The 56,233-nt window shown below is 59.0% G+C and carries 49 protein-coding genes and 2 pseudogenes (1 of these 51 cut by a window edge); 30 read left to right on the top strand and 21 right to left on the bottom strand.

What is annotated here, in order from left to right:
• Positions 1–72: 72 nt before the first annotated feature.
• Both ACM6IT_RS09845 and ACM6IT_RS09840 read right to left on the bottom strand, forming a co-directional pair.
• Positions 73–402 (bottom strand): antibiotic biosynthesis monooxygenase family protein, encoded by a 330-nt coding sequence (locus tag ACM6IT_RS09845; RefSeq protein WP_056724165.1) that lies wholly within the window; start codon positions 400–402, stop codon positions 73–75.
• A 646-nt stretch (positions 403–1,048) separates the two neighbouring features.
• Entirely contained in the window at positions 1,049–1,720 is a 672-nt protein-coding gene (locus tag ACM6IT_RS09840; RefSeq protein ID WP_414917896.1) for a tetratricopeptide repeat protein, read from the bottom strand.
• 504 nt (positions 1,721–2,224) lie between these two features.
• On the opposite strand from ACM6IT_RS09840, the gene ACM6IT_RS09835 reads away from it, so the two are divergent.
• The 4 genes and pseudogenes from ACM6IT_RS09835 to ACM6IT_RS09820 form a co-directional block, all read left to right on the top strand.
• Entirely contained in the window at positions 2,225–2,389 is a 165-nt protein-coding gene (locus tag ACM6IT_RS09835) for a hypothetical protein (protein WP_414913794.1), read from the top strand.
• 125 nt (positions 2,390–2,514) lie between these two features.
• Positions 2,515–6,321, top strand: coding sequence for a beta strand repeat-containing protein (locus ACM6IT_RS09830; RefSeq protein ID WP_414917895.1), 3,807 nt, complete (start codon positions 2,515–2,517; stop codon positions 6,319–6,321).
• Between the two features lie 283 nt (positions 6,322–6,604).
• Positions 6,605–8,011 (top strand): DUF1254 domain-containing protein, encoded by a 1,407-nt coding sequence (locus tag ACM6IT_RS09825; protein WP_056727427.1) that lies wholly within the window; start codon positions 6,605–6,607, stop codon positions 8,009–8,011.
• Between the two features lie 87 nt (positions 8,012–8,098).
• Positions 8,099–9,224 (top strand): annotated as a pseudogene (locus ACM6IT_RS09820) (DUF1254 domain-containing protein); the annotation flags it as partial.
• A gap of 43 nt (positions 9,225–9,267) precedes the next feature.
• Here ACM6IT_RS09820 and ACM6IT_RS09815 read toward each other — a convergent pair.
• Complete coding sequence (locus ACM6IT_RS09815) at positions 9,268–10,161, bottom strand: LysR family transcriptional regulator (protein ID WP_056727425.1); 894 nt, start codon at positions 10,159–10,161, stop codon at positions 9,268–9,270.
• Positions 10,162–10,257: 96 nt separating this feature from the next.
• On the opposite strand from ACM6IT_RS09815, the gene ACM6IT_RS09810 reads away from it, so the two are divergent.
• The 4 genes from ACM6IT_RS09810 to ACM6IT_RS09795 all read left to right on the top strand — a co-directional run bounded on the left by ACM6IT_RS09810 (position 10,258) and on the right by ACM6IT_RS09795 (position 14,823).
• Positions 10,258–11,403: an alpha/beta hydrolase gene (locus tag ACM6IT_RS09810; protein ID WP_414917894.1), complete on the top strand. Its 1,146-nt coding sequence runs from the start codon at positions 10,258–10,260 to the stop codon at positions 11,401–11,403.
• A gap of 45 nt (positions 11,404–11,448) precedes the next feature.
• Entirely contained in the window at positions 11,449–12,660 is a 1,212-nt protein-coding gene (locus ACM6IT_RS09805) for an MFS transporter (RefSeq protein ID WP_223542055.1), read from the top strand.
• Between the two features lie 351 nt (positions 12,661–13,011).
• Positions 13,012–13,767: a hypothetical protein gene (locus ACM6IT_RS09800; protein WP_414917893.1), complete on the top strand. Its 756-nt coding sequence runs from the start codon at positions 13,012–13,014 to the stop codon at positions 13,765–13,767.
• Positions 13,768–14,106: 339 nt separating this feature from the next.
• A complete protein-coding gene (locus tag ACM6IT_RS09795) occupies positions 14,107–14,823 on the top strand; it encodes a class I SAM-dependent methyltransferase (protein WP_414917892.1) in 717 nt (238 codons plus the stop codon).
• Between the two features lie 130 nt (positions 14,824–14,953).
• Here ACM6IT_RS09795 and ACM6IT_RS09790 read toward each other — a convergent pair whose 3' ends face one another.
• The gene (locus ACM6IT_RS09790; protein ID WP_409078703.1) at positions 14,954–15,793 is read right to left on the bottom strand and encodes a 5'-nucleotidase, lipoprotein e(P4) family; all 840 of its coding nucleotides are present in this window, start codon (positions 15,791–15,793) and stop codon (positions 14,954–14,956) included.
• Between the two features lie 168 nt (positions 15,794–15,961).
• Positions 15,962–16,270: a hypothetical protein gene (locus ACM6IT_RS09785; RefSeq protein ID WP_414917899.1), complete on the bottom strand. Its 309-nt coding sequence runs from the start codon at positions 16,268–16,270 to the stop codon at positions 15,962–15,964.
• 291 nt (positions 16,271–16,561) lie between these two features.
• On the opposite strand from ACM6IT_RS09785, the gene ACM6IT_RS09780 reads away from it, so the two are divergent.
• Positions 16,562–17,014 carry a cupin domain-containing protein gene (locus ACM6IT_RS09780; RefSeq protein ID WP_056727414.1) on the top strand — a complete coding sequence of 151 codons (453 nt, stop codon included), beginning with the start codon at positions 16,562–16,564 and terminating at the stop codon, positions 17,012–17,014.
• Positions 17,015–17,027: 13 nt separating this feature from the next.
• Here the strand turns inward: ACM6IT_RS09780 and ACM6IT_RS09775 are convergent, their stop codons facing one another.
• Positions 17,028–17,915 (bottom strand): LysR family transcriptional regulator, encoded by an 888-nt coding sequence (locus ACM6IT_RS09775; RefSeq protein ID WP_414917891.1) that lies wholly within the window; start codon positions 17,913–17,915, stop codon positions 17,028–17,030.
• A 215-nt stretch (positions 17,916–18,130) separates the two neighbouring features.
• Here ACM6IT_RS09775 and ACM6IT_RS09770 point away from each other — a divergent pair, with 215 nt between their 5' ends.
• The 6 genes from ACM6IT_RS09770 (at position 18,131) to ACM6IT_RS09745 (ending at position 25,078) form a co-directional block, all read left to right on the top strand.
• Positions 18,131–19,531, top strand: coding sequence for an MFS transporter (locus ACM6IT_RS09770; RefSeq protein WP_414917890.1), 1,401 nt, complete (start codon positions 18,131–18,133; stop codon positions 19,529–19,531).
• A 157-nt stretch (positions 19,532–19,688) separates the two neighbouring features.
• Positions 19,689–21,692 (top strand): aminotransferase class I/II-fold pyridoxal phosphate-dependent enzyme, encoded by a 2,004-nt coding sequence (locus tag ACM6IT_RS09765; RefSeq protein ID WP_414917889.1) that lies wholly within the window; start codon positions 19,689–19,691, stop codon positions 21,690–21,692.
• A 27-nt stretch (positions 21,693–21,719) separates the two neighbouring features.
• Positions 21,720–22,502, top strand: coding sequence for a transporter substrate-binding domain-containing protein (locus ACM6IT_RS09760; protein ID WP_223541814.1), 783 nt, complete (start codon positions 21,720–21,722; stop codon positions 22,500–22,502).
• 141 nt (positions 22,503–22,643) lie between these two features.
• Positions 22,644–23,357, top strand: a complete 714-nt coding sequence (locus ACM6IT_RS09755) for an ABC transporter permease (RefSeq protein WP_056727405.1) — start codon at positions 22,644–22,646, stop codon at positions 23,355–23,357.
• Between the two features lie 18 nt (positions 23,358–23,375).
• Positions 23,376–24,074, top strand: coding sequence for an ABC transporter permease (locus ACM6IT_RS09750; protein ID WP_056727404.1), 699 nt, complete (start codon positions 23,376–23,378; stop codon positions 24,072–24,074).
• Positions 24,074–25,078: a DMT family transporter gene (locus ACM6IT_RS09745; RefSeq protein ID WP_056727402.1), complete on the top strand. Its 1,005-nt coding sequence runs from the start codon at positions 24,074–24,076 to the stop codon at positions 25,076–25,078. The genes ACM6IT_RS09750 and ACM6IT_RS09745 overlap by 1 nt, the downstream gene beginning before the upstream one ends.
• Here the strand turns inward: ACM6IT_RS09745 and ACM6IT_RS09740 are convergent.
• A pseudogene (locus ACM6IT_RS09740) lies at positions 25,034–25,519 on the bottom strand (TetR family transcriptional regulator C-terminal domain-containing protein); the annotation flags it as partial. The gene ACM6IT_RS09745 and the pseudogene ACM6IT_RS09740 sit on opposite strands and share 45 nt — an antisense overlap.
• A 171-nt stretch (positions 25,520–25,690) precedes the next feature.
• Here ACM6IT_RS09740 and ACM6IT_RS09735 point away from each other — a divergent pair.
• The gene (locus tag ACM6IT_RS09735; protein ID WP_414917888.1) at positions 25,691–26,707 is read left to right on the top strand and encodes a succinylglutamate desuccinylase/aspartoacylase family protein; all 1,017 of its coding nucleotides are present in this window, start codon (positions 25,691–25,693) and stop codon (positions 26,705–26,707) included.
• A 390-nt stretch (positions 26,708–27,097) separates the two neighbouring features.
• On the opposite strand, the gene ACM6IT_RS09730 is transcribed toward ACM6IT_RS09735, so the two are convergent.
• Positions 27,098–27,457 (bottom strand): DUF6124 family protein, encoded by a 360-nt coding sequence (locus tag ACM6IT_RS09730; RefSeq protein WP_414917887.1) that lies wholly within the window; start codon positions 27,455–27,457, stop codon positions 27,098–27,100.
• Positions 27,458–27,840: 383 nt separating this feature from the next.
• The gene (locus tag ACM6IT_RS09725; RefSeq protein ID WP_414913307.1) at positions 27,841–28,209 is read right to left on the bottom strand and encodes a type 1 fimbrial protein; all 369 of its coding nucleotides are present in this window, start codon (positions 28,207–28,209) and stop codon (positions 27,841–27,843) included.
• A 262-nt stretch (positions 28,210–28,471) separates the two neighbouring features.
• Between ACM6IT_RS09725 and ACM6IT_RS09720 the strand changes: the two genes are divergently transcribed.
• From ACM6IT_RS09720 to ACM6IT_RS09710, 3 genes are all read left to right on the top strand, one after another.
• The gene (locus ACM6IT_RS09720; protein WP_414917886.1) at positions 28,472–28,990 is read left to right on the top strand and encodes a hypothetical protein; all 519 of its coding nucleotides are present in this window, start codon (positions 28,472–28,474) and stop codon (positions 28,988–28,990) included.
• 298 nt (positions 28,991–29,288) lie between these two features.
• A complete protein-coding gene (locus ACM6IT_RS09715; protein WP_414917885.1) occupies positions 29,289–30,428 on the top strand; it encodes a DUF262 domain-containing protein in 1,140 nt (379 codons plus the stop codon).
• Positions 30,425–30,958, top strand: coding sequence for a HEPN domain-containing protein (locus tag ACM6IT_RS09710; RefSeq protein WP_414917884.1), 534 nt, complete (start codon positions 30,425–30,427; stop codon positions 30,956–30,958). The genes ACM6IT_RS09715 and ACM6IT_RS09710 overlap by 4 nt, the downstream gene beginning before the upstream one ends.
• Before the next feature lie 747 nt (positions 30,959–31,705).
• Here the strand turns inward: ACM6IT_RS09710 and ACM6IT_RS09705 are convergent.
• The 8 genes from ACM6IT_RS09705 to ACM6IT_RS09670 form a co-directional block, all read right to left on the bottom strand.
• The gene (locus ACM6IT_RS09705; RefSeq protein WP_414917883.1) at positions 31,706–33,058 is read right to left on the bottom strand and encodes a GrpB family protein; all 1,353 of its coding nucleotides are present in this window, start codon (positions 33,056–33,058) and stop codon (positions 31,706–31,708) included.
• Between the two features lie 720 nt (positions 33,059–33,778).
• Positions 33,779–34,996, bottom strand: coding sequence for a PD-(D/E)XK nuclease family protein (locus tag ACM6IT_RS09700; RefSeq protein ID WP_414917882.1), 1,218 nt, complete (start codon positions 34,994–34,996; stop codon positions 33,779–33,781).
• A 287-nt stretch (positions 34,997–35,283) separates the two neighbouring features.
• Positions 35,284–36,051 (bottom strand): phosphonate ABC transporter, permease protein PhnE, encoded by a 768-nt coding sequence (phnE, locus tag ACM6IT_RS09695; protein ID WP_414917881.1) that lies wholly within the window; start codon positions 36,049–36,051, stop codon positions 35,284–35,286.
• Complete coding sequence (locus tag ACM6IT_RS09690; RefSeq protein WP_414917880.1) at positions 36,048–36,875, bottom strand: PhnE/PtxC family ABC transporter permease; 828 nt, start codon at positions 36,873–36,875, stop codon at positions 36,048–36,050. Before ACM6IT_RS09690 ends, phnE begins: the two co-directional genes overlap by 4 nt.
• A complete protein-coding gene (locus ACM6IT_RS09685) occupies positions 36,869–37,666 on the bottom strand; it encodes a phosphonate ABC transporter ATP-binding protein (RefSeq protein WP_056727380.1) in 798 nt (265 codons plus the stop codon). Before ACM6IT_RS09685 ends, ACM6IT_RS09690 begins: the two co-directional genes overlap by 7 nt.
• Positions 37,663–38,514 carry a putative selenate ABC transporter substrate-binding protein gene (locus tag ACM6IT_RS09680; protein ID WP_056727378.1) on the bottom strand — a complete coding sequence of 284 codons (852 nt, stop codon included), beginning with the start codon at positions 38,512–38,514 and terminating at the stop codon, positions 37,663–37,665. Before ACM6IT_RS09680 ends, ACM6IT_RS09685 begins: the two co-directional genes overlap by 4 nt.
• Before the next feature lie 280 nt (positions 38,515–38,794).
• Positions 38,795–39,973 (bottom strand): trans-sulfuration enzyme family protein, encoded by a 1,179-nt coding sequence (locus ACM6IT_RS09675; RefSeq protein ID WP_414913313.1) that lies wholly within the window; start codon positions 39,971–39,973, stop codon positions 38,795–38,797.
• Positions 39,970–41,346: a pyridoxal-phosphate dependent enzyme gene (locus tag ACM6IT_RS09670; protein WP_056727372.1), complete on the bottom strand. Its 1,377-nt coding sequence runs from the start codon at positions 41,344–41,346 to the stop codon at positions 39,970–39,972. The genes ACM6IT_RS09675 and ACM6IT_RS09670 overlap by 4 nt, the downstream gene beginning before the upstream one ends.
• 274 nt (positions 41,347–41,620) lie before the next feature.
• Between ACM6IT_RS09670 and ACM6IT_RS09665 the strand changes: the two genes are divergently transcribed.
• The 6 genes from ACM6IT_RS09665 to ACM6IT_RS09640 all read left to right on the top strand — a co-directional run bounded on the left by ACM6IT_RS09665 (position 41,621) and on the right by ACM6IT_RS09640 (position 47,596).
• Positions 41,621–42,982: a flavin-containing monooxygenase gene (locus ACM6IT_RS09665; RefSeq protein WP_414913314.1), complete on the top strand. Its 1,362-nt coding sequence runs from the start codon at positions 41,621–41,623 to the stop codon at positions 42,980–42,982.
• Positions 42,982–43,392 (top strand): RidA family protein, encoded by a 411-nt coding sequence (locus ACM6IT_RS09660; RefSeq protein ID WP_003201555.1) that lies wholly within the window; start codon positions 42,982–42,984, stop codon positions 43,390–43,392. The genes ACM6IT_RS09665 and ACM6IT_RS09660 overlap by 1 nt, the downstream gene beginning before the upstream one ends.
• A gap of 10 nt (positions 43,393–43,402) precedes the next feature.
• On the top strand, positions 43,403–44,077 hold the full coding sequence (locus ACM6IT_RS09655) for a DUF1028 domain-containing protein (RefSeq protein ID WP_056727371.1): 675 nt from the start codon (positions 43,403–43,405) through the stop codon (positions 44,075–44,077).
• Positions 44,070–45,239, top strand: a complete 1,170-nt coding sequence (gene argE, locus ACM6IT_RS09650) for an acetylornithine deacetylase (RefSeq protein WP_414917879.1) — start codon at positions 44,070–44,072, stop codon at positions 45,237–45,239. Before ACM6IT_RS09655 ends, argE begins: the two co-directional genes overlap by 8 nt.
• A gap of 35 nt (positions 45,240–45,274) precedes the next feature.
• A complete protein-coding gene (locus tag ACM6IT_RS09645) occupies positions 45,275–46,315 on the top strand; it encodes an ABC transporter substrate-binding protein (RefSeq protein WP_056727367.1) in 1,041 nt (346 codons plus the stop codon).
• Positions 46,316–46,555: 240 nt separating this feature from the next.
• On the top strand, positions 46,556–47,596 hold the full coding sequence (locus tag ACM6IT_RS09640; RefSeq protein WP_414917878.1) for a GGDEF domain-containing protein: 1,041 nt from the start codon (positions 46,556–46,558) through the stop codon (positions 47,594–47,596).
• Positions 47,597–47,651: 55 nt separating this feature from the next.
• Here the strand turns inward: ACM6IT_RS09640 and ACM6IT_RS09635 are convergent, their stop codons facing one another.
• The 4 genes from ACM6IT_RS09635 to ACM6IT_RS09620 form a co-directional block, all read right to left on the bottom strand.
• Entirely contained in the window at positions 47,652–48,011 is a 360-nt protein-coding gene (locus tag ACM6IT_RS09635; protein ID WP_056727362.1) for a cupin domain-containing protein, read from the bottom strand.
• Positions 48,012–48,024: 13 nt separating this feature from the next.
• Complete coding sequence (locus tag ACM6IT_RS09630; protein WP_414917877.1) at positions 48,025–49,422, bottom strand: NAD(P)/FAD-dependent oxidoreductase; 1,398 nt, start codon at positions 49,420–49,422, stop codon at positions 48,025–48,027.
• A 70-nt stretch (positions 49,423–49,492) separates the two neighbouring features.
• Positions 49,493–50,776: a nucleotide disphospho-sugar-binding domain-containing protein gene (locus ACM6IT_RS09625; RefSeq protein ID WP_223541798.1), complete on the bottom strand. Its 1,284-nt coding sequence runs from the start codon at positions 50,774–50,776 to the stop codon at positions 49,493–49,495.
• Positions 50,777–50,877: 101 nt separating this feature from the next.
• Positions 50,878–51,810, bottom strand: a complete 933-nt coding sequence (locus ACM6IT_RS09620) for an FCD domain-containing protein (RefSeq protein WP_414917876.1) — start codon at positions 51,808–51,810, stop codon at positions 50,878–50,880.
• 199 nt (positions 51,811–52,009) lie between these two features.
• Between ACM6IT_RS09620 and ACM6IT_RS09615 the strand changes: the two genes are divergently transcribed.
• The 5 genes from ACM6IT_RS09615 to ACM6IT_RS09595 all read left to right on the top strand — a co-directional run.
• Complete coding sequence (locus tag ACM6IT_RS09615; protein WP_056727355.1) at positions 52,010–53,065, top strand: spermidine/putrescine ABC transporter substrate-binding protein; 1,056 nt, start codon at positions 52,010–52,012, stop codon at positions 53,063–53,065.
• Between the two features lie 82 nt (positions 53,066–53,147).
• Entirely contained in the window at positions 53,148–54,008 is an 861-nt protein-coding gene (locus ACM6IT_RS09610; RefSeq protein ID WP_056727353.1) for an ABC transporter permease, read from the top strand.
• Positions 54,005–54,811: an ABC transporter permease gene (locus ACM6IT_RS09605; protein ID WP_056727350.1), complete on the top strand. Its 807-nt coding sequence runs from the start codon at positions 54,005–54,007 to the stop codon at positions 54,809–54,811. Before ACM6IT_RS09610 ends, ACM6IT_RS09605 begins: the two co-directional genes overlap by 4 nt.
• Complete coding sequence (locus ACM6IT_RS09600; protein ID WP_414913319.1) at positions 54,804–55,883, top strand: ABC transporter ATP-binding protein; 1,080 nt, start codon at positions 54,804–54,806, stop codon at positions 55,881–55,883. Before ACM6IT_RS09605 ends, ACM6IT_RS09600 begins: the two co-directional genes overlap by 8 nt.
• 32 nt (positions 55,884–55,915) lie before the next feature.
• On the top strand, positions 55,916–56,233 hold the 5' portion of the coding sequence (locus tag ACM6IT_RS09595; protein ID WP_414913320.1) for a nucleotide disphospho-sugar-binding domain-containing protein. Its footprint extends 966 nt past the window's final position; only the first 318 of its 1,284 coding nucleotides appear in the window; its start codon is at positions 55,916–55,918; its stop codon lies off the right edge, out of view.

The following is a 56,233-nucleotide window of genomic DNA, read 5'->3' as shown; positions in this document are numbered from 1 at the left end:
TTTTTGATCCGCGTATTTCCTTGCCGGTTTTTCTACGCACATCCGAAAAGACTATTCTGGTCGATGGAATGCTTAAGTAGCTGTTGCGATTGGCCATTTCTCGCCAAGCTTGGAGTCACCATAGGTTTTGATGACCTCAGAGATGATGACTTGATAACCGGCAAGCCAATTTTCCTGGGCAGCCTTTGCCTCCAGGTGACGGGGATGCTCAACCAATATCTGAAGTGCTTCGAGAGAACTCCAGTAGTACACATTGGAGAAGAGGCCAGTCTGTGGATTCTCCCAAGCTTCTTCGCCAAGGTAACCAGGGATCGATTTTGCGATTGCAGCGATTTCCTGATCGAGTCGGTGGAAGGCTTCATCAAACTGCTTTTTGGCAAAGATGAACGTTGAAGAGTACATAGGCTTTGCTCCTTTCGCGGCGTTTGGTTGCCGATGATTGGACTGACCGGACTTGGGTATGCCTCAAACCTATGCTAGCTGGTTGGCTTCCCAGCTATCAGTAGACGATGCATCTGGCGTAATGTTTTCCGCCGATTGTGTCTGATAGCGTTCCTTGTCCATGCGTAACTCCTTGTTCGGCTTGAGTGTCGCGCTAGAAACGCGACATGAGGTGAGGAGGAAAAGCGACATGACTTTTGCGCCCATTACTGGCGCATTAGCGGCGCGCCCATGGTCTGCTTTTGGCCGTTTTCTGCCTGTGGTGACCGGCAGAAAACGACCCACGCTGTGTAAAAACGCAGGCACTGTTTTGAAGTCTGCGTCGCTACGTAAAATCTGCCAGTGATTGGTTAATCAGCGGACCTGAAATTTGCGTAGGAATGCGATTTTCATTCAGGTTCTGACCATCAAACCTGTTCTAAAACGTTTTTACACAGCCTCGACCAAAAGCGGCCGGTGGTACGGCCGTAATGAGATTAGGTAGTGACTGCAAAAATAGGGGCGATTCACGTTTAAATCGAAATTTCGCAAAACCGTGGTCTGCCCCTTATTGGCGGGCGGTAATTTGCTACCTGCGCCCCCTGTATTCCGGAGGACGCGTTTCAGCCTATTGCGATTCGCCGCCAGAGGTAGTCGTCGTAGTTTTCAAGTATTGATCCAGCGGTATCAGCAGATTTTTGGCTTGGCCTAGCTCATCCGAAAGTGTCTGGGCTGTTGTGATCATGTTGGCGGTTAAACCCCTGGTCGCTGCAATGTTACTTTTGGCTTTGTTTGTGGGCGAGTTGTCCATGGTTGCCGACTGTATAAGCAGAGCTAGGCCGAGATTTTTGTCCACCTTCACGCCATCGCCGCGCATATAAAGCATGCCCAGATTACCGACGGCGAGCGCATCGCCTTGCGCTGCTGCCTTGCGATACCACTGATTGGCCTGCGCAAAGTCCACGGCAGTGCCACGACCGTTTTCATACAGCACAGCGAGATTGTATTGCGCGTTGGAGTTGCCTTGCTGCGCAGATTTTTCATACCAACTAATTGCTTGTGTTTCGTCTTTGGCAACCCCGATGCCCTGCTCGTACATTAGAGCCACATTGAACTGGCCATCGGCGTTGCCTGTGTCCGCAACGGTGCTAAATTCCTTAAATGCCAGCGGCAAGTCACCGGCTTGATAGGCCGTAACGCCTTCCTCTAAGCCGGCTTGCGCCGGTCCGCTCAGGAAGCTGAAGATCGTCGCGAGCGCTAGGGCTGTGGTGGAGTGAAGTATTCGATTCATCGCTATCATGTGAAAGTCTCTGGTTCGTTGGTGAAGACCGCTGATCTATGATTAACACTTCTAATGACAACCAGAGGCAGACCACAGCTTAGGCTGTTACGGTTTAATCGTGGTCTATCCGTCGATATTACTGCCCTCACATCTTTTTCGCGAAACTTCTCCGGTCTTACCGGCCACCTCTCGCTACAGCCCAATGCCAAGCCTTCGCCCCGCAATTCTGCAAGTTGCGACCGGCTGTTTCTGGCCGATTTCTGCCTTCCACAATCGGCTGAAATCGACCCAGGCTGACGGTGGCGACAAACAAAAAATCGGCCGATAGCTGTCCGTCACGAAGGGCCGCAGTCAACTGATGCAGTCATTTGTGATCGTCAAGCGGATGCCAAAAAGTAAGGACCACCGTCGAGAGCTAGTCCTGCCACCGGAGTCCAAATTGGAAAGTATGTCATCCACTGTTCTGTCCTAGCCTGCTTACCCAAGTGATGGGAAGCGACGACCGGACAAGCGAAGTGGCAAATGGCTATATACACTGAGTGCCACTCTCTGTGCGGCCGGGCTCTGGAAGGTTGCAAGCGGGCGCTCTACGGCGACAGCGATGCGGACAGCACAGCCGAGTTTGTCACCCGGTTCACCGGCGCAAGCACCTTGGCCATGAGCGAACTGAATGAAAATGAGTGCTGAACTAAGTGGCCTCGACGAATTTCGATGCAATGCCCGGCGGCTTCACCTCGCCTGTTACTGATGACAAATAACAACACCGCCGCGTGGGTTGCCCCTTGCGGCCCTGCATAAAGGAAAAATCCCACATGGCCGTGATAACAGGCACTACGAGCAATGATGATCTATTGGGGACAAGTGAGGCCGACAGCATTACCGGGCTGGCGGGGGATGACATTCTCGACGGCGGTGGTGGTCAGGATACGGCTATCTATTCGGGCAACGCCGGCGACTACCGCTTCGGATGGAGCAACGGCCAACTGACGGTCACCGACCTGAATGTCGTTGGTGGCGATGAGGGTACCGATTACCTGCGCAATATCGAAAGCCTGCAATTCGCCGACAGGATTCTGAGCGTCAAGGCGGGCGGTGAAAGCCGGGTCAGTACGCTTGCGCAGTCAACTCAGGACAGTATCTCCATTACCGGACTGGCCGACGGTGGGTGGCTGGTGTCCCTGGAGTCCATTGATCAAACCTATGGGAACGATATTGTAATCCAACGCTACAGTGCAGCAGGCGAAAGGTTGGGCGATGAGATTACTGTCGCCTCTTCGCAACGCGCTCAGGGATATTCCGATGTCGCCGGGCTGGCTGACGGTGGCTGGGTGGTTACCTGGTTCTACACTGGGGGGAGTGGTGACATCTATGCCCGGCGGTTCAGCGCGGCTGGTGATCCCATGGGCGATGAATGGCGCGTCAATACCCACACGGCTGAAAGCCAGGACAGCCCGGCTGTTACAGCACTGAATGACGGTGGTTGGGTGGTGGTATGGATGTCCCGGGACGTCGCTGGCAATAACTTCACGATCGAGGCCCAACGCTATGACGCAGCGGGCATCGCTGTGGGGGGTGAAACCCAGGTCAACACGACGACAGGGGATAATCAGATCGCACAGTACAGCACTGACGTGACGGCCCTGAAGGACGGTGGCTGGCTGGTGACCTGGCATGCGACTCACCCAGGCGAAAGCCGCTTCGATATCTATGCCCAGCGTTACGATGCAACCGGTAACAGGGTAGGCAGCGAAACTCAGGTAAACACCAATACGCTTAATGACCAGTACATTCCTGCGGTCACGGCCTTGAACGATGGTGGCTGGCTGGTGAGCTGGTCATCCTTCAGCGTAGCTGCCAATGGTAGCGATATCTACTTCCAGCGCTATGACGCCAATGGTCAGGCGGTCGGCGGTGAAACTCTCGTCATAAACAGCCCTCACTATGCCACTCAGTCACAGAGTTTCTCCGATGTAACGGCATTGGCTGATGGCGGCTGGGTGGTGACCTGGGAAGCGGGCGGCGAACAGGATGGCAGTGTGATGGCTATCTATGCCCAGCGCTACAACGCCGCGGGCCAAGCCGTCGGTGGCGAAACGCTGGTCAACACCACCACCGACGGCTATCAGGTTGCCGCCAAGGTCACGTCTCTGGAAGACGGCGGCTGGGCAGTGACCTGGATGTCTATAGGACAGTCCAGTCATGTCAATGACGGCGTCTATGTCCAGCGCTTCAGTGCCGATGGCACTGCGGCACGGCTGGAGGTCACTGGCGGGAGCGGTGACGACACGCTGAACGGTCAGGGCAACATGCTGCTGGCCGGGGGCACCGGCAATGATACCTATGCAGTTTTAGACAACCTACTTCAACTTCGTGAAGAACTGGGTGCCGGCACTGACACGGTCAAGTCGGCTGTGAGCTGGGTGCTGGGAGCCAACCTGGAGAACCTGACGCTTACAGGGACTTCAACGATCAATGGCACCGGTAACGGCCTCGCCAACACGCTGACCGGTAACGCCGCCGCCAATACGCTCAACGGCGGTGCCGGCGTCGATGTGATGAGCGGCGGCCTGGGCAATGACATCTACTACGTCGACCATGCCAGCGACGTGGTCAACGAAACCTCCGCCACCGGCGGCGTCGACACCGTCGTTTCCAGCGTCAGTCGCACCCTCGGCAACTACCAGGAGAACCTGACCCTCACGGGCAGCGCGGCGCTCACAGGCACGGGCAACAGCCTCGCCAACACGCTGACCGGCAACGCCGCCGCCAATCACCTCTACGGCGGTGCCGGCAATGACTTTTTAAATGGCGCCGCAGGTATCGACAGGATGACGGGCGATGAGGGTTCCGACATCTACTACGTCGACAACGCGGCTGACGTCGTGGTTGAAACCAATGCCACGGCCAGCACCGGCGGCAGCGACACGGTCTACAGTTTTCTCAGCGCCTACACCCTCGCTGCCAATGTCGAGAATGGGCGTGTCCTCGCCACCGGGATCGCCGGCCTGACGGGTAACGGCCTCGACAACACCCTCTATGCCGGGGTCGGCAACAACGTCCTCAATGGTGGCACCGGCGTCGATACCGCCTCCTACCTCTATGCCACCAGCGCAGTCACCGTCAGCCTGGCCGTGACCACGGCCCAGGCCACCGTCGGATCAGGCGCCGACACCCTGATCGCTATCGAAAACCTCACCGGCTCCAGCTACAACGACACGCTCAGGGGCAACGCCGCCGCCAACCTGCTGAGCGGTGGTGCCGAAAACGATACGCTCGACGGTGGTGCGGGCAATGACGTTTTGAATGGTGGCACTGGCGCCGACGGGATGACGGGCGGTGATGGCTCCGACCTCTACTACGTCGACAACGCTAGCGACGTCGTGGTGGAAACCAATGCCACGGCCAGCACCGGCGGCAGCGACATGGTCTACAGCTCTCTCGGCGCCTACACCCTCAGCGACAATGTCGAGAACGGTCGCCTCCTCGCCACCGGGGGCGCCGCCCTCACGGGCAACAGCCTTAACAACACCCTCTATGACGGGACCGGTAATAACGTCCTCAATGGCGGCACCGGTGTCGACTCTGCCTCCTGGCTCTATGCCGGCAGCGCCGTCACCGTCAGCCTGGCCGTGACCACGGCCCAGGCCACCGGCGGCTCAGGCGCCGACACCCTGATCGCCATCGAAAACCTCATCGGCTCCAACTACAACGACAAACTCACGGGCAACGCCGCGGCTAACTTGCTCAACGGTGGCAGCGGTAACGATACGCTCGACGGTGGGGCGGGCAATGACGTTCTGGATGGCGGCGCAGGCCTCGACCGGATGACCGGCGGCGATGGGTCTGACCTCTACTACGTCGACAATACGGGTGACGTCGTGGTTGAAACCAATGCAACGGTCGGCACCGGCGGCAGCGACACGGTCTTCAGTTCCCTCAGCGCCTACACCCTCGGCGCCAATGTCGAGAGTGGTCGCCTCCTCGCCACCGGAGACGCCGGCCTGACGGGCAACAGCCTCAACAACACCCTTTATGCCGGCGCCGGCAACAACGTCCTCAATGGCAGCACCGGTACCGACACGGCGTCCTACGCCTATGCCGGTAGCGCAATCACCGCCAGCCTCGCCGTGACCACGGCCCAGGCCACCGGCGGCTCAGGTTCCGACACCCTGATCGCCATCGAAAACCTCACGGGTTCCAACTACAACGACAGGCTCACGGGCAACGCCGCCGCCAACCTGCTGAACGGTGGGGGCGGGAACGACATCTTGATCGGCAGTACAGGCAAGGATGTTCTAACCGGTGGCATCGGAAACGACATCTTCGATTTCAACGCCCTCGCTGAAACGGGGCTGACCAGTTCCACCTGGGACATCATCACCGACTTCACCCGGGGAGCCGACAAGATCGACCTGTCGACGCTCGATGCCAACACGGCGACGACCGCCAATGACGCCTTCAGCTCGGTCATCGGCAGTACCGCTGCTTTCAACGTGGCCGGACAGTTGAAGGTTTCAGGGGGCGTGCTGTATGGCAATACCGATGCCGACAGCGCCGCCGAATTCGCCATCCAGATAGTCGGTCTCAACAGCGCGACCACGGCGGACTTTATACTTTAACTTGCGGATCTGGCATCTGGCAGGGTGACGCGGAGCGGGTCACCCTGGATTTTCCAGACGCATCTGACTGTCTCCTTTTGGGCGTTTTATGCCCGTCGCGAAAGGCAGAAAACGAACCCAAAGCTGACTCTCGCATCTACCCGACGTTATCGACCAACAGCTGCTATTGCCTCTTGATGATTGAGGCACGAAAAACCGACTACGCTGTGAACGGCAAGTTAACAGTGCTGGTTAAAGTGTTTGAACAGCTGCGCCGCCCCGAAATTACTGGAGTTTGTCGATAATGAATATCAAACAGCTTAAAACTTCCACTTTGACGATGGCATTCCTGGGACTGCTGCCATTGTCGACGGTACATGCTCAGTCGGGGCTTACCGCTGAAGAAGCGCATGCCATTGGCATTGATGCCTACACCTATTTCTATCCGCTGTTGTCCATGGATGTCTCCCGCAAACAGTTCACCAACATTGAGCCTGGGAAAGAGTTCGGCAAAGGTCCGGCGAATACGTTCGTGAGCGTTCCGGCCTATCCGCCGGCAAATATGAAAGCGGTAGTTCGCTTGAACTTTGACACGCTCTACTCCTCCGCATGGCTGGACCTTACCAAGGAACCTTTGGTGATCTCCGCACCGGACACCGATGGACGCTATTACCTTCTGCCGATGCTCGACATGTGGACGGATGTCTTTGCCTCCCCCGGTTGGCGGACAACCGGCACCCGTGCGGGCAATTTTCTGGTGACCCCGCCCGGCTGGAGCGGAACTGTTCCGGAGGGCTTTACGCATCTTCCGGCCCCGACGTCTTATGTCTGGGTCATCGGCCGCACCAAGACCGATGGAGAGCCGGATTACGCAGCGGTGCATAAGATCCAGGCCGGTTACAAGGTGACTCCGCTCTCGCATTGGGGCAAGGCTGCGCAGCCGGTCACGGTGCGGATTGACCCGAGCATCGACATGAAAACACCACCCAAGGTACAGGTCGACACCATGCCGGCCGACCAGTACTTTGCATACGCCGCCGAACTTCTCAAGGTCAATCCTCCCCACGACACTGACCAGCCAATCATCGCGCAGATGAAAAAGATTGGTCTTGAACCCGGTAAGAGCTTTGACATCAACAAGCTCGATCCGGCATTGAAGCAAACTCTTGAGAAGGTACCGGCAGAAGCGCAAGAGCTTATGAAATGGAAGATGGAGACGATTGCCCGAGTCACTAACGGCTGGTCGATGAACACCGACACGATGGGCGTCTACGGCAATTACTACCTCAAGCGCGCCATCATTGCGCAACAAGGTCTCGGCGCGAACCTTCCAGAAGATGCAATTTACCCGTTGAACCTCGCTGACGACACCGGCAAACCGCTCGATGGCGCCAACAAGTACACGCTCCATTTCGACAAAAGTAATATCCCACCGATAAACGCATTCTGGTCTGTCACGCTCTATGACGATGAGGGCTTTCAGGTGGGGAACGTGCTCAATCGATTTGCCGTCAGCAGTTGGATGCCGTTCAAAAACAACGCAGATGGTTCCCTTGACCTGTACATCCAAAACGAGAGCCCTGGCAAAGAAAAGGAGGCCAATTGGCTGCCTGCGCCCGAGGGCGCGTTCAATCTGACCATGCGTCTTTATGCACCCAAGCCCGAAGCGCTCAATGGCAAATGGAACCCTCCATCGGTTAAGCGGATATAAACAACCAGAGGTTCGACTGAGTCCAATGCGAAGCAGTTATCGACTAACCGCTTCGTATTGAGCGAGTACAGAGGCAGGGTTCGACGATCGTTTGCCTGGCTGGACTTGCGCGCGGAGCCGATGGTGATCTCGGTGCCGGCGGTGGATAAGCGGCGTTACTACTCGGTGCAGCTAATCGACGGCAACATCTACAACTACGGCTACATCGGCAGCCGTGCCACCGGCAGCGAGCCAGGCGACTACCTGGTGGTCGGTCCCGACTGGAAAGGGGCGCCCCTTCCGGGATCAAGAAAGTCTTCACCTCGACCACTCCTTTCGCCTTGAGCGGCTTTCGGACTCAGTTCTTGAATGCCAAGGACATGCCGAATGTCGAGAAGGTGCAGGCGGGTTACAAGGTCCAGCCGCCTTCCTCTATCAACCCGCGCCGTCTACTGCGCCGAAGATTGCTTTCCTGCCGGCTACCACGGGAGGCATCAAGGCCAACTTCTTCGAATACCTGTCGGCCGCGCTGGACTATGTGCCGCCATCGGCTGAGGACAAGGAGATCCGGGCCAGGCTGGCCAGTATCGGCGTGGGCCCCGGCCGCAGCTTTGAATTCAAAGACCTCTCGTTCGAGCACAAGGCCGTGGTCCTGCTCGGGATGAAGGCCGGTGACGAACAGGTGGACAAGTTCCTCGCGGGCGGGACGAAGAAAATCAACGGCTGGAGCGTCGGCGCGTTCTTCGGCGACCAGGCGTTCTACAAAGGCGACTGGCTGAAGCGGGCTGGCGCCGCGAAGGGCGGCATTTACGGCAACGACGCCGTCGAGGCGATGTCCCCCTACACGCGCACCGACGGCACCGGCCAGACGCTGGATACCAGCAAACGCAACTACACGCTGACCTTCCCGGCCGGCAAACTGCCGCCCGTCAATGCCTTCTGGTCGGTGACCATGTACGACGGCAAGAGCCAACTGCTGATCAAGAACCCGCTCAATCGCTACCTGATCAATTCGCCGATGCTGTCGGCGATGAAGAAGAACGCGGATGGTTCACTGACGCTGTACATCCAAAAGGATTCGCCGGGCAAGGCCAAGGAGTCCAACTGGTTGCCGGCGCCTGACGACACGGCCTATCTGTTGATGCGCCTCTATTGGCCGAAAACCACGCCGCCTTCGATTCTTCCCGCTGGCGAAGGCAGCTGGCAACCACCGGCGCTGGTAGTTTCAAAGTAGTGCGACCCAAAGCAGACGTAGCTGCGCGTCGCATATAAAACGCTCAACTTCTATATTTGAGCGCCTCCACCAATGCAGAAAAGGCGGGAGACGCCTGGCGTCTGTTGGGGTAATACAAATGGTAGCCCTGAAACACAGGGCACCAGTCGGCGAGGACTTCCTTGAGTCGGCCGTCGGCCAGATAGGGTGCGACCAACTCCTCTGGTACGTAGGCCAGACCAACGCCATCAACGGCAGCATTGAGAACATGCATGATGCTGTTGAAAACGAGCTGCCCATCTGCCTTGACCGTAAACGCCTGGCCATCTCGTTCAAACTCCCAGGCGTAAATCGCCCCTGATGGCCTGTGTCGAATATTGACGCAGTCATGGGCCGTCAACTCATGGGGCGTCGCTGGTGCCGATTTGCGTTCGAAATACGCCGCAGATCCCACCACCGCCAACCGCCAATCCGGTCCTATGCGAACCGCAATCATGTCCTTGCTGATCGATTCACCCATGCGAATGCCGGCATCGAAGCGTTCCTCGACCACGTTGGTGAATCCATAGTCGACGTAGAACTCCAGTGTGATATCCGGGTAATTCTTCAAGAAACCTGCAAGCATCGGCCGAATGCACAACTCAATCTGATCGTCAGTGCAGGAAATACGAATCGTGCCACTGGGCTTGTCCCGTAATTCGCTCAAGGCTTCAAGCTCAACAGCGATCTGATCAAAAAGCGGGGCGATCGAGCGCATCAATCTTTCTCCCGCCTCTGTCGGCGACACATTGCGTGTCGTGCGGGCCAGCAGACGTATCCCAAGTCTTTGTTCAAGTGCCCGGATCGTATGACTCAGCGCAGAAGGCGTAATGCCCAGTTTGGCGGCGGCTTTGGTAAAGCTTTGATCGCGCGCCACTGCCAGAAAAGCTTGGAGATCGTTGACTTTGGTATTGGCCATTGCTGAGTTTTTCTCAAAACCACATGAAGATTACGCCTACTAATCAGGGTACCTCGAATCCGTCAAGCTCTGTCACCTATCTGGAATGGAGTACTGATGATGAGCGAGACACCTGTAACCCTCCCTGAAGCTATAGCAGCCTTGACCCCTCCAGGGCTTGATCGGCGCGAATTCGTAAAGGCCACCGGCGTCAGCATTGCGGCTCTGGGTGTCCTTTCGGTCGCAGGCGGGTCGGCCTTCGCAGCTGACTCGAAAAGTGCGGTCAGCCCGCCGGAGGGCGCCGACAATTTTTATAAAAGCGACAAGGTCACTGTGCAGAAGGTGACCTTCAAGAACTCATACAATCTTCAGATCGTGGGCAATCTTGTAACGCCCAAAAATCTGGCTCGAAACGTTAAAGCACCGGCGATTATCGTCGGTCATCCCATGGGAGCAGTCAAAGAGCAAAGCGCCATGCTCTATGCACAAAAGCTGGCGGAACAAGGCTTCATCACGCTGGCGATTGACTTGCCGTTCTGGGGAGAGAGTGAGGGCCTGCCTCGTAACCAGGTTGCCCCCGAAATGTATGCCGACGCATTCAGTGCCGCGGTTGACTACCTGGGTACGCGGGACTTTATCGATCGCAAGCGTATCGGCGTGCTGGGTATCTGTGGCAGCGGTGGCTTTGCCATCAGTGCGGCCAAGATGGATCTGCGTTTGAAAGCCGTGGCCACCGTCAGCATGTACGACATGGGCGCCGTCACCCGTCATGGTCTGGGGCGCTCAGTGACTGTCGAGCAACGCCAGGCCATGCTCGCCAAAGCCTGCGAGCAACGCTACGACGAGTTTTCTACCGGAACAATGCAATTTCTGAACTATCTGCCTACGCAGCCTGGCAAGGAAACCGACCCGGTAACTCGCGAGTTTTGGGACTTCTATCGCACGCCACGCGGTATCCATATCCCTTATGGCAGAACGTTGGAACTGACGCAAAACCGCGCCTTGACCAGTGAAGTCCGGTTCGTGAATTTCTATCCATTCAACGATATCGAGACGATTTCCCCGCGTCCGCTGCTGTTCATCGCTGGCGATCAGGCGCACTCCAGAGAGTTCAGCGAGGACGCCTACCAACACGCCGCCGAACCCAAGGAACTGGCCTGGGTTCCCGGCGCGGGTCACGTGGATCTGTACGACCGTGTGAACTTGATTCCCTGGACCAAACTCACCGCCTTTTTTACCCGGCACCTGACGGTGGTTGGATAAAAGGCAAGTGCTTCTGCCAACAACTATTGGAAGAGAGGTTTTTGAATGACGGCTCAAGTATTCGACACCCCGGCAGGTGATGCTGTCGGCACGCCGGGGACTGGGGAACTGCCGGCTTACTGGAGTGGCATCTTTGCGATGACACTGTGCGTATTCGCTCTGATCGCTTCGGAGTTCATGCCTGTCAGTTTGCTTACGCCGATTGCATCGGATCTGCAGATCAGTGAAGGACTGGCCGGGTATGGGATCGCCATCTCCGGCGCCTTCGCGGTGCTGACAAGCCTTTCGATTTCCAGGCTTGCGGGATCAATGGACCGCAAGACGCTGTTGCTTCTACTGACAGGAATTATGTGCGCGTCGGGGCTGGTGGTCGGTCTGGCGCCAAACTATACGGTGTACATGATTGGTCGTGCGCTGATCGGCGTGGTGATAGGCGGGTTCTGGTCGATGTCGGCGGCAATGGCCATGCGCCTGGTACCGTCCCATAGCGTGCCCAAGGCCCTGGCAATCTTTAACGGCGGCAATGCTTTGGCAACCGTAGTGGCCGCACCACTGGGAAGCTATCTGGGGAGTGTCATCGGTTGGCGGGGTGCTTTCTTCTGCCTGATTCCGGTAGCGATCGTCGCGTTGATCTGGCAGTGGATCAGCCTGCCAGCCATGACGGTGGCGCCGCGCAAAGCAGGCGCTGGCAATGTCTTTCGATTGCTCAAGAGCCCATTGGTCAGTTTCGGCATGTTGAGTGTGGGTGCTTTTTTCATGGGGCAGTTTGTACTCTTCACCTATCTGCGCCCGTTCCTGGAGACCGTTACTGGTGTAGATGTCTCCATGTTGTCGCTGATCCTGCTGGTCATCGGTGTGGCGGGTTTTGTCGGGACCATCCTGATCGGTACTTTCCTGAAGTTCGGCATGTATCGCGTCCTGGTCTGCATTCCACTCTTGATGGCCGCCATTGCACTTTCCTTGATTGTCCTTGGCGGCGGAGTCGTGGCAGCTTTTGTATTGCTGGGGCTGTGGGGCCTGATCGCGACGGCAGCACCTGTGGGGTGGTGGTCGTGGTTGGCCAAGGCGTTACCCAAGGATGCTGAGGCGGGTGGCGGCCTGATGGTGGCAGTCATTCAGCTATCCATTGCTCTGGGCTCTACCCTCGGCGGCCTGCTGTTCGACGGGAGCGGTTATCGCATGACATTTCTCGCAAGCTCTATCTTGTTGGTTCTCGCCACAGTGATGACCTTTTTCACATCGCGAAACCAGGCTTGACAGAAGGCAGATTTGAGTAAGTCAGGCAGCAGTCCGTAATTTGCCAGATCGGATTTGATCCAACGTCTGCTATTGGCCGGTTGAATCCACAGTCGTTTTCTGCCTGTCGTGACAGGCTGAAAACTGTCCGCGGCAAGCCAATTGCAGTCCTCCGCGAAAAACTACAATCGAACAGCGGTTTTCGAATATGCCTATATATCCCTAGACGGCTCACTCCGACGGCATTTGATTGTAGATAAGAATAGGAATTTCAACTGACAACTGTGGCTTGCGGAAAAAAATGCACTTCAGAAAAATGCAAATTAACCGACATAGCAGGGGGAGCTTTATCAATCATGCCAAGGAACATCCATGCGATACCCACTTAAATTCGGTGCAATTGCAGTAACAATCGCATTCATAGCGGGGTGCGGTCCCAAACCACCTGGCTGCGACAACGAAACGGTAGCAAACATTATCGGCGATGATGTCAAGAGCCAGATTCGGCAAGTACTCATCGACAACGCTAGACCTATGGTAGGCGGGCCGAAGGTAGACGAAACGGAAATTCAATCCATCCTGTCGGAGTTCAAACCCAAATTAATAAGCACGCGTACCACCAAGGTCGATGCTGCGATCAACAAAAGTTATTGTGCTGGGAAAATAGCTTTCGATGTCTCGAAAGATGCACTCTCGCGCGCGACAAAAGGAATGGACCACAACAACCTCGATAGCTCAATGAATTTGCTACTCATGGGGGTTTGGACGCATTCTCCGAATGGAGATTTCGACGCATATGGAGCCAAAGCAGGTATTAAAACCGGAGAGCGTGAATATGCTCAGGACATCGAATATACCGCACAGCCTACAGATAATGGCGATCAAATGTATGTCGAGTTCAGTAAGTCACCGACCGTTACATCCTTTTTAGCGCAGCTGTCGTCAGCAGCCATCAACGGGAACCGACCTCCGAGACTAGCTCAACCAGTACCAGTTGCTAACAGCACAGACCCCGATAAATGCGTCGAAGTTAAGGTCGCAGAATTCCGTAGGAGCCAAGGTGAGGAAGCCCCTGTGATGAACGATATGCTCGAAGAATGGGAGCAGGATTGTGCTAATGGCCGGTAACTTTTCTAGCCGGAGACAAAATCGTATCGGTTGAGTCTGCACGAAAAGAGACTTTGAGGATGATCGCCCAATCTATTGGGTAATTGTCGAGAGTAAAAAAACCTCCGCACGCTCAGCGTGTGGAGGCTTTTTCCAATATGCGTTGATACCCTTTCTTTTAGCGGTCTGCATCATCCTTGATTTAGGTTGACTGACTTCCTCAGGGCGTGAAGCGGACTGTCGCCTGGGCGAACTCTGAGCGGTTTGGTATTCTCGACAGGAATTCAATATATGAAATTAATGAATTTCTATTATCGCTGTTTATGACCTAAGTTGATTCAAGGACATGGAGAACCGCCCTTGAAATCATTAACACTCAACTCAGCTGAAAAGTTCGATCACACACGGGCCAATGAGTACGGACGACAGAGCCGAATTGCACTGGCAGGTTATGACGCCTGTCAGGACTTGGTGGCGTGCATGCTCGCGGCAAGCCTTGGAAATATGGGCTCGGCAAAAATACTGGTAGTCGGCGCTGGCGGTACGGCGCAGGAGATAATCGCGATGGCCAGGCTTGAGCCGGGCTGGCATTTCACCGCAGTTGATCCATCTGAGCCGATGCTTGAAACCGCGAAACAGCAGTTAGCCGTAAACAACGTGCTCGAAAGAACGGACCTGCATCTGGGGCACGTTGAAGACTTGGCGGCAGATGAGTCCTACGACGCAGCCACTTTGATCGGTGTACTCCATCATCTCGACGGGAATGATGCCAAAGGACAAATTTTACGATCCATTCGGGCTCGTCTGAAACCGGGGGCTGCGCTGATTGTCGCCGGCAATCAATATGCCTATGCCAGCCAGCCGTTACTCCTCGCTGCCTGGGGGCAACGCTGGCGGCAGCACGGAGCCAGCCCGGATGAAGTGAAGGTCAAGCTTGGTAAAATTCTTCAAGGAGCTGACCCTCCACATTCTGAGGCGGCGGTGCAGAAGCTTTTGCATGACGCGGGTTTTGGGGACGCTACGCGTTTTTTCAGCAGCCTGTTCTGGGGTGCTTGGTTGACGTGTAAATCAGTCTGAACAGCGATGTGATAGGCCGTTGCTGGCCGATTATGGCTGTCGCGACCGAGAAAAAGTGAGAAAGCCCGTCTCGTTATGGGGGCGAAACGATGGTTGTCGCCCCCTGAAGCCTTGACCGGATCTAGCCCTGTTATTGCTTCAGCTGCCAGGCTGTAGAGCCGGCCGCGGCCTTGAACTTCGCGCGGTTTTCCGGCGTGGCCGGTGGTTCCGAGTCGCCAAAAATCGCTTTGAGCCAGTGGCCATCGGTCGGGTTCGGGAAGATGATGAACTTGCGACCGAACTGCTCCTTATCTTCGATCATGAGGCTATTGCGTTGTTTAACGTCAGCAACGTAGTACTTGCGCTTGAAGTCGTTGAGGTTGTCACCCAGCATCACCACGACATCGTAATCCTTGGCGATCTCTGATTGACGTGGCTCCTTGTTGGAGCTTTCACGATAAACCGTCAGGTGTTTATCATCGGCAAACGGAAGATTGTTTTTCCGAAGATTCGCCAAAGCGTATTCGAAGGTTTTTTCGCCCTGGTCACGGCTGGTGACGTAAAAAACCTCAACACCCTTTGATTGCGCATAGCTCAAGAAATCCACCGCGCCAGGCGTGGCAACCGGACCATTGTCGGCCACCCATTTATCCCATGCGGCGTCGTCGAAAAACTCTTTGTCGGCATTGATCATATAGCCCCAATAGCTGTTGCTACTGAGCACGGTGTCGTCGACATCGCTGATGATCGCTAACGGTCGGTCGCCCGCTTTGTGGGCCTGGAGGGCTCGATCCAGCTGCATTCTTGCTACGTTGAACCCTTGATAATAAAGCGCTTCAAACTCGGCGGCGGTTTGCTTCCAGGCAACGGCAGCCGTTAAAAGATTTGAAGGTGGGCTGGCGACGTCCTCGGCAAAGCTGGGAGTCCCATGAAGCATCAGCAGAGAGAGGAACAAGGGGGAGATTAGGATTTTCTTTGTTTTTATTTTCACATTCGAGCCCTTAGAACACGGATTGAACAACTGTGGAAAATGCTGCCAAGGTGTTCTATATCAGCCCGTGTTTGAGCTCAATGCGGGTGTCGCATTTCTAGATCATTCGGGCGTAATTCCTGTCATTTATCTGTAATAAATTTGCAATGAGCTGAGTCAGCACCCGTGTCAGGAATACTTGCGAGTGACCGAACGAGCGCTTTTTGGCCGATTCTGTTGAAAAAGTCGGTACTTCCAGACCGCCTGCATACTGACCGCTGACAATGCCTTTTTTTGCGCGCCGCTACGCGAAATCTGAGCCGGGAGTCCTCCGCTCAATGCAAAGATTTTAATCTCAAGCGTGTACTTTTCTACCGTGAAAACCATGGCCGACTTTTCAACAGAATAGGCCGATCCGTGCTGCTCGACCCAGTTCGACAGTTCCAGGATGGCAGCTTCCAGGGCGAGCAGGGAAGGGAGTAGGTCAGAGTTTGGCATCGCGAATTCTCCGTGGAGATTTCAACGTAGCAACGGGCAATAGTGCATGAAGGGACTGGTGTTCGGTCGGCAGGACGCCGGAGAGGGGGTACGCAGACATAAAGCTGTCATTGATGGTATGCCCTCGGCTGTGGGTTTGTATCCGCAGGTATCCGCAACGCCCGCCGTTACCCGGGCATACAAAACCGCCGTTTCCCGACACCCGGGCGAAACACGGCGGCCTTCCAATGGAACCACCGGCATCGCGCCACTTTCGGCGCGACCTGGCGTGGTTCAATTGGAGGAAAGACAATGTTGCGTACCCACACCCGTCACACCCTCGGCAAGCTTGGTCTGGTCCTGGCCGCCGCCGGGCTCGCCACCTTCGCGGGTTTCTCTCAAGCCCAGGAAGCTCAGCCGGCCCCGGCGATGAAAAGCTGGCAGCAGGGCCTGCATCGCACCGACCTGGTACGTGAAGACTTGGGCGCCGCCAACCGCGAAGTCCTTCAGGTGCTCGTGGACTTCGATCCGGGCGTGACGTCGCCCAGACATGCTCACCCCGGTGTCGAGGTGGCGCACGTGATCAGCGGCACCTTCGAGTATCAACTGGAAGGGCGGGCACCGGTGACGCTCAAGGCCGGTGATTCGTTGTACATCCCCGAAGGCGTTGCCCATGTGGCGAAGAACGTGGGCCAGGGCAAGGCCTCGGAGCTGGCGACCTACATCGTGAACAAAGGCGAGCCGCTGCTGATCCTGAAGGAGTAGGCGGGCTACCGGGTCATTGCGAACTGCAAACCTCCCACACACAACCGCGCAGCCAGCGATGGGCCGGGTCGGCATCCATGCGCGGGTGCCACAGCATCGAAACCGTGATCGCCGGCGTGGGGAACGGCAGGGCAAAGCAGTGCATCCCCTGGCACAGGTTGCCGACGTGCCGCTGCGGTACGCTGGCGACTAGGTCTGAAGCCCGCGCCAATGCAATCGCCGAAGAGAAGCCGGCGACAATGGTGGCGATGTCCCGCCTCAGTCCCAGCTCGTTCAAGGCGTCGTCCATGACGCCTTTTTCGTGGCCCCGGCGCGAGACCAGGATGTGCCGGGCGGCGGCATAACGGACCGCTGTCATCTCGCCGCGAGCCAGTGGATGGCCCTTGCGCACGATGCCCACGAACCGGTCGCGAAACAGCATCCGGGTGCGCACTTCCGGGCTGGTGGATTCGCCGATCACACCGGTTTCCAGGTCCACAGAACCTTCGCGCAGCAGGGTGCTGTCCTTGTTCAGCTTCTGCACGAAACTCAGGCGGACACCAGGTGCGTCCTGATGGAGGCGGGCGATCAGTGGCGGTCCGAAATTTTCCACGAAGCCATCGCTGGTGCGCAGGGTGAAGGTGCGCACCAGTTGGTTGAGGTCCAGTGCCTCGGCGGGGCGCAGCACGGCTTCGGCGTCCTGTACCAACAGGCCGACGCGCTCACGCAGCTCCAGCGCCCGGGGCGTGGGAACCAGTCCGCGCCCGGCCCGCACCAGCAGCGGATCGCCGGTGGTTTCGCGCAACCGCGCCAGCGCCCGGCTCATGGCCGACGGGCTCAGGCGCAAACGCTTTGCCGCGCGGGCCACGCTGCCTTCTTCGAGCAAGACGTTCAGGGTGATCAACAGATTCAGATCGGGCATCGAATCAATTCCTGTGGGAGCGGGCTTGCTCGCGAAGGCGGTGTGTCAGCCAACGTTAATGGTGAAGCTGACGGCCTCTTCGCGAGCAAGCCCGCTCCCACACTGGGTTGTGGGTAGGTGGCGTTATATGCATGTATACAGTGCAAATGCTGCGTCTTCCGCCATGTTATGGCCAGGCTTAGGCTCGGGACAACCCTTTGCGGAGTCGCGAGAAAATGAAGTCCATATCGATCCGGGGCGCCTTGGCCAGCCTGTCGTTATCCATGCTGCTGTCGTCCCTGGGCACCAGCATTGCCAGCGTGGGTTTACCGACATTGGCCGAGGCGTTTTCAGCGTCGTTCCAGGCCGTGCAGTGGGTGGTGCTCGCCTACTTGCTGAGCATCACCGCGCTGATCGTCAGCGTCGGCCGGCTCGGCGACCTTCTGGGGCGGCGGCGCTTGCTGCTGATCGGCATTGCGCTGTTCACCGTCGCCTCGCTCCTGTGCGCCCTGGCGCCCAATCTGTGGCTGCTGATTGCCGCCCGGGCCTTACAGGGCGTCGGCGCGGCCACCATGATGGCGCTGACCATGGCGCTGGTGAGCGGGGCGGTGCCCAAGGAAAAAATGGGCAGCGTGATGGGCGTGCTCGGCACGATGTCGGCGATTGGCACCTCGCTCGGCCCGACCCTTGGAGGTTTTTTGATTGCCAATCTGGGGTGGCAGGCAATTTTTCTGGTCAATGTGCCGGTGGGTGTTTTGGCGATGGGGCTCGCGTTCTACTTTTTGCCGAGTGATCGCAGTGAGAAGAGGGCGGATCGAGCGGGCTTCGATGTGCCCGGCACGCTGGTGCTGGTTCTGATGTTGCTGGCTTATGCACTGGCGATGACCATTGGGCGTGGCACCCTGGGGCCGCTGAACATGACGCTGTTGCTGGCGACGGTTTTCGGGCTGGGCGTGTTTGTATTCGTCGAGCACACGGCCGAGTCGCCTCTGGTTCGATTGACGATATTCCGTAACTCGCAGATGAGCGCGGGATTGGTCATGAGCATGCTGGTGACCACCGTGGTCATGGCGACCATGGTGGTAGGGCCGTTTTACCTCACTGGCGCACTGGCGTTGGATGCAGCGAGTGTCGGGCTGGTGATGTCGACGGGGCCGTTGGTGGCGGCGCTGGCAGGCGTGCCGGCGGGCCGGTGGGTCGATCGTTTGGGCACGTATCGAGCCTGCACGACTGGATTGATCGCCATGTTGACCGGCGCTTGTATCCTGCCGGCCTTGCCAATGACGTTCGGTGTGCCCGGCTACATCGTGCCGCTGGCTGTCATTACCGCCGGTTATGCGCTGTTCCAGGCGGCCAACAATACCGCCGTCATGCTGGAAATCGAGGCGCGGCAGCGTGGTGTGGTGTCCGGATTGCTCGGCTTGTCGCGCAATCTCGGATTGATCACGGGCGCCTCGGTCATGGGCGCGGTGTTCGCCTTCGGCACGGCCAGCGGCGATATCCTGCAGGCGCAACCCGAGGCAATCGCGCAGGGGATGCGGTTGACGTTTGCGGTGGCTGCGGGGCTGATTCTCGTGGCCCTGGTGCTGGGCGCGATCAGCAAAATCGTTTCACGTCGCTTGATTGCGCCGTGCTGAAAAACGGCGCGACTGTCGTGAAAACGACCTGTTTGCGCTGAACGCGAAGCCTTGCGAGTTTTCTATTGAACGAGTGTTCAGTCTGGACTATGTTGGGGGCCACCTTCCCCCGGCTGGTTGCGGGCTTGCGTTTCTTCAATTCGAACGAGGCACTGGCATGCGGTTTTCACCCTTTGTTGAACGGATCAGTGGCCAAGGCGTTGCCGCCTGGGATATCCACTACGCGGCCAGCGCGGCACAGCGCAAAGGCGAGGACGTGATCATCCTCAGCGTCGGCGACCCGGATTTCCCCACCCCCGATTTCATTACCGATGCCGCGATCCACGCCTTGCGTGAAGGCGATACCCACTACACCGAAATCGCCGGTCGCCAGGCCTTGCGCGAGGCCATTGCCGGCCGCTACAGCCAACTGATCGACCGCGAACTGCAGGCGTCCAACGTCATTCTCACGGCCGGTGCGCAGAACGCCTTGTTCGCCACCTCGATGTGCCTGCTCGGTGCCGGCGACGAAGTGATTGCCTTCGATCCGATGTACGTCACCTACGAAGCCACGCTCAAGGCGTCCGGCGCCACGCTGGTGCGGGTGCCCTGTGCGGCGGACTCGGGTTTCCGCCTCGATGCCGCCGTGCTGGCCAAAGCCATTACCCCGCGCACCCGGGCGATTTTCTTCTCCAACCCGAACAACCCCACCGGGGTGGTACTGGGGCGCGAAGAGCTGCAAGCCATCGCCGAACTCGCCATCGCCCATGACCTGTGGGTGGTGGTGGACGAGGTCTATGAGAGCCTCGCCTACGAGCGTGAACACCTGAGCCTGGCGGCGTTGCCGGGCATGGCCGAGCGCTGCGTGGTGATCGGCAGCCTGTCCAAATCCCATGCCATGACCGGTTGGCGCATCGGCTGGGTCGTGGCCAATGAAGCCCTGGTCAATCATGTCGAAACCCTGGTGCTGAGCATGCTGTACGGCTTGCCCGGGTTTGTCATGGAAGCGGCGCTCAAGGCCGTGCAGTCCCATGACGACGTCACCCACGGCATGCGCGAGATCTATCGTCGGCGCCGCGACCTGGTGGTATCTGGCCTGGCGGATTGCCCGGGCATTAGCGTGCTCAACCCTGATGCCGGCATGTTCGTGCTGGTGGACGTGCGCGGCACCGGCCTGACCTCGCTGGAGTTCGCCTGGCGCCTGCTGCGCGAGGCCGGTGTCTCGGTGCTCGATGCGGCGGCATTCGGTGAGCCGGCCCAGGGGTTTGTACGGCTGTCGTTCACCTTGAGTGACGAGCGCCTGGCCCAGGCCTGCCAGCGCATTCGCGGCTTCGTCCAGGTGCTCAACGGTGAAGCGCCGCGGCCGGTGATCGGCACGGTGACCAGTACCGCCACCGTCGAACCGGTCACCGCCAAGACCATGATCGAGGTCGATGGCCTGCACAAACGCTTCGGCAATATCGAAGTGCTCAAGGGCGTTTCCCTGACCGCCCGCGAGGGCGACGTGATCTCCCTGATCGGTGCCAGCGGCTCGGGCAAAAGTACCCTGCTGCGCTGCATCAACATGCTCGAAGTGCCGGACCAGGGGCGCATCCTGGTCGATGGCGAAAGCATTCACCTCAACCAGAATCGTCCCGGCGCTCCGCTGGTGTCGGACGCCAAACAGCTGGTGCGCATCCGTTCCAGCCTGGGCATGGTGTTCCAGAACTTCAACCTCTGGCCCCATCGCACGGTGCTGGAAAACCTTATCGAAGCGCCGACCCAGGTCCTGCGTGAAAGCCGTGCGGAGGCCACAGAGCGGGCCGAAGCCCTGCTCGAACGCGTAGGTCTTGCGGCCAAGCGCAACGAGTACCCGGCGTTTCTCTCCGGGGGACAGCAACAACGGGTGGCCATCGCCCGGGCCCTGGCCATGCGGCCCAAGGTCATGCTGTTCGATGAACCCACCTCGGCACTCGACCCGGAACTGGTCGGGGAAGTGCTGCGGGTGATCCGCTCCCTCGCCGAAGAAGGCCGGACCATGATCCTGGTGACTCATGAAATGGCTTTCGCACGCGATGTCTCATCCAAAGTCGCCTTTTTGCATCAAGGGCTGATCGAGGAAACCGGTTCGCCGGACGAAGTGTTCGTACACCCACGCAGCGAGCGTTGCCGACAATTCGTCAACGCTCATCAGACTCGCTAACTCATCATAAAAAGACGGGAAAACAACATGGGAAATCGACGTTTTGCAAACTGGTTGACCGGTGCGGCCTGCGTAATGCTGGTCGGCATGAGCGCTGCTCAGGCGCAACCGATCAGGTTCGCGGTGGCAGCGGAACCTTATCCGCCGTACACCGAAAAGCAGGCCAACGGCGTGTGGAAAGGTTTTGAAGTCGACCTGATCCACAAGCTGTGCAGCGAAATGAAAGCCGAGTGCGAGATCAAGGAAGTGGCGTGGGACGGCATCATTCCATCGTTGCTGGCGAAGAAGATCGACGTGATTTTCTCGTCAATGTCGGTGACCGAGGAGCGGGAAAAACAGATCGCCTTCAGCAAGGCTTATTACGACTCGGTGATTGCCGTCGTCGGCCCGAAAGAAGCATCGGTGAAGAAATACCCGGATGACCTCAAGGGCAAGATCATCGGCGTGCAGAACTCGACCGTGAGCGCCAGCTACCTGAAGACCTACTACGAAAAAATTGCCGACGTTAAGTACTACGACACCCAGGACTCGGCCAACGCCGACCTGATTGCCGGGCGCATCGACCTGATGATGGCCGACGGCACCGCCATGGCCGCGTTCATCAAGACCCCGGATGCCAAGGACCTGGCCTACCTCGGCACCGTGCCTTATGACCCGATCTTCGGCAAAGGCGTTGGCGCCGGCCTGCGCAAGGACGACACCGAACTCAAGGCCAAGCTCGACAAGGCCATCCAGGAATTGCTGGCGAGCAAGGACTACGACGAGCTGTCCCAGAGCTACTTCGGCACCAGCGTCAAGCCTGCGTTCTGACGCCGGGTTAAACGTAGATCCCCTGTGGGAGCGGCTCGCGAAAGCGGCGTATCAGATACATAAATGTTGACTGACACACCGCTTTCGCGAGCAAGCCCGCTCCCACAAGGGACAGTGCAGGACCGCTGACTGGAGACTGAAATGCCGGCAATGTTCGATCTGATCAATTTCACCGAGCAGGGATGGGGCAGTGCGCTGTTGAAAGGGCTCTGGATGACCCTGCAGATTTCCGCCGGGGCCTTCGTGCTCGGGCTGGCCATCGGGCTGGTGGTGGCGTGCCTCAAGCTTGGCGCGCCGAAGCCGATTGCAGCGCTGATGCGTGGCTACACCACCTTGTTCCGGGCTGTTCCGGAGTTGCTGCTGATTCTGTTGCTGTACTACGTCGGCTCCATGCTCCTCAATTCGCTGATGACCCATCTCGGCTACGGCGTGGTCGATGTCAGCGGTCCGCTGGCGGCCATCGTGGTGCTGGGGCTGGTGCAGGGCGCCTACGCCTCGGAGATTTTCCGCGCGGCGATCCAGGCGATTCCCTTCGGCCAGATCGAAGCGGCCAAGGCGTTCGGCCTCAACGGTTTCGGCCTGTTCCGCCGGGTCACGCTGCCGATCATGGCGCCCTATGCCATGGCCGGGATGGCCAACCTGTGGATCAACCTGATCAAGGACAGTGCACTGATCAGCGTGGTCGGCACTAACGAGCTGCTATACACCGCCAAGCAAGGCGCGGGGTCGACGCGCCACTATCTGTTGTTCTACCTCACGGCTGCGGCGCTGTATTACGCAGTGACGCTGGTGTCCAACTACCTTTCGGGACGGTTGGAGCGACGCATTCGTCGCTGGATGCCTCTTGTTGACTGAACCGGCAGAGAGAATGAAATGATTCCAGCGTGGATAGTTGAATACGCGGCACTATTGGGCCGGGGGCTGCAAACCACCCTCACGATTTTGTTGATCGCCAGTGTGTTGGGTTATGGCCTGGCGGTGTTGGTGGCGCTGGCGCGGATCTCGAAAAACAAGGTGATCGCCAAGGTCAGCCTGTTCTACACCAGCGTCACCCGCGGCACGCCGTTGCTGATCCAGATCTACATTTTCTACTACGGCCTGGGCAGCCTGTTTGCCCAGTTCCCGCTGATTCGCGGCAGTTTCCTCTGGCCGTACCTGCGCGATGGTTACTGGTACATCGTGTTTGCCCTGGTGGTGTCGGTGGGGGCTTATGTTGGCGAAGTGATTCGCGGTGGCCTGCTGGCGGTGCCCAAGGGGGAAATGGAAGCGGCGTCGGCCTTCGGCATGACGGCGCGCCAGTCCTTGCTGCGGGTGCGCTTGCCCCGGGCGATGCGCCTGCTGTTACCGACCCTGGCCGGGGAAACCGTGATGCTGCTCAAGTCCACGGCGCTGGCCTCGACCATCGCCGTGATCGATCTGCTCGGCGCCGCCAACGTGGTCCGCGCACAAACCCTGCAAGTGTACGAACCCTTGTTGCTGGTGGCCGGCGTCTACGTCTGCCTGACGTTCCTGATCGAGGCGCTGTTTGCCTTTGCCGAGCGGCGCGGGACGCCCGTACGCAGGTCGGCCTGATGAGTTCTCCAACCGTTGACCGCTCGCTGCAAGGCATCGGCCTGTGCACTTTGGGCTATGCGTTCCTGGCGTTGCAGGATGCGGTCATCAAGTGGCTGGTGGCCGACTATTCGGTGGTCACCATTCTGTTCTGGCGCGCCGCGGTGGTGGTCGTGGCGGTGCTGCTGGCGGGGCGCCTGCGCCTGATCCAGCGGGCCTGGCGCTCGCCGAGCCGGCGTCTGCTGGTGGTGCGCGGGTTGCTGTCGATTGTCGCCTGGGTGCTGTACTACACGGCGGCCCGGGACCTTACCCTGGCCGAGATGACCACCCTGTATTTTTCCGCGCCGATCATGGTCACGGTGCTGGCGGCGGTGATACTCAAGGAGCGCGCCGGCGGCTGGCAATGGTTCAGCCTGATCATCGGTTTTGTCGGGGTGGTCATTGCCTGTCGTCCCGACAACATGACCGATCCGTTGCCGATCGTCCTGACCCTGCTGGCGGCGATGTGTTGGGCATTCACCTATATCCAGTTGCGTCAGGTGGACGAGCAGACCTCGGTGCTGGAGCAGATGCTGATCACCAACGTGGTGTTCGTGATTTGCATGGCGGTCGCCTTGCCCTGGACCCACACGCCATCACCGACGCCGGCCTGGCTGGGCATGCTCGGCGCCGGCCTGGTGGGCGGCATCGGTCAGTTCCTGTTGTTCGCCAGCTTCCGCCGCGCCACCGCGACCTTGCTCGCGCCGTTCGAATACACCGGGCTGATCTGGGCGTTTGCGCTGTCGAGCCTGATCTGGGGCACGCTGATGGACATGTCGCTGATGATCGGCGCCGGGTTGATCGCGGTCAGCGGCACCCTGGCGATGATCTTCGGCCGGCACCCGTCACAGGACGTCGTCGGTGCTGAATGCTCCGTGACGCAGCCCCTTTATCCAGCAACGGCAGATGTGCAGGCCGTTGGCGGCGCTGAAGGTCTCGGGGTTCAGGCACCACTCGAGCCAGAGACCGTCGAGCATCGCCGATAAGCCGATGGCGGCCAGGCGCGTGTCGTGAATCACGAAACCTTCGCTGGCGGCCAGCCCGTCGAGCAACTGGCGGATCAGGTCGAGGTAGGCGCGGTAGCTTTTTTCGTGGGACTGGCTGACGTGTTCGGAGTGACGGATCAGGCTCCAGAACACCACCCACACGCCGAGCAGTTTCGGGTCCATGACCCTGGGCGAGAACGAGCCTTCCAGGAAAGCATCGATCTTTTGCGCCGGTGTCTGGGCCTGTTCGATTTCCTGGAGCAGGGCGGTGGTCAGTTCGCTGGCGAGCCGCTGGTAGGTGTCGGCGATCAGTGCCTCGATGCTGCCGAAGTGATGGTTGAGCAACCCCACGGAGACCCCGGCCTCGGTAGCAATACGCCGCACGGAAATCCCGGCGTGACCGTCGCGGCCCAGGCAGCGCAGGGTGGCGGCCACCAGCATTTCGCGACGGTCTTCGGGTTCGGCGCGGCGGTTTTTCGGGGCATCGGTTGTCACAAGGCTGTCCTTGGGTGAGGTTCCACGATGCCGAGCTTAGTTGAACGTCTGTTCAATCACCAGCTTCGGCAGCAGCGATACAACGTTTTTCAAGGTTCATGACGGGAGTGAAAGCCAATGCCGCAGGATATTTCGTTCAGTGTTCGCAACAACAACGGTGACGCCGTGCGGGTCGGTGCCTGGCGCTATGCAGGCGACGGCAGCGGGCCAAACGTACACCTGCAGGCCGGCGTACATGCCGATGAAATCGCCGGGATGCTGGTCCTGCACCTGCTGATGCAACGGTTGCAAAACGCCGAGGCCCAGGGCCGGCTCAAAGGCAACATCACCGTGGTGCCCCAGGCCAATCCGCTGGGCATCGGGCAGTTTCGCCAAGGGCGGATCCTCGGCCGTTATCACGACGCCACCGGGCAAAACTTCAACCGCGCGTTCGACCAGTCGGCAGCCATGGAACGACCTTCGACCTGCGTCCAGCAATGGCAAAAGCAACTGGTGCAACTGGCTGCCCCGGCCGATGTGATGCTCGACCTGCACACCGATGACGAGGCCTTGCCGTACCTCTACGTGCACCGCAGCTTCTGGCCCCGTGGCCGCGAACTGGCGGCGGCGATGAAGATGGACGTGGCGATCATCTGGGATGACGGTGGCGATGGCTCCTTCGAGGAAACCATCATTGCCCCGTGGATACGCGACGGAGCCACTGCGGGGCGCATGGCGGCGACCCTGGAGTTGCGCGGGCAGGGCGATGTCAGCGATCGTTTTGCCGAGTCGGATGCCGAAGGGTTGTACAACTGGCTGTGCGGTTGCGCTGTCATCGATGAACCAGTGGCGCCCACGGACTGGCCCGTCGAAGCCGTGGAAATGGGCCACATGGAAACCATCATCGCCCCGCAACCGGGCGTGCTGATCTTCGAAAAAGAGCTGGGGGATTTCATCGAGGAAGGCCAGCGCTTTGCGCGGATTCTCGGACGCCCGGGCGACCCGTCCACCGAAGTGGTGCTGCACGCCGAACAAGCGGGGCGCCTGGTGACGCGCTATCGCGATCGCCTGATCCCCCAGGGCATGGGCGTGGCGAAATTCACTGGTAGCCGGGTGTCGAGAAACTGGAGTGGCGGGTTGCTGGACCCGAACTAGAGATGGCCCAGCCAACATCAAACACACAAAACCTGTGGCGAGGGAGCTTGTCGGAACGCTGCACCGTCCCGCTGGGTCGCGTAGCGGCCCCAGCTCTTCACCTGAAAAGCAGGGCCTGCTGCGCAGTCCAGCGGGAGCAAGCTCCCTCGCCACAAGGGCGGTGTTAGCTACAGAGTTAGCGTCTGCCAATGATTCAATGCGATGTATGTGTTGTTGCGCTAATTGAGCCTGCCGACATTTGTGGCGAGGGAGCTTGCTCCCGTTGGGCTGCGAAGCGGCCCCCCGCTTTTCTTCAGTCAGACGGTGCAGTCAGGTTTTGCGACGGCTTCGCCGCCGAGCGGGGGCAATGCCCCTCGCCACGGGGGGGAGTGTTAGTCACAGATTCAGTGTTTATTCGGGCGGGTCGATTTGGTCCAGCACCCGATTCGCCGTGATCTCCGCCAGCATCACACTGTTGGAAATCCCCAGCAGGGCATTGCGCGATCCGCCGTCCAGATGATCCACCAACTGATGCACCATCACATCGACCGAGGCCAGCGTTTCGACCAGATAAACCACCAGGGTTTCGGTCGTGGCTTCGGGGTCAACGGTAAACAGGTGGCTGGGTCTGCGCGGCGTGGCTTTGATGTCGGCAGTCGAGGGGAAGTGGAAGGCGAGCGCACGTTCGGCGGCCTCGTTGAGCGTTTTTGAATCGGGTTCGTATGGGGATGTCGGATCGGTGTCCGGCGGGTTGGGGGTGACTTTGAACATATGCTTGCTTCTCTGATTGGGTGCCAACCCTCTTGCTGCTAAACGAGAAGGAGGCAGCTGTGCGCAGGTTAGCAGACCGGGGAAGCTAGCAAAGCCGGCGCGCCCGAAGGCGCCCTGCGCACAGCCACCATCAAATGCAGGCATGGGAATACCTGACTGACAGGAGCATGTGCACCTTGCTTACAACCCCGGGCTGCTAAACCCGACCACTGATGGGCAGTGGCGTGGAAACGATAGAGACCAGGGGCAGGGCGCACAAGCCGGCGGATTCTGGCGTAACCGTAGGCAACGACGCAAGGTCTTGTAGCTCTCAGGAAATAACCTACAGCCTCTTTAAACAAGTGCTATTGCTCAGATGCAGACGCTCTGCGCGCGCCCCGTGATCAAGGCATGCTGAGGGTAACCAGATAGTCTCCGGAACGGATCGGTAAGCCTGCGTCATCCATCAACACAAACCGTTGATCGTAATATCGGCCTTCCCGACCACTGTCAGCGAGCAGTTTTACGTTGACGCTGGATTGACCGACAGCGCTCACACTGGCGGTTGGTGCGATGCTGTTTGCCTCAATCCCCATCGCACGACTCTGGGCAGGGCATTGGTAAAGTCCGAATGTGCCATCCGTCCCCACGCGTGACTGACAGCCCGGCTCGACAATGCTGCCTTGAAACCTGATGGTGCCCGGCGCCGCCAGGCACGCACCACTGAGGGCGAACAAAAGACTCAATCCCGCTGCCATACGTTTGCCGTTCATGCCTGACGCTCCTTGATTTGTAAGGTCTAGGTCGTCAACGAAGGGTAGTCGCTTGAGGCGTTTGTTGTATCGCCGTGTATCAAGGCACGACATCCGCATACAGCCATACAAAACCCACTCTTCACGGATACAGCCCGGATACACCGCTGGGGCCAAATAGACCTGTCAAAGCGAGATGCACAACGCACCTCGCCACTAGGTTCATCACCCTTGTGGTACGACCCATAGTGGTCCAGCCACGTCATTGATCCGGAGTATCAACATGTCTCGTATCCAGTCGAACAAAACCCGTATTGGCCTGCTCGCAGTTGCACTGGTCGGCGGTATCAACTTCGCATCCACCGCGTTCTCCGCCGAAGCCTTGCCGCAGGGCTACCAACTGGCCGCCGCGGAAAAGACCAGCGAAGGCAAATGTGGCGAAGGCAAATGCGGCGCCGAAGCCAGCGCCAAGAAGACCCAGGCCGAAGGCAAGTGTGGCGAAGGCAAATGCGGCGCCGAAGCCAGCCCCCAGAAGACCCAGGCCGAGGGCAAGTGTGGTGAAGGCAAATGCGGCGATGCATCTTTCGCACGCACCGACACCGACCATGACGGCCGCGTGTCGCTCAAGGAACTGCTGGCCGTGGCACCCAAGGGCACAGAGGAATTCAAGGCGATGGACGCCAACGGCGACGGTTTCCTGTCCGAAGGTGAGGTGTACAAGTTCCGCACCAACCAGTTCACCTCCAACGGCAAGAAAGTACCGACCGAGCTGTTCACCAAGTTGAGTCAGGCTAAAGACTGATCGGCCGCAAACAAAAAACCCTTCCTGCGTTGACGCGCAGGAAGGTTTTTTGCGTGGGTAGTACTGGTCGTCAGGTGCGAAATTGCAATCCACTAGACCATCGGTTACATCGGATTTGACTAGCAGGCCTTGTACCCGTGTCCGGCAGAGAACAGCCAGAAGCGGTCCCTCTGCTGGTCTATGTTGTTAGGGTGATGGAGGTTTTGCCAGCCACCCTTTTCGTTGCGAAACATGCAAGGCTCGGCTATGTTGCTGAACGTTAGGGCATTTCGCCATCATGACGCACAGGACGCTAGGCATGAGTGCTGAAGAAAGCAACGTAATTTTAGATGTACCTTCTGAAGAAAATGAAGACTTTTATAGCGATGATGACTTGTTTGAAATTTCATCATGGGGTGCAGACCTGAGCTTTCGCGAACTAATAAGCCGCTACGATGACAACGAACTTGTAAAGCCCGAACTACAACGAAACTATGTCTGGGATAAGTCGGAAGCCTCAAGATTCATTGACTCCATTCTGCTTGGGCTCCCCGTACCAAGCATTTTTTTAGCAAAAACTAACGATGAAAAGCTTTTGATAATTGATGGCTATCAAAGGCTGATGACAGTGCGCGATTATGTAAAAGGTATTTTTACAAAAGATGGATCCGTATTCAAGCTTTCAAAAAGCGAAAAGATTCATGAGCGCTGGAAGGGGAAGGCTTTCTTAGAACTTCAGCCTGAAGAGCAACGTAAAATTAGAAACACAACTATCCACGCCATCGTATTTATGCAAAAGTCTCCAGCCGACGGCGATACTAGTCTTTTTCAAGTATTTGAGCGAATTAACTCTGGTGGTCGGTCTTTGTTACCGCAAGAGATACGTAATTGTGTTTATCAAGGCCCATTCAACTCCTTGCTATTCGAATTGAACAAAGACCCAGTTTGGCGACAATTATGGGGTAGGCAGGAAACTGATTCCAGGATGCGAGATATGGAGTGCATCCTACGTTTCTTCGCTATCTCTGATTTGGCTTCCCTAGATCCAGCCACAGCCCCCTCTAGGATTTCGCTAAAAAAATATCTTAATCAGTACATGGGCCTGCATAATCGCGCGGATTATTGCGATGCATTCCGCAATAGATTTTTATCGGCGACACGCTATATTCATGACCATTTAGGCGTCGAAGCCTTCCACAACCTGTCCCCCAGCAATCCTGATCGTGTGGTTCCTGCATTTAGCGCGACCGTTTTCGATTCGGTAATGATTGCGGTTGATATGGGGATACGACGTAATGTCGCGCGTGATTATGCAGAAGGTTTGTCTGCGCGGCGTAAAAAAGCACTACAAGACAAAGGCCTTCAAAATTATCTTTCCTTTGAAACCATGCGTACTGAAACTATCCGAAATAGAGTCGGACAGATGTACAGGGAGTTTTTCAAAGGAGCATATCGATGAGAAATCAGGAGGTGTTGCAGCAACTTGAATCATGTAGTCAGGAACTTGAAGGGATAAGACAGCTTTTGGTAGGGATGGGGGCGGGCGCCAACCCTACACCTTATATGCGTCGCTATGCTGTAATAAGGGCTTCGGGAGCGATTGAGGTCGGATTTAAAAAAATAATCGCAGACAAAGTTGATGCAGAATGCGCTATACAGGCTAGAAACTTCGTAAAGAAGAAAATTCGTGATAGTTCATTCAATCCTCGCCTTGGCCAAATTGAAAACATCCTTTCAGATTTTGACTTGAGGTGGCGAAAAAAATTTGAAGAACTAATAGGTCTAAGTGATAAGCCAAAATTCAATACTGCATTAAATAAACTGGTTAAAGCTAGAAATGAATTCGCACATGGCGGGTCCCCAAATGTCGAAATAGAAGAAACAATTGAATGTTACCAGGGTGGGTGTGAGGTGCTGCGCATTCTTGATCAAGTTGTTCATCATGAGTTCGAAGAAGGGGAGGATGAGCCTGTGAATGAATTAGAATGAAAAAATGTTCAGCCCCCGCGACTTTAATAAGCTAGTAGGCGCGGGCAGCTGGCGTTTGAGCTATATCTAAAACGATTCCCTGATCCAAGCCGGACTATTGTGCCGTCAACGGCTATGCAGAGATCCCTGCCCTTCACCGTCAAATTGAAAAGCGAATCGCTGCCAATATTCATGCGCTGGCAGAAGAGGATGGCCGCAAAAACGGAGAAAGGGCACCATCTAGTGCAGGGCCCAGTTCTGTTGGTTTGACCCGCGTCATTGTCGGGGTTTGCCACTTAGGTGATTGAGGGTGTTTGCCGGCAGTCCGCTTCTGGCCGATTATTGCCTGTCGCGAAAGACGGAAAGTGACCCCAAAGCTGCCGTTCGTGGAGGGCAGCTAACGGCCGATTCTGTTGAAAAAGTCGACCATGGTTTCCGCAGCAGAAAAGTATGCGTCCGAGATCAATGACCAGGCTGTTTGGGCGAACCGACTTTTTCAATGGAATCGGCCAAAAGCGGACGTTCGACTTGGTCCGCTTTCGATCCAATGAGGCCCTTCGTGAAGGGCGGATAATGGCCAAAATGTGCCGTTCGCGAACGACAGATACCGGCCAAAGCTGACAGTGGCGACAAACAGAATCCAGCCATTAATTAACCGCCGTTGAAGAGATTGGTCAGCTTTTGGTAGGGGCCAATGCAATCAAGTGGTCAAGTCGCTATGCAAATGCTGGGTCGAGTCAGTGCAATTCCCTAGTATGAGAGCTGGCGCTATACCTTGCTTTCAGAATCAGTACGCTTCATTTCTTTGTAAACACTCCATCGTTGGCCGAGCTTTTTCGATCGCGACAGGATGAGGGAGGGCAGTGGTGATGGAGCGTTATCGATGACGGCATTGTAGTCCGACGCAAGGAGTAAAATATCTGCCTCTAGATAACCTCTCAAAGAGGCAATTTCTACTCGGTGAAAAATCTCATCTAGAGAGATGGCGGATTGCTTATACGAAAAAAATAAGCCGAGTACATCAGACGATACAAAAAATACCATTACTGCGATTAGTGCTCTATTAAGAGATATCAGCTCATCTTGAGGGGCATAGATTATCGCAATAACACTTGCAGCAAAACCGATCAACAGTGAAGTCCAAAGTAGGATGCTCATACGTCCGGCACTAGCGTGGTATAAATCACCGGTCCAAAATGCGGATTCTTCAATGAGTTCGGCTAAACGCTTGTAGCTGGGGAACTCGCGACTAGCAAAGCGACTTTCCTCCAGACTTAAAGGGGCGTCTGAGATGGGGAGAAGGAAACTTTTTAGAATTCTCTGCTGCTCTTCTAAAGATGGCTGCCTATTGAGGCCACTCATAAACAATACAGCCCGCCGAGCTTGATCTCCTGCAGCACGATGCTTTTGTTGAGATTGGTTCAGGAAAAGCCAGATTCCTAGCAGTGTGAAACCCAATAGCGCTATAACTAAAAGGACTCCACCGCCGTTAGGATACACCGAGATAGCGGCACCAACCGCTACCGACAACTGGATCCTTATCATCCATTTCCTAAGGTGGTCTGCTTTGTCTAGCTCTATCCTTTGATGTGTTAGGAGTCGATTTACGCTAAATTTAGACACGCGATTTTTCAGTGCCTCTTCTATAAAATCTTTTTTCCCAAGAGCATAAGCTTCAATATCATTGGGGTGGATTTGTGCCAGTTTTTTCTTAAGAGCGGCATAACTTTCTGCAATTTTTTCGTTCGTAAATAGCTCTTCTTTGAAATTTAGCATGTCTTTTGCCCACTTGCTGTCTGGCCCACAAATGTGCACATGATAACCAATACTTTCAGTAGGGGGATACTTTACTAAGAAAAAACGAGGGGTATCTAAGCACGTTTCGCGCAATTGGTAACCTAAGTCTTGAAGGTTTTTAGCGATCTTGCCAGCCAAACTCCAGTCTTGAACAGATACTAGAATATCAATGATAGGTTTTGCAGGAAGACCGGGGACCGAAGTCGACCCTACATGGTCGATGAAAAATGAGGGATGCTTCAATCTATTTTTTATTATCTGAGCCTCCTTGATAAAGATATTTTCCCAATCAAACGCATGTTCGCTAATTGCTACTTTTTTCATTTGGTCTGCTTAAAAAATTTGAGAGGCAAGCTCTTCTGGCAAGATGAGAGGTGTTGATTTGCAAACACTGCTCAGAAATCTCGAATACTGACTATGCACGTGTCCCCTAGACAAAAGGTGTGCCAAGGTCTAAATGCTTGACACATCAATAATAGTGGCTAATTGCCTTTGGTGGCGCAAGGGCTTCACGACCACGGACGATTTTTGAGGATACTGAAATCGGTAGCTACCCTTGATGAGTCGGCTTGTATATCGCTGAATCGATACGAGTCGCATCAACGTAATGCTTTTTTATAGATCACTGTCTGTCAGAACGGTCGCCATGGATCAAAAGCGGACCAAGTCGAACGTCCGCTTTTGGCCGATTCTGTTGAAAAAGTCGGTTCGCCCAAACAGCCTGGTCATTGCCTGGTTAAAACGCCTTTTTTACACACTGCGACGTGAAATCTGAGTCGGAAGCCTCTGCCGAAAGTAAGGATTTCGATCTCGGACGCATACTTTTCTGCTGCGGAAACCATGGTCGACTGTTTTCAACAGAATCGGTCGTTAGCTGCCCTCCACGAACGGCAGCTTTGGGGTCACTTTCCGTCTTTCGCGACAGGCAATAATCGACCCATAGCGGCCACCCTCGGAAAGATGCTCAAACCTAGGCGATTTTGCCTAGCCACCTCGAAGTGCTCTGTCTAGTGTCATGCACCGACTGCTGCTGGAAGAATGCAACTACGCAGGAGTTCGGCTCTCCTCATCGCACTCCAATACATGGTCGTGCTCTCGGCTAGGTTGGAGTTGCACCAAGGTCTGCCGGACCTCGTCGAGGAGCTGACTCTGGTCGCTGAGACAGTCCATGTCCTGAGCTACATAGTCCTTGTGGAGGCAGGAGAACCACTGGAAGGCTTTCCAGTTACGATGATGGAGATTTTCCGGTAAGCGCTGAAGGTAGTCCCCGTGACGTTCGATCGGGCTTATATCGCCATCCTTCATGGGTACAACCCCAAAATGAAGTGCTTCGGTTGCCACTTCGATACGGAATAGCAGATCTTTGCGTCCGATATCGAAAAACATGCCGACGTTCCTGAGCTTCTGCCCTTTTGGCATGAACCATTTGTTGCAGTTTTCCAGTGTGGCTTCGAAGCCTGCAAATCCGTCAGGAGGGGGAACCCGCGAGATCTTTCTATCGTTCAACCCCGCTTGGATGTTCTGAAAAAAACGAAACAACATGGCGCCTTTGGCGAAAGGCAGCGCCTCGGAAATGGCATCAGCAGCTTTGAAGTCTTTACTTGTGGAAAGCAGAGCAATTAGTGCTTCCCGCGTTGAGTGGTCCATGGACTTTCCTGTAATTTTTCGTACTAGGTTCCGGTACTGAATTAGTGCCTGCTGCAGTGCCGGCGTATCGGCTGAATGGGTCACGCACTGATCCAGCCAATCCAGAACGTGCTCACTGTAGGAGATGGGCTGGTAAGCCTTTCCGCAGTGGCTGTCCACTGAGGCATCCCTGCCGGTCTTGGTCAAATACCAGAGTTGCCATCTCTTGCCAGATGCTTCACCTATCTCCGCGTAATTCTTCAATTGTTCGACCCCGTCCCGAGCGTCGATTTTGTTCTCAATCAGAATCAGGAGATCTCGCAGGTGAATGGCTATATCCACTCGGCCCTTGCCATAGGGGAAGGACTGTTCCTTCCGCACGCTCACCTCGGATAATGAACCGCTGTGCTGTACACCCATATTGGACAGCATGAGTTGGAGGAAGCGGGTTCCCTGTCCGTGAGTCCCTTTGGGATCAAGCAGCTCAGCGATCATGGCTGAGTGGGTGTTCACCTCCGAGCGCTCTATCTTGGTAATCCTGAATAGATTGAAGCCTTCTCCGCTGGCAATCTGTCGCGCCGTATCCAGGTGAACCCGTTCCCCGGCTTTATGCAATAACTGTTGAGCGTTTTCCATGTCCGTCACTTTCCTGTGCAGGGATGAGTTTTCTACGTATTGCCGGTTTCGGAATGTACTCCCCCTCGTGGGGAGGTTTGTCAGGCCCCTGTGGAATGGCTCAGATCGGCAGCTCACTCGTGAGCTTAGTTTTCGCCGATGCAACAGTTGCTTGCTCTCTTGGGCGGGATGTCCGGGGGACAGATTGATTGTCAGCTTTGTGTCGTTTTCTGGCGGTCAATAAAACGCGACAGTCAACTCCATACAAATGCTTGCCAAGCTCGAATGCAATCAGATGATCAAACCCATCAAGCCTTAACCCACCGCTGCCGACTCCAACTACTCAACCCATCAACAGCAAACACCAACACCAACATCGCCAAAATCACCGTACTGGCCTGAGCCTCCTGAAACAGACTAAGGCTCACATAAAGCATCTGCCCCAACCCCCCAGCACCCACAAAACCCAGCACGCTGGCCATCCGAATGTTGTTCTCCCAGCGGTACAAAATGTACGCCAACAGCTGCGGAAACAGGTTGGGCAGGGTGCCGTAGCAAAAGGCCCAGACCACATTACCGCCCTGCAAGCGAATGGCTTCAGCCGGTTGCGGCGGGGTGTTTTCCAGTGCTTCGGCGAAGAGTCGACCGAGCACTCCGGTGGTGTGCATGGCCAGTGCCAGGGTCCCGGCGTTGGGGCCGAGTCCGGCGGCGAGCACCATCAGCGCGGCCCACACCAGTTCGGGAATGGCGCGCAGGGCGTTCAGCACCAGGCGCGACGCACTCTGCAACGGCCAGCCGAAACGCCCGGCCGCCGGCAGTGCCAGCACCAGGCCGAATACCGCCGCGAGCAGGGTGCCGAGGGCCGACATGGCCATGGTTTCCACGGCGCCACGGCCGATGGCTTGCAGATGGCCGGCGCTCAGGTCGGGGCTGAGAAAACGCAGCACGTAGGCGCCCATCTGCTTCAGGTTGCCGCTGCCCGTCAGTTCGCCGAGGTCGATGCCCAGATAGCGGAATGAAGCGATGACCGCTGCGCTAATGCACAGGATCAGCAGCAGGTTGATCAGGCGATTCATGCGAACCTCCAGCGCAACAGGCGGCTGATTTGGTCGGCGAACAGCACCAGGACGAAAAAGGTCAGCAACATGCTCGCCACTTCACCGCCGGCGAACATGCGCAACGACAGGTCGATCTGCTGGCCCAGCCCGCCGGCACCGACGAAGCCCATCACCACCGAGGCGCGGATCGCGCACTCCCAGCGATATACGGTGTACGACAGCAACTCCGCCGCGACATTGGGCAGGATGCCGTAGCAGAACGCCGCCAACCGGCCGCTGCCGGCTTGCAGCAGCGAGTGGGCGGGACGCTGGTCGACGGACTCGAAGATTTCCGCGTAGACCTTGCCCAGCATGCCGCTGTAGGTGATGGCAATCGCCAGCACCCCGGCCGTCGGGCCAAGGCCGACGGCGCGCACGAACAGCAGGGCCCAGACGATTTCCGGCACGCTGCGCAGGAAGATCAGCAGCCCGCGCACCGGCCAGCGCAACAGTCGGCCCAAGGCGCTCGGGCGACCGCTGCGAGAGGCGGCGGACAACGACAGCGCCCGGCTGGCCAACAAGCTGGCGGGCACGGCCACCATCAAGGCCAGGGCCATGCCGGCGGTGGCGATGGCCAGGGTTTGCAGCGTGGCTTGCCACAGTAGCTGGAGGAACTCTTCGCCATGGGCCGGTGGCCAGAAGGCTGAGACAAACCGGCCCATCTCACTCTGGCTGTCAGCCTGGAGCAGCACACCCAGATCCAGTTCGCTGAAATGAATACCGGGCCACAGCAGGGCAAGCGCCAACAGACTGAGCAGCAGGCGGGGCAGGGTGGCCGGGTCTCGTGTATCGCGCGTCAGCATCGGGGAATCTGCAGGCTCAAGGGCGCCACCGGAACGGGCGGCGATAGCAATTGTTCGTTGGCGTAGAGCTTGTCGAGCAAATCGTGGTCGACGTCGCTGGCGGGAAGGTCGAACAGGACCTGGCCTTCGCGCAAACCGATGATGCGTGAAAAGTGCGCCAGGGCCAGGTCCACCGCATGCAGGCTGGCGACCAGGGTCACCTTGTGTTCCCGGGCGTGGCGGCAGAGGATCGACAGGGTGTGCCCGGCCAGTACCGGGTCCATCGCCGACACCGGCTCATCGGCCAGCAGCACTTCGGGCGCCTGGTACAGCACCCGGGCAATGCCCACGCGCTGCAGTTGGCCGCCGGACAATTGCTGGCACTGGGCGAACAGCTTGTCTCCCAGGTCCAGTTTGGCCAGTGCCGCCCGCGCTCCGGGAACATCCACCGGATGCAGCAGGCTCAGCAGGCTTTTGGCAAAGCCCCACTGGCCCAGCTTTCCGGCCAGCACCGCCGTGACCACCCGTTGCCGCGGTGGCAGGGGGGGCGCCTGGTGCACCAGGCCGATGCGCGCCCGCAGCTGCTGACGCCGATGGGCGCCAAGCTGCCAGGCGTGCTCGCCGAGTACCTCGACCGCGCCGTTGTCCGGGCGCAGGGCGGTGGCCAGCACGTTGAGCAGGCTCGACTTGCCAGCGCCGGACGGACCGATGATCGCGACCTGCTCACCGGCAGCGATGTGCAGGTCGACCTCATGCAGCGCACGTACGCCGTTGCCGTGAGTCAGGCTGACCCGGTTCAGGTGCAAGGTCATTTCAGCAGGTCGGCAGCGCGCGCGGCTTCCTCGATGCCCTTGTAGTTCTCAGGCTTGGTCTCGATGAAACGGCTGGCGGCTTGCAGGTCCAGAATGGCCTTGTCTTCAGGTTTTGCCGGGTCGAGCGCGAGGAAGGCCACCTTGATCTTCTCGGCGAGGGCCGGGTCGAGGGTGCCGCGCACGGTCCAGTTGTAGTCGAAGTAGGCCGGCGTGGTGGCGAAGACCTTGACCTTGTCGGTGTCGACCTTGCCGGCCTTGACCAGTTTTTCCCAGACGCTGGCATTGAGCACGCCGGCGTCCACTTTGCCAGCCTGAACCCAGGCGACGGTGGCGTCGTGGGCGCCGGAGTAACCGACACGGCTGAAGTAAGTTTCAGGCTTGATGCCGTCCTGCAGCATGAAATAGCGCGGCATCAAACTGCCCGACGTCGACGAGACCGAACCGAAGGCGAACGACTTGCCCTTGAGGTCGGCCAGCGACTTGACGGCCGGGTCGGCGGTGATGAATTTGCTGGTGAACTGGGCGTCCTGCTCACGCTGTACCAATGGAATGGCATTGCCGGTTTTCAGCCGCGCCTGCACGAAGGTGAAGCCGCCCAGCCAGGCCATGTCGATACGGTCTGTGGCCAGGGCCTCGACCACCGCCGGGTAGTCGGACACCGGTACGAACTCGACCTTCATGCCCAGTTGCTTCTCCAGGTACTCGCCCAGGGGCTTGAACTTGCGCTGCAATTCGGTGGGGGCTTCGTCGGGGATGGCGCTGACCTTGAGGGTGTCGGCGGCCTGTGCCAGCAGGGTGGAAAAGGACAGGGTCAGGCCGACGGCCAATGCCAGGGTACGTTTGAGCATGGAAGTTCTCCGGTTCAATAGCGGAAAAATGTCGATGCGCCCCGCACAAGCTGATTGCTGCACGACGCTTCGTGAGGGTAGACGAAAACGCCGCGATTATAGGGACTACTGCGTACTTGACCAGCATGGTCTTCCAGCGCATGGAGAAGATGGGTGCAATGGCTCGTATAGATGAAGCCTTGAAAGATCGCAGCCTGCGGCAGCTCCTACATTGGGATGCACACCTTCTGTAGGAGCTGCCGCAGGCTGCGATCTTTTGACTTTGGTCCTCTCGCAAGCGTTACATCCGCGCCAACGCCTGTGCCAGATCCGCCCGCAAATCCTCCACATCCTCGACCCCCACCGACAACCGCACCAACCCGTCGCCGATCCCCAGTTCTGCGCGGGTATCGGGCGGGATGGTGGCGTGGGTCATGATCGCCGGGTGTTCGATCAGGCTTTCCACGCCGCCCAGGCTTTCGGCCAGGGCGAAGATCTGCACGCTTTCAAGGAAGCGTTTGGCGCCGGCCAGGTCGCTGTTGAGGTCGAGGGAGATCATCCCGCCGAAACCGCGCATTTGCCGTTGGGCCAGTTCGTGCTGCGGGTGCGACGGCAGGCCGGGGTAGTAGACCCGTGAGACTTGCGGTTGGCGCTCCAGCCACTGCGCCAGGTCCAGTGCGTTGCTGCAATGCCGTTCCATGCGCAGAGCCAGGGTCTTCACGCCGCGCAGGGTGAGGAAGGCATCGAAGGGGCCGGCGATGGCGCCGACGGCGTTTTGCAGGAAGCCCAGGCGTTCGGCCAGTTCGGCGTTCTGCCCGACCACGGCGATGCCGCCGATCACGTCGGAGTGACCGTTGAGGTACTTGGTGGTCGAGTGCAGCACGATGTCGAAACCCAGTTCCAGCGGGCGCTGGATCCACGGGCTGGCGAAGGTGTTGTCGGCCACGCAGATGATGCCGCGGGCGCGGCAGGTGCGGGCGATGGCGGCCAGGTCCGTGAGGCGCAACAGCGGATTGCTCGGTGTCTCGACCATGACCATGCGAGTGTCGTCTTGCAGGGAGGCCTCGAACGCCGCCAGGTCGGTCAGGTCGACGAAGCTGAAGCGGTGCCCGGCGCTGCGCTGGCGTACCTTGTCGAACAGGCGGAAGGTGCCGCCGTACAGGTCGTTGCCCGAGACGATGTGCGAGCCGGCGTCGAGCAGTTCGAGCACCGTGGAAATGGTCGCCAGCCCCGAGGCGAAGGCAAAGCCCCGGGTGCCGCCTTCAAGGTCGGCCACGCAGCGCTCCAGCGCCCAGCGCGTCGGGTTGTGCGAACGCCCGTAGTCCAGGCCCTTGTGCACCCCGGGGCTCTGTTGCAGGTAGGTGGAGTTGGCGTAGATCGGCGGCATCAACGCCCCGGTGGATGGGTCTGGCGCTTGCCCGGCGTGGATCACCCGGGTGGCGAAGCCCTGTGGCGGGGCGTTTTTGTCCTGTTGACTCATGGCAGGGATCTCCGCAAATGGTTGAGCATGTCGGTTCGGGTAATCAGGCCGTGGAAGCCCGAGGCATCCTGGATGATCGCCACCAGCCCACGGCCCAGCTCGGCTTCCAGCTCGGCCAGGGTGGCATCGGGGGACAGGGTTTGCAGTTTGTCGGTCATGGCGCTGGAGACGGCCTTGCGAAAGTGCGCAACGTCTTCGTGCACGCCCAGCAGGATGTCGGATTCGTCGATCACGCCGACCAGTTGTTTGCCGTTCACCAGCACTGGTAGCTGCGAGACATCCGCCAGGCGCATGCGTTGAAAAGCCGTCAGTAGCGTGTCATCCGGGCCGACGCTGATCACCCGGCCATCCTCGAAGCGCCGCGCGATCAGGTCGCGCAGGTCGCCGTAGTGCTTGCGTTGCAGCAGGCCCTGATCGTTCATCCACTGGTCGTTGTAGACCTTCGACAGGTAACGCGTCCCGGTGTCGCAGACGAAGCTCACCACCCGTTTCGGCTGGGTCTGTTCGCGGCAGTAACGCAACGCCGCCGCCAGCAAGGTGCCGGTCGACGAGCCACCGAGAATACCTTCGGCACGCAGCAGTTGGCGGGCATGGTCGAAGCTTTCTTCGTCGCTGATCGAATAGGCGTGGCGCACGCTCGACAGATCGGCAATCGACGGAATGAAGTCTTCGCCAATGCCTTCCACCGCCCAGGAACCGGGGGTGGGGAGGGTGCCGCCGCGGCTGTATTCAGCCATCACCGAACCCACCGGGTCGGCCAGGACCATTTCCAGGTCCGGCTGCACCCGTTTGAAGAAGCGGGTCAGGCCGGTGAGGGTGCCGGCCGAACCGACGCCGACGACGATGGCGTCCACATCATGCTGGGTTTGCGCCCAGATCTCCGGCGCGGTGCTGCATTCGTGGGCCAGCGGGTTGGCCGGGTTGTTGAACTGGTCGGCGAAGAACGCATCGGGAATTTCCGCCGCCAGCCGCGCAGCGACGTCCTGGTAGTACTCGGGATGGCCCTTGCCGACGTCGGAGCGGGTGATGTGCACCTCGGCGCCCATGGCCTTGAGGTGCAAGACCTTCTCGGTGGACATCTTGTCCGGCACCACCAGCACCACGCGGTAGCCCTTGGCGCGACCGACCAGGGCCAGGCCCAGGCCAGTGTTGCCGGCGGTGGCTTCGACGATGGTGCCGCCGGGCCTGAGGCGACCATCGCGTTCGGCGGTATCGATCATGGCCAGACCGATGCGGTCCTTGATCGAGCCGCCGGGGTTCTGGGATTCGAGTTTGAGAAACAGGGTGCAGGGGCCGGTATCGAAACGGCTGACGCGCACCAGAGGTGTATTGCCGATCAGTTCGAGCACGGCAGGACGGGAATTGTCGGGCATGTCATCACTCCTTGCGTAAATCCGCACTGGATGGACAGCAATCCGCGCCGGGTCTTCGCGCCGGTCGCGGGCAATGCATCGCTTGGACCATAGGCCGGGATCGGGTCGACCGCAACCTTGCACGGCCAGTCGGTCACCTCGACGCTTTTTCCTCGCCAGCGACCACAAAAAACATAATTTCGCTATTTCCCGGCTCCGAACAGAATGCGGCCAACACCCTGACACCGATAGCCGAAGCAGAAGAACAACAGTGATCAGAATCGAGGCGGCAGCCATGACCGACCTGAATCAAACCACCTTTCAGAAGTGCACAGCCATGACAGTTGATAAAACCGCAATTGATACGCTTGTTGTTGGCGCCGGCCAGGCCGGTGTGGCCATGAGCGAACACCTGAGCAAGCTCGGCGTGCCTCACCTCGTAGTGGAGCGCAATCGTATCGCCGAAGCCTGGCGCACCGGTCGCTGGGATTCGCTGGTAGCCAACGGCCCTGCCTGGCACGACCGTTTCCCGGGGCTGGAATTCGACGGTCTGGACCCGGATGCCTTCGCCGGTAAAGAGCAAGTGGCTGCGTACTTCGAAGCCTATGCCAAGAAGTTCAACGCGCCGATCCGCACCGGCGTGGATGTGAAGAAAGTCGAACGTAACATCGACCGTCCCGGTTTCACCGTTGAAACCTCTGATGGCGTGATCGAGGCCCGGCATGTGGTGGTCGCCACCGGTCCGTTCCAGCGTCCGGCAATCCCGCCGATTGCCCCCGAAATCGCCGGCATCACCCAGATTCACTCCGCCCAGTACTACAACCCGCAGCAACTGGCCGAAGGCGCGGTGCTGGTGGTGGGCGCCGGTTCCTCGGGGGTGCAGATCGCCGATGAACTGCAACGTTCCGGCAAGCAGGTCTACCTGTCGGTAGGCGCCCACGATCGTCCGCCCCGTGCCTATCGCAACCGTGATTTCTGCTGGTGGCTGGGGGTGTTGGGCGAGTGGGATGCCGAAGCCATGCAGCCCGGTAAAGAGCACGTGACCATCGCCGTGAGCGGTGCCCGTGGCGGCCACACCGTGGACTTCCGCCGCCTGGCTCACCAGGGCATGACCCTGGTCGGCCTGACCCAGGCGTTCAACGGCGCTGTGGTGAGTTTCGAGAATAACCTCGCCGACAACATCCAGCGTGGCGATGAAAACTACCTGGCGCTGCTCGACAAGGCCGACGCCTACATCGAACGCAACGGCCTGGACCTGCCGCTGGAACCCGAAGCCCGGGCCATGCTGGCGGACCCGGATTGCGTGACGAATCCAATCCTGGAGCTGGACCTGCTCAAGGCCGGCGTCACCACCATCATCTGGGCCACCGGCTACTCCACCGACTACAGCTGGCTGAAGGTCGATGCCTTCAAGGAAAACGGCAAACCCCTGCACCAGCGCGGCGTGTCGGCCGAGCCCGGGGTGTATTTCGTCGGGTTGCCTTGGCAGTCCCGTCGCGGCTCCGCGTTTATCTGGGGCGTCTGGCACGACGCCAAGCACATCGCCGATCACATCGTTAAACAGCACACCTATCTCAACTACCGGGATGCGACCCAGCGTCAAGCCGAAGCCGCCCGTGCACCTCTTCAGAAAGCCAGCCTCATGGGAGTTCGTTAATGCCTACTCATACCCGCATCCGCATGTTCAACACCAAAGACACCTACCCGAACCAGACGCTGGACAACGATTTGTGCCAGGCCGTGCGTGCCGGCAACACCGTGTATGTGCGTGGTCAGGTCGGCACCGATTTCAACGGTCAATTGGTAGGCCTCGGTGATCCGCGTGCCCAGGCCGAACAGGCCATGCGCAACGTCAAGCAACTGCTCGAAGAGGCGGGCAGCGACCTGAGCCACATCGTCAAGACCACCACCTACCTGATCGACCCGCGCTACCGCGAGCCGGTGTACCAGGAGGTCGGCAAGTGGCTCAAGGGCGTGTTCCCGATTTCCACTGGCCTGGTGGTCAGTGCCCTCGGCCAGCCGCAGTGGCTGATGGAAATCGACGTGATCGCTGTCATCCCTGAATAAGGAATTCGCCATGACTTTTTCCATCGTGGGTCGCTGCGCCGAGACCGGCCAGCTGGGCATTGCCATCAGCTCTTCGAGCATTGCCGTCGGCGCGCGCTGCCCGTGGCTGCGTGCCGGTGTCGGTGCGGTGTCGAGCCAGAACATCACGCTGCCGGCCCTCGGTCCGCAGATCCTCGATGAACTGGCAGGCGGCTCGGCGCCGCCCCAGGCGCTGGACCACTCGTTGACCCGCAACGGCTACAGCCAGTATCGGCAGGTGGCGGTGGTCGATGCCCATGGGCGCACGGCGGTGTTCAGCGGCAACCATGCCCTGGGCATCAATAATGCGGTGGCCGGTGACCAATGCGTGGCGGCCGGTAACCTGCTGGCCAACAGTGGGGTGATCGAGGCCATGGTCGCGGCGTTCGAAAACAGCGAAGGCTGCCTCGCCACCCGGCTGATGAACGCGTTGCAGGCCGGGCAGGATGCCGGTGGCGAAGCCGGCGCGGTGCACTCGGCGGCGCTGTCGGTGGTGGGTGACCTGACCTGGCCGATGGTCGACCTGCGGGTGGATTGGGCGGATGAAAACCCGATCGGCGAGCTGGGCAAACTGTGGGCGGCCTACGAGCCGCAACTTCAGGATTATCTGACCCGTGCCCTCAATCCGACCCTGGCCCCCGCCTATGGAGTGCCCGGCGATGAGTGAGTTGCGCAGCCGCGCCATGCTCGCGCGATTGATCGGGTTCGCCACGGTCAGCCGCGATTCGAACCTGGAGCTGATCGAGTTCGTGCGTGACTATCTGCACGAACTGGGCGTGGATTGCGAACTGATCTACAACGCCGAGCGAACCAAGGCCAATCTGTTAGCCACGGTCGGCCCGCGTGTGGCCGGCGGCATCGTGCTGTCCGGGCACACCGACGTGGTGCCGGTGGACGGCCAGGCCTGGACGTTCGAGCCATTCAGCCTGAGCGAGGCGAATGGCAAGCTTTACGGCCGTGGCACCGCGGACATGAAGGGCTATCTGGCTTCGGTGCTGGCGGCGGTGCCGATGTTTCTCTCCAGTCCTTTGAAGCGCCCGGTGCATTTGGCGTTTTCCTATGACGAAGAGGTCGGCTGCCTTGGTGTGCGCGGTTTGCTGGAAGTGCTGCCCCAGCGCATCCCGGCTCCGGCCTTGTGCCTGATTGGCGAGCCGACCGAACTCAAGCCGGTGCTCGGCCACAAAGGCAAGCTGGCGATGCGTTGCCACGTACGCGGTGCCGCTTGCCATTCGGCCTACGCGCCTTACGGGGTCAATGCCATCGAGCAGGCCGCGCGCCTGATCGGTCGGCTGGGCGACATCGGCGCCACCCTGGCCCGGCCAACTTTGCACGACAAGCGCTTCGATCCGGCGTTCTCGACCGTGCAGGTCGGGGTGATCCAGGGCGGTACGGCGCTGAACATCGTGCCAGCGGACTGCCGTTTCGATTTCGAGATCCGCGCCTTGCCGGACTTTGCCCCGCAAGTGGTCGTCGACGAACTGCAGGACTACGCCGAGCAGATGCTGCTGCCGGCCATGCAGGCCGTGGACACCGATACCGCTATCCGCTTTGAAAAAATTTCCGCCTACCCCGGCCTTGCGACACCCGTCGACAGCGCGGCGGCCCGGCTGATTGCCCAACTGTGCGGCAGCGACGAGTTCAGCACCGTGGCCTTTGGCACCGAAGGCGGGCTGTTCGATCAGGCCGGCATCCCTTCGGTGGTCTGCGGTCCCGGCAGCATGGACCAGGGGCACAAGCCCGATGAATTTGTCAGCGTTGTCCAGATGGCGGCCTGTGACCGCTTGATGGATCGCCTGGCGGCTTACTTGAGTGAATCCGAACACCCATAACTACAACGGGCCGACAAGCCCCGAGGAAGCGATCCATGTCCAGATCCTTGCGTTGCAGTGTTCCGTTTGCCCTGGCGTTGCTCAGTGCCAGTGTGTGGGCGGCCCCCCAGGACCTCACCGTGATTTCCTTCGGCGGTGCTACCAAACAGGCCCAGGATAAGGCCTATTTCCAGCCCTTCAACGCCAGTGGCGCGGGCAACATCATCGCCGGTGAGTACAACGGCGAGCTGTCGAAGATCAAGGCCATGGTCTCCGCCGGTCACACCAGTTGGGACGTGGTAGAAGTCGAAAGCCCCGAGCTGCTGCGCGGCTGCGAGGAGGGCCTGTTCGAGAAGCTCGATCAAGGACGCTTCGGTGACTCGGCGAACTTTGTGCCCGGTGCGCTGACCGAGTGCGGGGTGGCCACTTACGTCTGGTCGATGGTCATGGCCTACGACCAGAGCAAGCAGGCCAAGGCGCCGCAGTCCTGGGCAGACTTCTGGAACGTCGCCGACTTCCCGGGCAAGCGCGGCCTGCGCAAGAGCGCCAAGTACACCCTGGAAATCGCTTTGCTGGCCGACGGGGTCAAGGCGGACGATGTGTACAAGGTCTTGAACACCCCGCAAGGCGTGACGCGGGCCTTTGCCAAGCTCGACCAGATCAAGCCGAACATCCAGTGGTGGGAGGCGGGCGCCCAGCCAGCGCAATGGCTGGTGGCCGGGGACGTGGTGATGAGCGCCGCCTACAACGGCCGGATCGCCTCGGCGCAGAAGGAAGGCATGAAGCTGAGCATCGTCTGGCCGCAGAGCCTGTACGACCCGGAATACTGGGCGGTGGTCAAAGGCACGCCGAACAAGGCATTGGCGGAAAATTTCATTGCATTTGCCAGCCAGCCGCAGACGCAAAAAGTCTTCTCCGAAACCATCCCCTACGGGCCGGTGCATCGCCAGACCCTGCCATTGCTGCCCAAGGCCGTGCAGGAGCAACTGCCGACCGCCGAGGCCAACCTGGCCGGTGCGCGGGCCGTGGACGCGGAGTTCTGGGTCGACCATGGCGAAGAGCTTGAACAGCGCTTCAATGCCTGGGCTGCGCGGTAACACAGACACCGCATAACCCCTGTGGGAGCGGGCTTGCTCGCGAAAGCGGTATTTCAGTCACATCGTTGTTGGATGTGCCGCCGCCTTCGCGAGCAAGCCCGCTCCCACAAAAAAGCCGGGTGCAATACTTCGGGTGTGCCGGGTTGAAATGATTGTGTAAATCGGGATGGTCGTTTGCCGGGCGTATCGCTATGCTCAGCGAGTTTGCCAAACGCCAATGATAACAATCACAGTGAAACCATGAGCCAATCAGACACGCGAGCGACTGTTCTAGCGCTGTATCCGGAAGACTCCCGCGAGGCCGCGGCATTGCTCAAGCAGGCAGTGCCGCTGATGGTTCGTCACAACATTCCGCCCAACCCGGTGCATTACGCGCTCTGGTACACCTACAGCAAGGGCCAGGAGCCGGAGCTCAACCGGCAACTGGACCGGGTGGTCAACGACTTTGACTATTTTCCGCCGGAGTCCGCCACCAAGCTGTTTCGCGAGTACATCATCCGCGATGAACTGGCGGATGCCCGCTCCGGGCAGCAGGATGCGATCAACCTGGTCGACGACATGGAGCGCGATGTGTCGCGCAGCGTGCAAGGCAACCAGAACTTCCAGGCCAGCCTTGGCCAATACCTGCAGATGCTCGAAGAACCCGCCGACGAGCGCTTGCCGAGCATCCTGATCCAGCTGCAACAAAGCACTCGGCTGATGCAGGGGCAGCAGGAGCATTTCCTCGCCCAGTTGCAGTCGGCGCAGCATGAAATCAAAAGCCTGCGGGACAAACTCGAACGCGCCCAACTGGCGGCGACCCTCGATGGCCTGACCGAATTGCTCAACCGCTCCACTTTCAACCGCCAGCTTGAACAGGCCATGGGCAACGTGGCGACAGGTGTGGCGCTGGTGATGCTGGATATCGATCACTTCAAGCAGTTCAACGACCAGTACGGCCATCCCTTGGGTGACCGCGTGCTGCAGCATGTCGCCCGGGTGTTGCGCGATTCGCTGCCCGAAGAAGCGTTCGCGGCGCGTTATGGCGGCGAGGAGTTCTGCGTGGTGCTAAAGGATTGCCCGGATATGGCGGCCGCGGGCGCTTTTGCCGAGCGCCTGCGCCAGAAAATCCAGTCGCTGCGGGTCAAGGCCCGAGGCACCGACACGGTGCTGGACACCATCACCGCATCGTTTGGCGTGGCCCATGCGCAAACTGGCGACACACCGGAAAGCCTGCTGACCCGCGCCGACGATGCGCTGTACCAGGCCAAGCGCAACGGGCGCAATCAGGTGCGGCAGTAACCACTTAAAGGACGAACCCCCAGCACAGGTTGTTTGTTGCTCATTCCATCCGCCGTTAGCCGAGGATGAAGTAGACCTTGCGCACCGTCGTGAGGTTTTCCCAGGTGCCGTTGAATCCGCTGGCGACCACGAAGGAATCACCGGGGCCGAACGTGCGCGCGACGCCCTCGGCATCGGTCAGGCGCACGCTGCCTTCAAGGATGTGACACAACTCGTCGTAATCGCACTGACAGCGCTCGCGGTGCGGTCCCGCCTCCCAGATGCCGGCCACGGCGTTTTTTCCGGGCTGCACAAAGTGCCGCCAACTCTTGCTGCGGTAAGGCGCGTCAACCACGGCCGGGTCGTTGATTTCAGTTTCACGAGGAGCAAGGTCGCTGGCGAAGTCGATGACGTGCCGGGGCAGGGCTGTGGACATGGTGGTCTCCGGATCAGGAATCGAAACCGATGCCAAAGGCATCGAAGGTCTTGAGCAGCAGGTCGCGGTGACCGTCGCGGTCTTCGCGCGCCAGTGAGCGCTGGGCCAGTTTCACGCCGACATAACGCAAGGGTTCGGGCGGAAAGCGGAACGGCGCCTTGGACGTCATCAGCAGTTCGGTACGTTCGGTGCGCTCGCCGGCCAGCAGGTCGAGCATGTTCAGCGCGGCGAAGCGGCTGGCGGACACCCCTTGCCCGGTGAAGCCCAAGGCATAGGCGACGCGGCCCTGGTGCTCGCATCCGGTGAACATCGTGGTGCGTGCGGAGGTGTCGATGATGCCGCCCCAGGCATGGCTGAAACGCATATCGCCCAGGGCCGGGAAGGTCTGTTGGAATTGTTCGGCCAGGCGCTGGAAGCTTTGCGGGCGCTGGGTCAGGGCTTCGTCGCGGCGCCCGCCGAAATGGTAGATGGCATCAAAGCCGGCCCAGAGAATGCGGTTGTCGGCGGTCTTGCGCAGGTAGTGGAACTGATTGCCGGCGTCGGCGATGCCGTAGCGGCCGGTCCAGCCGATGGCGGCCAGTTGTGCATCGTTCAGCGGCTCAGTGACCAGCGAGTAGTCGTAGACCGGGATCACGCTCGATGCCAGATGACCGAGCAGTGGCGGGGCGATGTTGGTGGCGAGGGCGATTTTTCCGGCGGTCACTTCGCCGCTTTCTGTACGCAGGCGCAGGTTGTCTTTGTCCGCGCTCAGTTGCAGGACCGGGCTGTTTTCGAACAGTTGAATGCCTTGCTCAAGGCAAATGCGGCGCAATTCAGCGGCCATTTTCGCCGGGTTGAGCAGGGCGTAATTGGGCTCGAACAGGCCGGCCGCATACGCCGGTGAATCAAGTTTCTGTGCCAGATCGCTGCCTTCCAGCCACTGGCAGTCGATGTTGAACCGCGCATAGTTGCGCTGCATCGAGCGCAGCCCGTCGACCTGCCACGGCTGGCTGGCGACGTTGAGTTTGCCCTGGCGTTCGAACTCTACGTGCATGCCGAAGCGTTGCAGGTCGGCGGCCAGTTCGTCGAGGTTCTGCCGGCCGAGGCGGATCAGTTGCTCTGCTTCATTCGGCCAGCGCTTGAGGGCGTTGGAGACGCCATGGGAAATGCTCGGCGCGCAGAAACCACCATTGCGCCCACTGGCCTCACCGCCACAGCGTCGTGCCTCGATGATCGCGATGCTCAAACCGGGCTGGCGCTGGCGAGCCAGCAAGGCCGTCCACAAACCGGTAAAGCCACCACCGACCACCACCAGATCGAACTGCATGGACCCGCTGACGGCGGGCGCGGCGGGCGGTGGGGTAACGGTGTCCTGCCAAAAGGGGTGAGGCAGGGCACGGTCAAGCGCATCGAGACGCGATGGGACATTCATGCTGAAACTCCGGCGGTGTGTCGGGCAGCGACGATTGCGTTCGGTTGCCCGACGGTTTTTGTTGTTTTGGCTAGAGGTCTGGCAGCGCAAGAATCGCGCGGGCGGCAATGTCGGTGCCTCGGGTCGCTTGCATGCGCTCGCTGAACGATTTGAGGCGTTGTTTCATCGCTTGGTCGGCCAGCAGCTGTTCGAGGGCGGCGGGCAGGGCGGCCAGGGGATCGGCAAAGCGCGGCAGGTAGCGGCCGACGCCGACTTCCTCGGCGCGGGCGGCGTTGTCGTGGCCGTCCCAGCAATAGGGAATGATCAGCGACGGCAAGCCGAAATACAGCGCCTCGCAGAAGCTGTTGTTGCCGCCGTGGTGGATGAACAACTGACATTCCTTGAGCACCGCCGGCTGGGCAAACCAGCTGTCGAGGTACACGTTGTCCGGCACGGTGGTGTACATGTCGCGGTAGGCGCCGACGTTGACCAGGAAGCGGTACGGCAAGGTTTCGATAGTGCTGATCAGGCGCTTCATCATTCCGGTGTCGGCGGCGCCAAGGCTACCGAAGCTGAGGTAGATCAGCGGCGCGTCGTTGTGCCGTGGAAAGTCCGGGACGATGTACGGCGCTTCGCGGCGTACGCAACCGTCGAGGTACACGTAGCGCTGCGGGTCCAGCGCTTGCTGGCGCGCATAGCGCACTGGCGTCGGTGACAGCAGCAGGTTCAGCCATGGCGAGTCAGTGAGGAACTGCCCCGCTGGGCACGGCGCGGTGCCGTTGCCGAGGAGAAATTGCGAAAAGCGTTCATGGGCCGGTGCGACAGCCTTCAGGTACTGCTCGGTGTAGCGTTCGCAGGCCTGGGGGTCGCTGGCCAGGCACCCGGACAGGTACGGTGGAACGTTGGCATCGGGCAGTTCGGTTTCGGCGCAGGACACCACTCGCACCCAGGGGCAACCGGCGTTGGCGATGGCCGGGAACATCACCACGTTGTCGAGCACGATCACGTCGGGCTTGAGGCGGCCGAGCAACTGCTGCAAGGGTTTTTCCGCTTCGATCGCGGTGTCGATGATGGCTTCCCAGGCCGGCGCCACGTAGCTGTCGATCTGTGCCAGCGGGGTCTGGTCGAAGTAGGGAATGCTGCGCTCGATGAAGCGCTCCCAGTAGTGCTGGTGTTCCGCCGCCGACAACGGGCTCGCTTGCGGAATCGGGTATTCGTCGAAACCGTATTCGGCGAACAGCCCCTGGAAATGTTCATGGCAGATGAACACCGGCCTGGCGCCCAGTTCACGCAGTGACTGAGCGATACCAATGCAGTTCAAGGCCGCGCCGAAACTGGCTTCGGGAAACAGGGCGATCAGTTTTTGTTTTTGCATGGCGAGGGACTGTCCATGGCGGGTCAGACCCGCCGCTCCTGAAGGTGTTTTTGATGCTGTCTTATTTTCAAAAAAAAATCATCATGTTTTTTGCAAGCCGGTTAGCGACGCCCGAACAGATGACTTTGCGGGATGCCACGGTTGGCGGTTTGCGGGCGTTGCGCGGCGCTCAGGCGCAGGTGCAGGCGCAGCAGGTCGGCGGCGATCTCCATCTGCCCGCGTTCGATCTGCGCGATGATCTGCAGGTGTTCGCGCAGGGCCTCTTGCAGGCGGTGCACGCTCACCGAGGGCAGCAGGTTCGGCAGGCGCCGCAGGCCCTGATGCTGGAGCAGGGCGTCGCTGATGAAGCGGTTGCCGCAGCTCTGGGCCAGCAGTTCGTGGAAGCTGATGTCCAGTTCGCGAAACTGTTGGATATCGAAATCTTCCACGGGGCGGGCGAGCAGGCTTTGGGTGGCGCTGCGCAACAGCGCCAGGCGTTGCGGGTCGGCGTTGAAGCTGGGACTGAGCAACGCTTCAGGTTCGAGAATCAGGCGGTATTTCAGGCTTTCTTCGAGGGCGGCCAGGCTGTTCAGTGACGGGCGAAACAGCCAGGACTGACCGGGGCCGCGCTCGATGGCCTGGTTTTCGCTCAATTGCTGCAGGGCCTTTTGCGCCGCCGGCCGGCCGATGTCGTAGCGGCGCATCAGTTCGCTGATGCTGATGCTGTCGCCCAGGCGCCCGGCCATGCGGTCACGTAGCACCGAGGCGGCCAGTTCTTCTTCTTCGGCCTGGGGCAGGGCGGCGTTGAAGGTCTGGCCGGCCGGGGGTGCCAGCAGGGTGTAACCCTTGCCCGCTTCATGGCTCAGCAGGTTTTCTTCGAGCAGCACTTTCAGCGCGCCGCGAATCAGCGTGCGCGAGACCTGGAAGGTCCGGGCCAGGGCCTGTTCGGCCACCGGGTCGCCGGCCACCAGGCCGCTTTCCTGGGTGTGCTCGAGGATGCGCCGGGCCAGTTCCAGGTGATTGGTGCGCGGTTTTTTTTCGGCTGTCGTGCTCAAGCGTGTTTTCTCGTTGTGATCCGCTGTCGGACTCAGGTGCTCATCTTATGTCATGCGCCGGCGAAGCGTCAGGCCGTAAAAAAAGCGTTGACATCTTTTGATGCTGGTCCTAATTTCTAAAAAAAAACACCAGCAATCGTTTCTCGTTTTGCCGTACTGCCTTCGAACACAACAATAAACAATCGTCGGGTGAGTATTTATGAGCAAGCTGAATGATCTTCTGTGCGTGGGATTGGCCGTTTCCCTGGCGATCGCTTCACAGGCTGCAAGTGCGAAAGATATGGTGATTTCCATCTGGGACGGCTACATGGCCCCGGATGCGCTGGAGAAGTTCAAGGCTGCCAGCGGTGTGGACGTCGACAAGGCGCTGCACGCCACCAACGAAGAAATCATGGGCAAGCTGATGGCCTCCGGTGGTGAAGGGTACGACGTGGTGTTCGTCTCCTCGCCTTTCGCCGAAGTCCTGCACAAACAGGGGCTGCTGGCGGACATCGATCCGGTCAAGGTCCCCAACCTGAAAAACCTCTACCCCGAAGCCACGCACCTGGAGTATGACCAGGGCAACCGGTTCTCCGTGCCTTACACCTGGGGCACTACCGGCATCTGCTACCGCTCCGACAAGGTGACGCCGGCGCCACAGAGCTGGAACGAGCTGCTCAATCCGAGCGATGCGCTCAAGGGCAAAGTGACGATGCTCGCCACCGACCGCTGGATGCTCGGCGCCGGTTTCCTCGCCAAGGGCTGGTCGGTCAACGACAGCGACCCCGCGCAAATCGCCGCGGTTCGCGATCAACTGATCGCCACCAAGAAACGCATTCTCTCCTTCGACGACACCACCTTCTACTCCAAGCTGGCCTCCGGCGAATCGCTGATGGCCCACGCCTGGGACGGCTGGTGCAACTACGGCACCCAGGCCAACGCGGCGATCAAGTTCGTGGTGCCCAAGGAAGGTTCCGACCTGTGGGTGGACACCATGGTCGTGTTGAAAAGCTCGAAGCACCAGGACGAAGCCTTCAAGTTCATCAACTTCATGCTGGCCAGGGAAAACCACGCCTGGGTCGCTGAAAACATCCTCTACAAAGTTCCCAACCAGGCGGCCATGGCCGGGTTGTCCGCTGACTTGCTCAAGCAATACCCCAACCTGACCATCGCCCCCGCCGAGCTGCTGAAAATGGAGCAATTGCGCGATCTGGGTGGCACCACGCAAAAGGCCTACACCCGCGCCGTCACCGAAATCATGGCGGCGCAGAACTAACGCCACGTCGATCCGAGGCATGCCCGGCATGCCTCGCCACACTCGCAAGCCGCCTCTGTCCTGAGGCGGGAGGATAGGGTTAATGAGTGCTTTGCATGCTGACAGGCGCCTGTCGGCCTGGCTTCTTGCGCCCGGCTTCGGCTGGCTGCTGATGTTCCTGGTGATTCCGTGCCTGTTGGTGCTGGTCTACAGCTTCGTTGAACGTGGCGCCTATGGCGGCATCGACTGGTTGTTCACCTGGGAAAACTACCAGCGCGCGTTCGATCCGCTGTACCTGGGCATCCTGCTCAAATCGGCGAAGATCGCCGGGCTGGCCACAGTGTTCGCGGTGTTGATCGGCTACCCGGCGGCCTATGCGATTGCCCGTGCGCCACGGCGGCGTCAGGCGGTGTATCTGTTTCTGGTGATGCTGCCGTTCTGGAGCAATTACCTGATCCGCACCTACGCCTGGATCGTCCTGCTCAACCGCGAAGGCCTGATCAATCGCCTGCTGCAAATGCTCGGCTACAGCGGCGAACCCATCAGCCTGCTGTACACCGAATCGTCCGTGGTGCTGGGGCTGGTCTACAACTACATCCCCTTTGTGATCCTGGCAATTTTCTCGTCGCTGTCGCGGATCAACAACGAATTGTGGGACGCCTCGAAAGACCTCGGCGCCTCGGGCTGGATGACCTTTCGCCGGATCATCCTGCCGCTGAGCGTGCCGGGTATCGCGGCGGGCGCGGTGTTTGTGTTCGTGCTGAGCATCGGCAACTTCATCACTGCCGACCTGCTGGGCGGCAAGCAGGTGCAGATGGTCGGCAACCTGATTTATTCGCAATTCCTCACGGCGCGGGACTGGCCGTTCGGTGCGGCGCTGAGCTTCTTCCTGATCGCGATCATGTTGATCCTGTTGTTCATCCAGGCCCTGGTGGCCCGTCGTGCAGAAGGGGCGCGCTCATGAGTCAGTCTCGTTCTGTCAGCGCCACCGTGCTGGGTTCGCACCTGGGGCTGGTGTACGCCTTCTTATATATACCGATCCTGGTGCTGATCCTGCTGTCGTTCAACAAGTCCGGATTGCCTACCGCCTGGGGCGGTGTATCGCTGAAATGGTACGCGGCACTGGCGCACAACACGGCGATTCTGTCAGCGGCGCTCAACACCCTGATCGTTGCCTTGTCGGCGACCTTGATTGCCTGCGTGCTCGGCACGTTCCTGGCGCTGGGTATCGAGTTGCGCCGCAAGGGCAACGACAAAGGCCAGGTGGTCGACACCTTGCTGATGGCGCCGATGATCATTCCCGACATCGTGCTGGCGATTGCGCTGTTGAGTTTCTTCAACCTGCTCAAGGTCGGCCTGGGGCTGCACTCGATCATCATCAGCCACGCGGTGTTCAACATTGCCTTCGTCTGCGCGGTGGTGCGCACGCGGCTCAAGCACTTTGACTATTCGATCCTCGAAGCCTCGATCGACCTGGGCGCGAGCTGGTTCACCACCTTGCGTCGGGTACTGCTGCCGGTGATTTTCCCCGGTGTGCTGGCCGGTGGGTTGCTCTCGTTCACCCTGTCGGTGGACGAATTCATCATCGCCTTTTTCAACTCCGGCTCCGGCCAGGCCTCGACCACGTTGCCCATGCAGATCTACGCCATGATCCGCTTTGGCGTCACCCCGGAAATCAATGCTCTGGCGACGCTGGTGATGCTGGTCAGCATCACCGCGCTGCTGGCTTCGCAGCGTCTCAACAAGGCTCCTCGCACCCATGAATAATTCTTCCGCGGTACTGATCCTGGATAAGGTCAGCAAGTCCTATGGCAACGGCCTGGCGGTCAACGAGGTGTCGCTGAGCATCCGCGAGAACGAGTTCTTCGCGCTGCTCGGTCCGTCGGGCTGCGGCAAGACCACGCTGCTGCGCATGCTCGCCGGTTTCGAGACCCCCAGCGGTGGTTGCATCTACCTGGACGGCAACGACATCTCGCCGCTGCCGGCCAACAAGCGCCCGCTGAACCTGATGTTCCAGTCCTACGCGCTGTTCCCCAACATGACCGTGCGCAAGAACATCGCCTACGGCCTGGAAATGGAGCGCCTGCCGGAATCCGAAATCCGCCGCCGGGTCGATGAAGTGCTGAACACCGCGCAACTGGGTGAGCTGGCCGAGCGCAAGCCCGATCAGCTTTCCGGCGGCCAGCGTCAGCGGGTGGCATTGGCCCGGGCGCTGGTCAAGCGTCCGCGGGTGTTGTTGCTCGACGAGCCCTTGGGCGCCCTCGACAAAAAGCTGCGGGAAAAGATGCAGCTGGAACTCAAGCGCCTGCAGCACGAGAGCGGCATCACCTTCATCATCGTCACCCACGACCAGGAAGAAGCCCTGGTGATGTCCGACCGCATGGCGGTGCTCGATGGCGGCAAGGTCTGCCAGTGCGGCAGCCCGACCGAGCTCTACGAAAACCCCAACAGCCGTTTTGTCGCCAACTTCATCGGCGTCAGCAATCTGCTCGAAGGCGTGCGCTCGGGCCCGCACTCGGTGCGGGTCAACGGCCACGAGTTGAGCGTCGAAACCGATGCGCCTTCGGTGAGCGGCCAATCCGTCGCCGTGGTGGTGCGCCCCGAACGCCTGCAAGTGCTGACGGAGCAGGGCGGCGATTGCGCCAATCAGGTCAGCGGCAAGATCGTCGAAATCGCCTACCACGGCCTCGACACCAACCTGCACGTGCAGACCCCCCTCAGCGACAAACCGCTGATCGTGCGCGTACCGTCCTCACAGTTTGAATTCGCCCATTTTGCAATCGACACCACCATCCGGCTGGGCTGGCAGGCCCGGCATGCCCGCGTATTGACGCGCTGAACAATAAAAAGACCAGGCAGGAGCAGCACTCGATGAAACAGAAAGTGATCGCATTCTTCCCCGAAGCCGCCTACGGCCCGGCCCTGAACTCAGTGGGTATCGCCCAGGCCTGTGAAGCCCTGGGGCACAAAGCGGTGTTCCTCACCGACCCGGGCATGAGCGGTGTCTACGCCGGTTATGGTTTTGAAGAGCACATGGTCAACATGTCGGCACCGATGCCGGCCGAAGAGATGGCCCGCTACTGGGTGGATTTCATCAACGGCCACATCCCGAACTTCCGCAAGTCGCCGCTCGACCAGATCGACAACTACGTCAAGGAATGCTGGGCCGCCATCGTCGAAACCGCCAAG

This window comes from Pseudomonas sp. IT-P4 (assembly GCF_949767755.1).
GTDB lineage: Bacteria > Pseudomonadota > Gammaproteobacteria > Pseudomonadales > Pseudomonadaceae > Aquipseudomonas > Aquipseudomonas monachiensis.
Note: the sequence above shows the minus strand (reverse complement) of the source record. Positions and strands in the feature narration are given on the sequence as shown.

Bases quoted from the DNA above. Each gene is read 5' to 3' on its own strand.
- ACM6IT_RS09800 (WP_414917893.1), top strand. From the start codon at position 13,012: ATGCGATACCCACTTAAATTCGGTGCAATTGCAGTAACAATCGCATTC.
- ACM6IT_RS09645 (WP_056727367.1), top strand. From the start codon at position 45,275: ATGTCCAGATCCTTGCGTTGCAGTGTTCCGTTTGCCCTGGCGTTGCTC.
- ACM6IT_RS09705 (WP_414917883.1), bottom strand. From the start codon at position 33,058: ATGAAAAAAGTAGCAATTAGCGAACATGCGTTTGATTGGGAAAATATC.
- ACM6IT_RS09825 (WP_056727427.1), top strand. From the start codon at position 6,605: ATGAATATCAAACAGCTTAAAACTTCCACTTTGACGATGGCATTCCTG.
- ACM6IT_RS09830 (WP_414917895.1), top strand. From the start codon at position 2,515: ATGGCCGTGATAACAGGCACTACGAGCAATGATGATCTATTGGGGACA.
- ACM6IT_RS09780 (WP_056727414.1), top strand. From the start codon at position 16,562: ATGTTGCGTACCCACACCCGTCACACCCTCGGCAAGCTTGGTCTGGTC.
- ACM6IT_RS09700 (WP_414917882.1), bottom strand. From the start codon at position 34,996: ATGGAAAACGCTCAACAGTTATTGCATAAAGCCGGGGAACGGGTTCAC.
- ACM6IT_RS09675 (WP_414913313.1), bottom strand. From the start codon at position 39,973: ATGAGTCAACAGGACAAAAACGCCCCGCCACAGGGCTTCGCCACCCGG.
- ACM6IT_RS09680 (WP_056727378.1), bottom strand. From the start codon at position 38,514: ATGCTCAAACGTACCCTGGCATTGGCCGTCGGCCTGACCCTGTCCTTT.
- ACM6IT_RS09805 (WP_223542055.1), top strand. From the start codon at position 11,449: ATGACGGCTCAAGTATTCGACACCCCGGCAGGTGATGCTGTCGGCACG.
- ACM6IT_RS09765 (WP_414917889.1), top strand. From the start codon at position 19,689: ATGCGGTTTTCACCCTTTGTTGAACGGATCAGTGGCCAAGGCGTTGCC.
- ACM6IT_RS09835 (WP_414913794.1), top strand. From the start codon at position 2,225: ATGGCTATATACACTGAGTGCCACTCTCTGTGCGGCCGGGCTCTGGAA.
- ACM6IT_RS09660 (WP_003201555.1), top strand. From the start codon at position 42,982: ATGCCTACTCATACCCGCATCCGCATGTTCAACACCAAAGACACCTAC.
- ACM6IT_RS09720 (WP_414917886.1), top strand. From the start codon at position 28,472: ATGTCTCGTATCCAGTCGAACAAAACCCGTATTGGCCTGCTCGCAGTT.
- ACM6IT_RS09605 (WP_056727350.1), top strand. From the start codon at position 54,005: ATGAGTCAGTCTCGTTCTGTCAGCGCCACCGTGCTGGGTTCGCACCTG.
- ACM6IT_RS09715 (WP_414917885.1), top strand. From the start codon at position 29,289: ATGAGTGCTGAAGAAAGCAACGTAATTTTAGATGTACCTTCTGAAGAA.
- ACM6IT_RS09610 (WP_056727353.1), top strand. From the start codon at position 53,148: ATGAGTGCTTTGCATGCTGACAGGCGCCTGTCGGCCTGGCTTCTTGCG.
- ACM6IT_RS09690 (WP_414917880.1), bottom strand. From the start codon at position 36,875: ATGCTGACGCGCGATACACGAGACCCGGCCACCCTGCCCCGCCTGCTG.
- ACM6IT_RS09615 (WP_056727355.1), top strand. From the start codon at position 52,010: ATGAGCAAGCTGAATGATCTTCTGTGCGTGGGATTGGCCGTTTCCCTG.
- ACM6IT_RS09735 (WP_414917888.1), top strand. From the start codon at position 25,691: ATGCCGCAGGATATTTCGTTCAGTGTTCGCAACAACAACGGTGACGCC.
- ACM6IT_RS09625 (WP_223541798.1), bottom strand. From the start codon at position 50,776: ATGCAAAAACAAAAACTGATCGCCCTGTTTCCCGAAGCCAGTTTCGGC.
- ACM6IT_RS09640 (WP_414917878.1), top strand. From the start codon at position 46,556: ATGAGCCAATCAGACACGCGAGCGACTGTTCTAGCGCTGTATCCGGAA.
- ACM6IT_RS09810 (WP_414917894.1), top strand. From the start codon at position 10,258: ATGATGAGCGAGACACCTGTAACCCTCCCTGAAGCTATAGCAGCCTTG.
- ACM6IT_RS09710 (WP_414917884.1), top strand. From the start codon at position 30,425: ATGAGAAATCAGGAGGTGTTGCAGCAACTTGAATCATGTAGTCAGGAA.
- ACM6IT_RS09600 (WP_414913319.1), top strand. From the start codon at position 54,804: ATGAATAATTCTTCCGCGGTACTGATCCTGGATAAGGTCAGCAAGTCC.
- ACM6IT_RS09845 (WP_056724165.1), bottom strand. From the start codon at position 402: ATGTACTCTTCAACGTTCATCTTTGCCAAAAAGCAGTTTGATGAAGCC.
- ACM6IT_RS09745 (WP_056727402.1), top strand. From the start codon at position 24,074: ATGAGTTCTCCAACCGTTGACCGCTCGCTGCAAGGCATCGGCCTGTGC.
- ACM6IT_RS09785 (WP_414917899.1), bottom strand. From the start codon at position 16,270: ATGCCAAACTCTGACCTACTCCCTTCCCTGCTCGCCCTGGAAGCTGCC.
- ACM6IT_RS09750 (WP_056727404.1), top strand. From the start codon at position 23,376: ATGATTCCAGCGTGGATAGTTGAATACGCGGCACTATTGGGCCGGGGG.
- ACM6IT_RS09725 (WP_414913307.1), bottom strand. From the start codon at position 28,209: ATGAACGGCAAACGTATGGCAGCGGGATTGAGTCTTTTGTTCGCCCTC.
- ACM6IT_RS09775 (WP_414917891.1), bottom strand. From the start codon at position 17,915: ATGCCCGATCTGAATCTGTTGATCACCCTGAACGTCTTGCTCGAAGAA.
- ACM6IT_RS09670 (WP_056727372.1), bottom strand. From the start codon at position 41,346: ATGCCCGACAATTCCCGTCCTGCCGTGCTCGAACTGATCGGCAATACA.
- ACM6IT_RS09685 (WP_056727380.1), bottom strand. From the start codon at position 37,666: ATGACCTTGCACCTGAACCGGGTCAGCCTGACTCACGGCAACGGCGTA.
- ACM6IT_RS09815 (WP_056727425.1), bottom strand. From the start codon at position 10,161: ATGGCCAATACCAAAGTCAACGATCTCCAAGCTTTTCTGGCAGTGGCG.
- ACM6IT_RS09635 (WP_056727362.1), bottom strand. From the start codon at position 48,011: ATGTCCACAGCCCTGCCCCGGCACGTCATCGACTTCGCCAGCGACCTT.
- ACM6IT_RS09755 (WP_056727405.1), top strand. From the start codon at position 22,644: ATGCCGGCAATGTTCGATCTGATCAATTTCACCGAGCAGGGATGGGGC.
- phnE (WP_414917881.1), bottom strand. From the start codon at position 36,051: ATGAATCGCCTGATCAACCTGCTGCTGATCCTGTGCATTAGCGCAGCG.
- argE (WP_414917879.1), top strand. From the start codon at position 44,070: ATGAGTGAGTTGCGCAGCCGCGCCATGCTCGCGCGATTGATCGGGTTC.
- ACM6IT_RS09760 (WP_223541814.1), top strand. From the start codon at position 21,720: ATGGGAAATCGACGTTTTGCAAACTGGTTGACCGGTGCGGCCTGCGTA.
- ACM6IT_RS09630 (WP_414917877.1), bottom strand. From the start codon at position 49,422: ATGAATGTCCCATCGCGTCTCGATGCGCTTGACCGTGCCCTGCCTCAC.
- ACM6IT_RS09730 (WP_414917887.1), bottom strand. From the start codon at position 27,457: ATGTTCAAAGTCACCCCCAACCCGCCGGACACCGATCCGACATCCCCA.
- ACM6IT_RS09840 (WP_414917896.1), bottom strand. From the start codon at position 1,720: ATGATAGCGATGAATCGAATACTTCACTCCACCACAGCCCTAGCGCTC.
- ACM6IT_RS09770 (WP_414917890.1), top strand. From the start codon at position 18,131: ATGAAGTCCATATCGATCCGGGGCGCCTTGGCCAGCCTGTCGTTATCC.
- ACM6IT_RS09655 (WP_056727371.1), top strand. From the start codon at position 43,403: ATGACTTTTTCCATCGTGGGTCGCTGCGCCGAGACCGGCCAGCTGGGC.
- ACM6IT_RS09665 (WP_414913314.1), top strand. From the start codon at position 41,621: ATGACCGACCTGAATCAAACCACCTTTCAGAAGTGCACAGCCATGACA.